Genomic DNA, 56,155 nt, shown 5'->3' with positions numbered 1-56,155 from the left:
TAGCCTTCCGGATCGGTCTCGACCCGGGCCACGGCGGCCTCATAGGCGGCCGCGTCGATATGGGCGCCCCGCGCCAGTTCCTCGGAAACCGGGAAAACCTGTCCGTCGCTCACGCCCTCTACTCCCTTTGGCATTTTTTTCTGACGTGTGAAGGGGCGCGATGGAGTGTCGGCGCACCCCGTCACGCCCCCATGAGGCCCTGCGCCCTACTGGCTCAGGTCCAGCACGACGCGGCCTTCGATCTGGCCTTTGCGCATGCGGTCGAAGACCGTGTTGACGTCGTCCAGGCGCGCGGTGCTGATCGTGGCCTTGACCTTGCCGTCGGCGGCGAAGTCCAGGGCCTCCTGCAGGTCCAGGCGAGTGCCGACGATCGAGCCGCGCACGGTGATCCCGTTCAGCACCATGTCGAAGATCGAGAGCGGGAAATCGCCGGGCGGCAGTCCGTTCAGCGCCACCGTCCCGCCGCGCGAGACCATGCCCAGGGCCTGCTTGAAGGCGATCGGCGAAACCGCCGTGACCAGCACGCCCTGGGCGCCGCCGCTGGTCTGTTTCTTGATCTCCGCCGCCGGGTCGGCGACGGTCCGGGCGTTGACCGTGATGGTCGCGCCCAGCGCGCGGGCCAGGTCCAGCTTGGCGTCGTCGATATCGACCGCCGCGACGTTCAGGCCCATGGCCTTGGCGTATTGCACCGCCATGTGGCCCAGGCCCCCGACGCCGGAGATCACCACCCAGTCGCCGGGCTTGGTGTCGGTCACCTTCAGGCCCTTATAGACCGTGACCCCAGCACAGAGCACCGGCGCGATCTCGTTGAACGAAATCGCCTTGGGCAGATGGCCCACGAAGTTGGGATCGGCCACGACATAGTCGGCGAAGCCGCCATTGACCGAATAGCCGGTGTTCTGCTGGGACTCGCACAGGGTTTCCCAGCCGCCCAGGCAATGCTTGCAGTGGCCGCAGGTGCTGTAGAGCCAGGGCACGCCGACGCGGTCGCCTTCCTTCACGATCTTGACCCCGGCGCCGACGCCCGAGACGAAGCCGACGCCCTCGTGACCAGGAATGAAGGGCGGGTTGGGTTTTACGGGCCAGTCGCCCTCCGCCGCGTGCAGGTCGGTGTGGCAGACGCCGGAAGCCTGGATGCGCACTTGAATCTCGCCGGGACCCGGCTCGGGGATCGGCGCGTCCTCGATGATCAGCGGCTTGCCAAATTCGCGCACGACGGCGGCCTTCATGGTTTTGGCCATGATGATATCCTTTCATATCGAAGAGGTTGCGGCGCCGGGGGATGCCGACGCCGCGTCAAGTCGGCGCGGCGCGCTAGAAGAAGCCGAGCTTCTTGGAACTGTAGCTGACCAGCATGTTCTTGGTCTGCTGATAATGATCCAGCATCATCCGGTGGTTCTCACGACCGATGCCTGACGACTTGTAGCCGCCGAACGCCGCGTGGGCGGGATAGGCGTGATAGCAGTTGGTCCAGACCCGGCCCGCCTGGATGGCGCGGCCAAAGCGGTAGCAGCGATTGGCGTCCCGGCTCCACACCCCGGCGCCCAGGCCGTAGAGCGTGTCATTGGCGATCGCCAGGGCCTCTTCGTCGGTCTTGAAGGTGGTCACCGACAGCACTGGGCCGAAGATCTCTTCCTGGAAGATCCGCATCCGGTTGTGGCCCTTGAACACCGTCGGCTTGACGTAGAAGCCGCCGGCCAGATCGCCCGGCAGGTCGCTGCGCGCGCCGCCGGCCAGCAGTTCGGCGCCCTCGGCGAGGCCGATGTCGATATAGCCGAGGATCTTCTCCAGCTGCTCGCCGGACGCCTGGGCGCCGATCATGGTGGCCGGGTCCAGCGGATCGCCCTGGACGATCGCCTCGACGCGCTTGAGGGCGCGCGCCATGAACGCGTCGTAGATGTCCTCGTGGATCAGCGCCCGACTGGGGCAGGTGCAGACCTCGCCCTGGTTGAGAGCGAACATCACGAAGCCCTCGACGGCCTTGTCGAGATAGTCGTCGTCTTCGGCCATCACGTCCTTGAAGAAGATGTTCGGCGACTTGCCGCCCAGCTCCAGGGTGACCGGGATCAGGTTCTGGCTGGCGTACTGCATGATCTGCCGACCGGTCGAGGTCTCGCCGGTGAAGGCGATCTTGGCGATGCGCGGGCTGGAGGCCAGGGGCTTGCCGGCCTCCAGGCCAAAGCCGTTGACGATGTTGAGCACGCCGGGCGGCAGGATGTCGGCGATCAGCTCGGCCAGCACCAGGATCGAGGCCGGCGTCTGTTCGGCGGGCTTGAGCACCACGCAGTTGCCGGCCGCCAGGGCCGGCGCCAGCTTCCAGCAGGCCATCAGCAGCGGAAAGTTCCACGGGATGATCTGGCCGACCACGCCCAGCGGCTCGTGGAAATGATAGGCGACCGTATCGTGGTCGATCTCGGAGATGCCGCCCTCCTGGGCGCGGATGCAGCCGGCGAAGTAGCGGAAGTGGTCGATCGCCAGCGGCAGGTCGGCGGCGGTCGTCTCGCGGATCGGCTTGCCGTTGTCCCAGGTCTCGGCGGCGGCCAGCAGCGGCAGGTTGTCTTCCATCACCTGGGCGATGCGGGTCAGCAGGTTGGCGCGTTCGGTGACGCTGGCCGCGCCCCAGGCGGCCTTGGCGGCATGCGCGGCGTCCAGGGCCAGGTCGATGTCGGCGGCGTCGGAGCGGGCGATCTCACAGAGGACGCGGCCATTGACCGGCGAAGTGTTCTCGAAATAGCGGCCCGCGGTCGGCTCGACCCATCGGCCGCCGATGAAGTTGCCATAGCGCGCTTTGAACGGCGGCTTGGCTGTGCGCGTGAACTCGGCTTTGGTCATGGCTTCCTCCTGTCGCGCCGTGTTCGGCGTCAAGAGGAAAGCATCCGCCAACGCCTCGACGTTTGTCAGGCCTGGCGCCCAACCGCCGAGAGCAACTGTCGCATGGGTGAGACAGTTTCCGGGCTCTATCTCGAACACTTAGAGCGTGGCAGGCGCCGAAACCGCTCACACTTTCGGCCGCCACGCCCTAGCGGCGTTGGGTCAGGCCCAGGCGCGCCAACTTGCGATGCAGGGTCGCCCGGCTGACGCCCAGAGCCTTCGCCGCGGCGGAGACGTTGCCCGAGGTCAGGGCCAGGGCGCGCTGCACGCCCGACCGTTCAAGGTGAAGCAGGTCCTGCTCCAGAGCCGACTCTGGAAAGAGCAGTTCGTCCACGTGCAGTCGGCCGGCCAGGCGCGCGTCGGTCAGGCCATAGCTGAGACGCGCATCGCGGGTCGCGCCGATCACCAGATCGTCGCGATCGACCGCCACCACGCCGCCGCCGTGCTTGGTTCCCTCGACCACGATCAAGCGCGCGCCCACGAACATTCGCCGGAAATGCTCGAGCTCGATGCGCCGCGCCGCATCCAGAACGGCGGCCGAGATCAGGCCGACGAAGCCTTCCGTGAGATCGGCCCGGCACGACGAGACATCCAAGGCGCCGGCCAACCGTCCCTGATGATCGTAGATGGGCGCCACCGTGCAGCTCAGCGCGGTGTTGCGCGCATGGAAATGCTGATCGCGGTGGATGGTGAGCGCGCGCTCCTCGGCCAGGCAGGTGCCGATGCCGTTGGTGCCTTCGGCTTCCTCGCTCCACACCGCGCCGGTCCACAGACCCCAGCGGTGGAAGGTCTCGTCGTCGACGTCCGCGCCGCGCCGATCGACGGGAACGCCCTGGCGATCGGTGAACAGAACGCAGCACCCGGTGGAGCCCACGGCCAGGAACAGCCTGTCGAGCGTCGACTGGGCCGCGTCCAGGAGGGGTTCGATGCGCTCCCGCGCCTCCCGCAATTCGCGTTCGCTCAGAACGCGCGGCGCGGTCATGTCCTCGGGGTTCAAGCCATACCAGGAGAACGATCTTTTCCAGGATGCGGCCAGCGCCGATCGCGCCGCCGCGGAACCGTCGGACAGCACGTCGCGCACATGGGCGGCATGCCTTTTCTTGACGGTTTCCGGCACCCGCTCCTCCCTGAGCCGCGCACCTTTGTTCGGTGTCGTTGGGCGTAGTTTGCGGCTTCATCTCAAGCCATTGCAATCCTTCTTCGAATCCGCAGCGCGTGACAACGGGTCCCGGCGAGAGGCGTCACGCCTAAGCGAGAATCCGCAGCCCATGATTCTGGACTATCGCCAGCAGTCTTCCGCAGGTTCTTACCTTTGCGCTTGAGTGGCGTGCGACGACACGCCACAGGCCGGGTTTACCGGATGGCGCCCCCTTCCGAGCGATGACCGTACCGCCCGATCGAGTGTCGGGTCAGCGGGGGCTGAGAATGCGTCAGACTACGACCAACCGAGCCGTCAATCGCGCGGCCGCCGCCGCGGCGCTCTTGATCGCCGCCGGGAGCCTGGCCGCCCAGGGCGCCCACGCCGAGGATCGCGCCTTCAAGCTCAGCGGAAGCTATACCGCCGACCTCGCCGGCACGGTCAGCGGGGGCCTCGCCAAGCGCGGCCGTGTTCTGGACGACTTGCAGGTCTTCGGCGACCTTGACCTCGACAAGGCCGTCGGTTGGAGAGGCGCGAGCGCTCATTTCGAGATTCTGAACAACAGCGGCGCCACGCCCAATGACGACGCGGGCACGCTGCAGGGCGTCGACAACATCGAGGTCGCCCGCCAGCGCGCCCGCCTGTTCGAGGCCTGGGTCGAGCAGGGCTTCGGCGACAAGGCGTCGGTCCGCGCCGGCCTCTATGATCTCAACAGCGAATTCTATGCCAACGACAGCGCCGGCCTGCTGCTGGCCCCAGCCTTCGGCATCGGTTCGGAGCTGGCGGCCACCGGTCCGAATGGTCCGTCGATCTTCCCCTCCACGGCCCTGGCCGTGCGCGTGCGCTGGACGCCGAACGAGCATGTCTATGCCCAGGCGGCGGCCTTGAACGCCAATGCGGGCGTGCTGGGTGACCCGGGCGGGATCAAGACCTCGCTCGACAACGGCCTGCTGCTGATCGCCGAGGCCGGTTGGCAGGGTCGGGGCAAGCTGGCGTTCGGCGCGTGGCGCTATACCGACAAGCAGGACGACATCCGTTTCCTGGCCCCGTCCGGCGATCCCGCCCCGGCGACGGCGCAGGGCGCCTATATGCTGCTGGAGCGCCACCTGACGGGCGAGGCGGATGTGCGCAGGACCACCGCCTTCGCCCGCCTGGGCGTCTCCGACGGCGACACCACCGCCTTCAGAGGCGGCTGGCAGGCGGGCATGCTGGTGGAGCACGTCTTCGAGGGCCGGCCCGACAGCGCCTTTTCGATCGGCGTCAACCAGGCGTTCCTGTCGGGAAAGTACCGCGACAACGCCATCGATGCTGGCCTGCGCCTGCGGCATGCTGAAAGCGCGATCGAAGTGACCTATGCGGACAAGGTCGGTCCGGTCACGATCCAGCCAGACATCCAGTACTTGATGGATCCTGGCGCCGAAAGCGGTGTGGGCCACGCCCTGGTGGCGATCCTGCGGATCGGGGTGGAGTTCTAAATTGTCATCCCGGCCAAGCGCGTGGCGCGCCGAGCCGGGACCGCGACAGACGCCGAGCTCCCGGCGCGCGCGAGCGCGTCCGGGATAACAGCCTTTATTGAGCCGCTTCGGCGACGGCTTCGGCGGTGATGCCGAACTCCTTGTAGAGACGCTCGAACGGGGCCGAGGCGCCGAAGCTCTTCATGCCGACGAACTTGCCGTCCTCGCCGATGAAGCGCTCCCAGCCCATCTTGATGCCGGCCTCGACGGCCACGCGGACGGGCGCCGTCCCGATGACCGAAGCCTGGTAGGCGGCGTCCTGCTGGGCGAACAGCTCCCAGCAGGGGGTCGAGACGACGCGGGTCGGCTTGCCCTTGGCCTGCAGGATGTCGCGCGCGGCGACGGCGATGCCGACCTCGGTGCCCGAGGCGAAGATCGTCGCTTCCGCTTCGCCGCCTTCGGCGGCCAGCAGCTCATAGGCGCCCTTGGCCGACAGATCGCCACCCGACACGCGGACATGCGGGGTCTTCTGGCGCGACAAGGTCATGACCGACGGGGTGCGCGGATGCTGCAGGGCGACCTTCCAGCACTCGGCGGCTTCGACCGCGTCGGCGGGACGGAAGACCAGCAGGTTCGGGATGGCGCGCAGGGAGGCGACCTGTTCCACCGGCTGGTGGGTAGGACCGTCCTCGCCCAGGCCGATGGAGTCGTGGGTCATCACGTGGATGACGCGGGCTTCCATCAGGGCGCCCAGGCGGATGGCGGCGCGGCTGTAGTCGGCGAAGGCCAGGAAGGTGCCCGAATACGGGATCACGCCGCCGTGCAGCGACATCCCATTCATGGCCGCGGCCATGCCGAACTCGCGCACGCCGTAGTGGACGTAGCGGCCGGTGTATTCCGGCGCGTCGAACGCGCCCATGCCCTTGACCAGGGTGTTGTTCGAGCCGGTCAGGTCGGCCGAGCCGCCGATCATCTCCGGGATCGACGGGATCAGGTGATCCAGGGCGGCGCCCGAGTGGACGCGGGTGGCGTTGACGGGCTTGGTCTCCAGGGCCTTGGCGATGTGGGCGTCCAGGGCCTCAAAGGCGCCGGCGGGCAGCTCGCCGGCCATGGCGCGCTTGAAGTCCGAGGCGTGGGTCGAGGCGGCCAGCTTGGCCTCCCAGGCCTTGCGGACCTTGGCGCCGCGACGACCGACGCTCTTCCAGGCCGTGGCGATGTCGCCAGGCACGGTGAACGGCTCGGCGTCCCAGCCCATGGCGACGCGGGCGTCGCGGATCTGGTCGTCGAACAGGGTGTAGCCGTGGCTGTGGGGGTCGCCTTCCTTCGGACCCGCGCCCTTCGAGATCAGCGTCTTGCACGCGATCATGGTCGGGCGGTCCTGCTTGACAGCCCAGCGCAGGGCGGCGGCGATCTTGCCGTGGTCGTGGCCATCGACGACCTTCACGGCCCAGCCGGCGGCCTTGAAGCGGGCGACCTGGTCGCCGGTCTCGGCGATGGTGGCCTCGCCGTCGATGGTGGTGTTGTTGTCGTCGAACAGCACCGTCAGCTTCTTCAGCTTCAGGCGGCCGGCGATGCTGATCGCTTCGTGGCTGACGCCCTCCATCAGGCAGCCGTCGCCGGCGATCACCCAGGTGCGGTGGTCGACCAGGTCATGACCGAAGCGGCCCGCCAGGTGGGCCTCGGCCATGGCCATGCCAACGGCGGTGGCTAGGCCCTGGCCCAGCGGGCCGGTGGTGGTCTCGACGCCCGGAGTATGGTGGACTTCCGGGTGGCCGGGGGTCAGCGATCCCCACTGACGGAAGTTCTCGATCTCCTTCATCGTCACGGCCTTGAAGCCGGTCAGGTGAAGCAGGGAATAGAGCAGCATCGAGCCGTGGCCGGCCGACAGCACGAAGCGGTCGCGGTCGTGCCAATTGGGCTGAGACGCGTCGAACTTCAGGAACTTGCCCCACAGGACCGTGGCCACATCGGCCATGCCCATCGGCATGCCTTGGTGGCCGGACTTGGCCTTGTGCACGGCGTCCATGGAAAGGACGCGGATCGCGTCGGCCATCTTGATGGGCGAAACGGGCATGGGGGCTTCCGTCTTTTCTATGTTTTGCGGGGCTGCGCGAGGGGCGCACTCGCATGGGTGCGCCCGGGGGTCAACCCGCGCGGGGCTTCTGGCGACATGTTGAGGACGCTATGCAACATCGTCCGGGGGCGTTATAGGTGAAGTCAGACTTATGCTCAATTTAAGCATAACCCTGAAAGGCCGGTTCCTTGGGTAGTCCGTCGTTCTTCTCGCCCTATCGCCACGGCTTCGTCCGCGTGGCCACCGCCGTCCCCAAGGTGAAGCTGGCCGATCCGGCGACCAATGCGCGCAGCGTGCTGGCTCTGGCCCAGGAGGCGCACGAGGCCGGCGTGGCGGTGATCGTGTTCCCGGAATTGGGCCTGAGCGGCTACACGATCGATGACCTGCTGCAGCAGGACGTGCTGCTGGACGCGGTCGAGGCGGCGATCGCGACCCTGGCCGAGGCCAGCGCCGACCTGGCGCCGATGATCGTGGTCGGCGCGCCGCTGCGTGACGGCGGGCGGCTCTACAACACCGCCGTGGCGATCCAGGGGGGCAAGGTGCTGGGCGTAGTCCCCAAGAGCTTCCTGCCCAACTATCGCGAGTTCTACGAGCGCCGTTGGTTCACGCCGGGCGCTGGCGTGACGGGCAGACTTCTGACCCTGGCTGGTCAGAGCGCGCCGTTCGGGACCGACGTCCTGTTCCGCGGCGAGGGCGTGACGCCGTTCACCGTCGGCGTCGAGATCTGCGAGGATGTCTGGACCCCGACGCCGCCCAGCACCGCCCAGGCCATGGCCGGAGCGGAGATTTTGCTGAATCTCTCGGCCAGCAACATCACCATCGGCAAGTCCGAGACCCGCCGTCTGCTGTGCGCCAGCCAGTCGTCGCGGATGATCGCGGCCTATGTCTATTCGGCGGCCGGGGCGGGCGAGAGCTCGACGGATCTGGCCTGGGACGGCCATGTCGACATCCACGAGATGGGCGCCCTGCTGGCGCAGAGCCCGCGGTTCTCGACCGGCCCGGCCTGGACATTCGCCGACATCGACGTCGATCGCCTGCGCCAGGAGCGGATGCGGGTCGGCAGCTTCGGCGACGCCATGGCGCTTTCGCCGCCCAAGGCGCCGTTCCGGACCGTGGGGTTCGCTTTCGACCCGCCGGCCGGCGACCTGGCCCTCGTCCGACCGATAGAGCGCTTTCCATTCACCCCCTCTGATCCCGCCAAGCTGCGCGAGAACTGCTACGAGGCCTACAATATCCAGGTCCAGGGGCTGGCCCGGCGGCTCGAGGCTTCGGGTCTGAAAAAGCTGGTCATCGGCATCTCCGGCGGCCTCGATTCGACCCAGGCGCTGCTGGTGGCGGCCAAGGCGGTCGACCAGCTCTCCCTGCCTCGGACCAACATCCTGGCCTACACCCTGCCGGGCTTCGCGACCTCGGATCGCACGAAGGACAACGCCTGGGCGCTGATGCGGGCCATGGGGGTGACGGCCGCCGAGCTCGACATCCGTCCGGCCGCGACCCAGATGCTAAAGGACCTCGACCACCCGTTCGGGCGCGGCGAACCAGTCTATGACGTGACCTTCGAGAACGTTCAGGCGGGCCTGCGCACCGACTATCTGTTCCGCCTGGCCAACCACAACGCCGCCCTGGTGGTCGGCACCGGCGACTTGTCCGAACTGGCCCTGGGCTGGTGCACCTACGGCGTCGGCGACCACATGAGCCACTACAATCCCAATTGCGGGGCGCCCAAGACGCTGATCCAGCATCTGATCCGCTTCGTGGCCCATTCCGGTGACGTCGACGCGGCCACGACGGGGCTGCTGGAGGACATCCTGGCCACCGAAATCTCGCCGGAACTGGTGCCGGGGGAGAAGACCCAGGCCACCGAGAGCTTCGTCGGCCCCTACGCCCTGCAGGATTTCAACCTCTACTACATGACACGTTACGGCATGGCGCCGTCCAAGATCGCCTTCCTGGCCTGGACCGCCTGGCATGACGCCGAGGCCGGCGGCTGGCCGGTCGGCCTGCCGGAAGACGCCCGCCGCGCCTATGACCTGGCCGAGATCAAGACCTGGCTGGAGCTCTTCCTGAAGCGGTTCTTCGCCAACCAGTTCAAGCGCTCGGCCGTGCCGAACGGTCCCAAGATCTCATCGGGCGGCGCGCTGTCGCCGCGCGGCGACTGGCGGATGCCGTCGGATGTCACCGCCGACGCCTGGCTGGCCGAACTGCACGCTGGGACGCCAAGCTGAGGAAAACTCTTCGTTCTGTTGCGCTTTGCCTTTAAGCACCCTTCGCAATAAGGCCCTATCAGGGTCAAAGACTGCGACGTGGTGGGGTTTAACTTGGCATCGATCTATCCGGTGATCCTGTGCGGCGGCTCAGGCACGCGACTTTGGCCCGCGTCGCGCAGCGACCAGCCCAAGCAGTTCCTGAAGCTGGTCGGCGATCGCTCGTCGTTCCAGGAAACGGTGCTGCGGGTGAAGGACATTCCCGGCGTCGCCGAGATCGTCATTGTCACCGGCGAGGCCATGGTCGGCTTCGTCTCCGAGCAGACCGCCGAGATTGGCGCCTGGGTGACCATCCTGGTGGAGCCCGAAGCCCGCGACAGCGCCCCGGCCGTGGCCGCCGCCGCCGCCTACGTGCAAGGCCAGGACCCGGACGGCGTCGTGCTGATGCTGGCCGCCGACCACCATATCGCCGAGCCGGAGATCTTCGGCGAAGCCGCCGTGATCGCGGCTCGGGCCGCCGAGAGCGACCTGATCGTCACCTTCGGCGTGCGGCCGACGTCGCCGGCGACCGGCTTCGGCTACATCCGTCCCGGCGACGCGCTGCTGGACGGCTCGGTCAACGCCGTCGCCGCCTTCGTCGAGAAGCCGGACCGCGAGACCGCCGAGCGCTATGTGCTTGAAGGCTATCTTTGGAACAGCGGAAACTTCGCCTTCAAGGCCGCCACGCTGATGGGCGAGTTCGAGGCCTTCGAGCCGACCGTCGCCGACGCCGCCAAGGCCTGCGCCGCCGCTCTGACGCTGGAGGCCGGAATCGGTCGCCTGGACCGCGAAGCCTTTGGCCAGGCCAAGAAGATCTCCCTCGACTACGCGGTGATGGAGCGCACCCAGAAGGCCGCCGTCGCGCCCGCCGCCTTCGCCTGGTCGGACCTGGGCGCCTGGGACGCGATCTGGGAAGCGTCGATCCGGGACCATGACGGCAACGCCCATGACGGCGACGTCGACCTGCACGGCGCCACGAACGTCCTGGTCCGCACCACGGGACCCTATGTCGGCGTGATCGGCGTCAGCGACATCGTCGTGGTGGTCGAGGCCGACGCGGTTCTCGTCTGCCACCGCAAGGACAGCCAAGCGGTGAAGACCTTGGTCGATGGCCTGAAGGCCAAGGGCCGTTCGATCGCCTCGCGCAAGAGCGCCGCGCCGAACGGGACCGAGACCCTGGTCTCGACCGACGGCTTCGACGTCGAGCTGCGCCGCGTTCCTGGGGGGGAGACGGTGGCCTTGCCGGCGTCGACCGTGCAGGTGCTGGAAGGCGTGCTGGAGATGGACGGTGACGTCTACGCCGCCGGCGCCCTGATCCCGCTGGACGCCGAGACCCGGGCGCGCGCCATCGGCGCCGCCACACTCCTGGTTACGAAACCGCGCTGACCGCCCGGTCGAATTCCGCGATCGCGCAGGTGATGTGGTAGAAGGAGCTGGCCGGCGCCGGCTCCTCCACGAACGTCTCGTCGGGCTGGTATTTGTCGCGCCACAGGCCGGGGACGGGCGTGCGCAGATAGGTCATCAGGCCTTCCGCGCCCGCGGCGGCCATGTCCCACCAGCGGGCCTCGCCGGTGATCTGGGCGGCCAGCACCGAGGCCTTGATCCGCTCGGTCTGGGGCCAGAGACGGGCGCTGTCGTCGTGGATCGAGTAGTCGTCCAGCAGGGCGTTGACCGCCACGCCGCGCGCCAGGTCCACGCCATGCGTCTCGCCGGCCTCGATCATCTTCAGGGCGGCGGCGATCGCGTCGTCGCGGCCGGCCAGCCTGCCCCAGCGCAGCAGCAGCCAGCCCCATTCGAACTGGTGGCCCGGCTCGCAGATGCGGCCCTCGACGCCCGGCGCCGGATTCCAGTCGAGGTCGAAGAACTCGCGAATCTGGCCGCTCTTCGCGTGAATGAACTTGGTCAGCGCCAAACCGCCGATCTCGTCGGCCAGGGCGCGCCAGGCCGGATCGTCGTCGACCTCGTTCCAGGCCAGCATCGCCTCGAACAGGTGCATGTGCGGGTTCGATTGCAGCGGCGTGGTCGGCGGGTTGGTCTGGTGGAAGCCGCCCAGCGGGTGCTTGCGCTCGGCGTACAACATGTCGCGGACATGGACGGCGACCGCCTTGGCCTCGGCCTTACGGTCCGGTAGCGCCTTGGCCACGGCCGCCAGGGCGAACATGGCGAAAGCCTGGTCGTAGGGATCGGCGGTGTCGTCGAGGCTCTCGCCATTTGGCCCGACCAGGGCGCGGAACAGGCCGTCGGGCCGGCGATAGGCCTTCAGGTAGAAGGTCAGGCCATGGGCGACCGCCTCGCGCCACGGGCCGGTCCAGCCCAGCTCGCCGGCCAGGGCGTAGGAAAAGATCTGTCGGGGCAGCACGCGGCCGCGACGCGGGCCGTCCACCGGATGGCCGTCGAGATCGATCTTCTCGAAGAAGCCGCCCTTCACGTGGTCGGCGCCGGTCTCCCACCACAGCGGATAGGCGGCTTCCAGAGCCCAGGTCTTCAGGCGGTCGCGCAGGCGGGCGGCGTCGGCGAAGGCGGTCATCGAGAGCTCCAGAGGATCGCCTTCTTCTAGGGAGCTTGCGCGACGAGGCCAAGACGGAGGCGTGGTGTTTCGCCGCCGCTCGGGGTAGTGCTCGCGTCATGACCAGCCCTGCCGCTCTCCCTCCTCTGAAGGCCGTGTTCCTGGATCGGGACGGCGTGCTGAACGTCGACCACGGCTATGTCTCCGATCCCGCCAAGCTGACCTGGATCGACGGCGCCCGCGAGGCGGTGGCGGCGATGACCCAGGCGGGGCTCAAGGTGCTGGTGGTGACCAACCAGTCGGGCATCGGTCGTGGCTATTTCGACCAGACGCAGATGGACCGGTTCCATGCCGCCATGCAGGACCAACTGGCCGAACGAGGCGGTCGGATTGACGCCTTCTATCACTCGCCGTTCCACGAGACGGCTGTCGTGGAAGAATACCGGGTGGCCGACCATCCGGACCGCAAACCCAATCCCGGCATGGTGCTTCGCGGTCTGGCCGAATGGGCCCTCGCGCCGGACGAGGCGGTGATCATCGGCGATCGTCATATCGACGTGGAGGCGGGCGCTCGCGCGGGCCTGCCGGGTTATCTGTTCAAAGGCGGCAACCTGAGGACCTTCATCGGCCAGGTATTGGGCGAGCGGGTTCCCGCCCTGAAATGAAGATCCTGCAGTTTGGCCGAACGGGTCAGGTGGCCACGGCGGTTCAGGCCGCCGCCCAGGGGCGAGCAGACGTCATCGCCCTCTCCCGCGTCGACTGCGACCTGGAAAATTCCTCGGCTGTCCGCGCCGCGATCCTGGCCGCCGACTGTGACCTCGTGCTCAACACCGCCGCCTTTACCCATGTCGACCCCGCCGAGGCCCGGCCCGACGAGGCCTTCGCGGTCAACGCCGCGGCGCCCGGGGCCATGGCCGCCGCCTGCGCCGAGCGGGACCTGCCGTTCGTGCATCTGTCGACCGATGCGGTGTTCGACGGTCTGACCGATCGGCCCTATGTCGAGACCGACGCGGCGCGGCCGATCAATGTCTACGGCCGCTCCAAGCTGGCCGGCGAGCAGGCGGTTCTGGCCTATCCGCGGACGACGGTGCTGCGGATCTCGTGGGTCTTTTCCAGGTATGGTCGAAACTATGTGAGCTTCATGCTGCGCCTGGCGCGCGAGCGCGAGGTGCTGAGGATCGTCGCCGACCAGTTCGGAACGCCGACCGACGGCGAGGGCCTGGCCGATTTCCTGATCGCGACCGCGCCGCGCTGGGCGAAAGCGTCCGCCGAGGACCCGGCGTTCGGCCTGTTCCACTTCGCCAATGCCGGCGAGACCAGCCGCTTCGATTTCGCCAAGGCGGCGATCGACCGCGATCCATTGGCCAAGGCGCGCCTGGAACGGACGAGCCAGGTCGCCTTCGTCGAGCCCGCGCCGCGCCCGCCGCGTTCGCCCCTGGACACCGGCAAGCTCCAGAAGGTGTTCGGCTTCAGGCCCGAAGCCTGGCGCACGGCCGTCGAGCGCACGGCCGACCGGCTCGTGGCGGACCCCGCCGCGTGGGTCTGACAAGTCTGGCGTGAAGCCGCCGCTCGGGCTAAACCGGCGCAACTCCCGACATAGAAGAGCAGCGCGAGCGACCATGCAGATCTTCCTCGACAGCACCGACACCAAGGTGATCGCCGACCTGGCCTCGACCGGCCTGATCGACGGCGTGACCACCAACCCGACCCTGATCGCCAAGTCGGGCCGACCGATGCTGGAAGTGATCGCCGAGATCTGTGACATCGTCCCGGGTCCGATCAGCGCCGAAGTGGCCGCCACCACGGCGGACGCCATGATCGCCGAAGGCCAGAAGCTGGCCAAGATCGCCCCGAACGTGGTGGTCAAGATCCCGTTGACCCGCGACGGCCTGATCGCCTGCGCCGCCTTCGCCGACGAAGAGATCAAGACCAACGTCACCCTGTGCTTCTCGGCGACCCAGGCCCTGCTGGCCGCCAAGGCCGGCGCGACCTACATCTCGCCGTTCATCGGCCGCCTGGACGACTACGGCTTCGACGGCATGGACCTGATCCGCGACATCCGCGCGATCTATGACAACTACGGCTACGAGACCGAGATTCTGGCCGCCTCGGTGCGCAACGCCGCTCACGTCAAGGAAGCCGCGATTATCGGCGCCGACGTCGTGACCATCCCGCCGGCGGTGTTCGCCGAGCTCTACAAGCACCCGCTGACCGACAAGGGTCTCGAACAGTTCCTGAAGGACTGGGCCTCGACCGGCCAGTCTATCCTCTAAGGCTGTCCTGTAAGGGATTGCGCGTTCCGGGCGGGTTTCCGCTCGCCCGGGAGGCGATCAAGTGATCACAGTTTATTTCGCAGGGGCGAAGCTGGTTCGCAAATGCGAGTTCGTGCGTTAAGTCTTGGTCCGTTCACAGAGGGCCACGCACATGGTTCCGACCGTCGCCGAGACCGAAGTTCGCCTGGCCGGCCCCGAAGAGGCCGACCGCTTCTCGCGATTCCTCCACGGTTTCCTGTCGGCCAATGACTTTCCGTTCGTGATCGTCCACGACGCGCCCGAGTTCCTGGGCCAGTTGCGGCGGGTGGTTTTCGAGGACGTCTGCCTTTCCCGCAAGTTCGCCAGCGAGTGGCTGAACCAGCGTGGCACGGCCGGGACGGCCTGACCTTAAGCCAAAAGGCGGGCCTGGACCTCGGGATGGTCCTTCCAGGCCGGCATCTTCGACATGTAGATGATCGTCTCGGTTTCAGCCTGGGCGCGCGAGCTGCCGCGCCGCTCCCGCCACTGCACCATGCGCTCGAAGCGGGTCGGGAAGTCCTGCAGCGCGCCGGTCTCGTCGACGCAGTACTGGCAATAGGGACCGGACTCGATCGGCATGCCGCAGCTTTCGCAAGCGTGGCTCATGGGCGGACTCCTTTCAGGTGGGCGACGAAGACACGGAAATAATCGATCAACGCCACGGCTTCGGGCGATAGCCGTTCGCGCTTGTCGCGCACGCGCCGGACGGCGGCCCGGTAGGTCCCGCGGAACAGATCCTCGAAATCGGCGGCGAAGACGTCGGTCATATAACGAGGCTATGAGGGGTGTGATCCTTCGTAAATCCCGAACGAACCCCTATGTCCGACGGCCCTGGCCCTCTTCCCTTCTTTTAAAAAACAGGCCTAGCTGGGGGAAATCGTTTCACCAGGCTGCGGAGCTGCGCCATGAACGACCCTAAATTGGGCCTTCCCGGCATTGCCGGTTCCGCGCTCGACCTGATCGGCCGCACGCCCATGGTCGAGGTCAGGCGCCTCGACACCGGCCCGTGCCGGCTTTTCCTCAAGCTCGAAAACCAGAACCCGGGCGGTTCGATCAAGGACCGCGTCGCCCGTTCGATGATCGAGGCGGCCGAGGCCGACGGCCGGCTGAAGCCCGGCGGCACGATCATCGAGGCGACGGCCGGCAATACGGGCCTGGGCCTGGCGCAGGTGGCGGCCCTCAAGGGCTACAAGCTGATCCTGATCGTCCCCGACAAGATGGCGCGGGAGAAGATCCTGCACCTGCGGGCCATGGGCGTGGACGTGCGCCTGACCCGCAGCGACGTCGGCAAGGGCCACCCTGAATACTATCAGGACATGGCCCAGACCCTGGCCCAGTCGATCCCCGGGTCGCTCTACGCCAACCAGTTCGAGAACCCGGCCAATCCGCTGGCGCACGAGACCACCACGGCGCCCGAGCTGCTGACCCAGATGGAGGGCGACATCGACGCCATCGTCGTCGGCGTCGGCTCGGGCGGCACGCTCACCGGCATTGGCCGCTACATGAAGGCCCACTCGCCCAAGACCAGGATGGTGCTGGCCGATCCGGTCGGCTCGATCCTGCGCGACTATGTGGAGACCGGAACCTTCGGCGAGGCCGGCAGCTGGATCGTCGAGGGCATCGGCGAGGACTTCATTCCCGACAACGCCCAGATGGACCTGGTCTCCCAGGCCTATTCGATCAGCGACCGAGAGAGCGTCGACACCGCCCGACTGTTGCTGAAGAAGGAAGGGATTCTCGGGGGCTCGTCCTCGGGCTGCCTGCTGGCGGCGGCGCTGAAATACTGCCGCGAGCAGGCCCAGCCCCAGCGGGTCGTGACCTTCGTTTGCGACACCGGCGGCAAGTACCTGACCAAGATGTTCAACGACTTCTGGCTGGCGGCGCACGGCTTCGACGGTCGCGAGCTGCACGGCGACCTGCGCGACCTGATCGCCAAGCGCTACGCCGAGGGCGGCGTCATCGCCATCGGGCCCGACGACACGCTATTGACCGCATATAACCGCATGCGCTCGTCCGACATCAGCCAGTTGCCCGTGGTCGACCACGGCAAGCTGGTCGGCATCCTCGACGAGAGCGACGTGCTGGCCGCGGTCGAGGCGGGCGATGAGGCTCCGCGCTTCAAGACCCTGGTCGGCGCGGCCATGACCCGCGCGATCAACACCCTGCAGGCCCATCAGAGCGTCGATGACCTGCCCGAGGTGTTCGATCGCGACGAGGTAGCGCTTGTGGTCGACGGGGAGGAGTTCCTAGGTGTGATCACCCGCGTCGACCTGATCAATCACCTGCGCCTCAGCGCCTGAAGGACCCGCATGACCGACATCCCCGGCAAGAACCGCCTGGACTTCGCCACGCGGACCATCCACGGCGGCCAGTTTCCCGACCCGACCACCGGCGCGGTCATGGTGCCGATCTACGCCACCTCGACCTACGCTCAAGCCAGTCCTGGCGAGCACAAGGGCTTCGAATATAGCCGCAGCCACAACCCGACCCGCTTCGCCTTCGAGCGCTGTATCGCCGACCTGGAGAGCGGGGCGGCCGGTTTCGCCTTCGCCTCGGGCCTGGCGGCGGCCTCCACGATCCTGGAGACGCTGGACAGCGGCGCGCACGTGATCGCCAGCGACGACCTCTATGGCGGCTCGTTCCGGCTGTTCGACAAGGTGCGCAAGCGCTCGGCGGGCCTCTCCTTCAGCTTCGTGGACATGGCGGACCTGGCGGCCGTCGAGGCGGCGATCACCCCGGCGACGCGGATGATCTGGGTGGAGACCCCGACCAACCCGATGCTGCGCCTGGCGGACCTGGCCGCCATCGCGGCCCTGGCCAAGAAACACGACCTCGTCACAGTCGCCGACAACACCTTCGCCAGCCCGTTCATTCAGCGGCCGCTGGAGCTGGGCTTCGACATCGTCATGCACTCGGCGACCAAGTACCTGAACGGCCACTCCGACGTGGTCGCGGGCGTGGCGGTGGTCGGCGACAACGCCGAGCTCGCCGACAGGATGAAGTTCCTGCAGAACGCCGTCGGCTCGGTGCTCGGCCCGTTCGACAGCTTCCTGGCGCTGCGCGGGGTCAAGACCCTGGCCCTGCGGATGCAGCGCGCCTGCGACAGCGCGCTTGAGATCGCCCGGTGGCTGGAACAGCACCCGGCCATCGAGCGCGTCATCTATCCAGGCCTGGAAAGCCACCCGCAGCACGACCTGGCCAGGCGCCAGATGACCGGCGGCTTCGGCGGCGTCATCTCGGCCGAGGTAAGGGGCGGCCTCGCCCCCGCGCGCCGGATGCTGGAGCGCACGCAGCTCTTCACGTTGGCCGAGAGCCTGGGCGGGGTGGAGAGCCTGATCGAGCATCCGGCGATCATGACCCACGCCTCGATCCCGGCCGATCAGCGCGCGGCCCTGGGCATTTCGGACGGCCTGATCAGGCTTTCGGTGGGGATTGAGTCTTGCCGGGACCTGATTTCCGACCTCGACGCGGCTTTATCAGGCTGAGCAGGTGATGGTGCTCTCCCTCGCCCGGCATGGCGGGTGAGGGATCCTTGGCCTTGGTCGGGCGCGGCGGCGGAAGATCGTCGCGAGCGGGGTCCTCGGCCAGCAGATGGGCGGCCAGCATCAGGTCGGTCTTGACCGGGCCGAAGTCGGCGGCCGCCGTCCAGACCCGGATCGCGGCCTGGGCGAACGCTTCCGACAGGTCGACGACCTCGATCATCACCGCCGGCTCCTTGCGGATGCGCGCGTCGCTCTCGGCCCGCTCGCGCAGGCGCTTGAGCACCATGACGAGGTCCGTCTTCAGCGGCACTTTGAACAACACGTCGGCCCGGCGGCTGCGGTGGCTGGAATAGTTCAGGATCACGTCGCCGAACACCTTGCTGTTGGGGATCATCACCTTGACGTTGTCGGGGGTGGCGATCTCGGTGAACAGCAGGTCCAGGGACTTCACCGTGCCCTGGCGCGTCACCGTCTCGATATAGTCGCCCACGCGGTAGGGCCGGAACAGCAGGATCATCACCCCCGCCGCGACGTTCGAGAGGGCGCCTTGCAGGGCCAGGCCGATGGCCAGCGACGCCGCGCCCAGCACCGCGATGATCGAGGTGGTCTGCACGCCCAGCTGCTGCAGCACCGCCACCAGGCCGACGGCGATCACCGCATAGCGCACCAGCGAGGCGCCGAAGCTCTCCAGGGTCGGGTCGGGATTGTTCCGATGCACCCGGCCCAGGCCCCTGCGGATGACCCGCGCCGCCCAGCCAGCTACCCAGAAGGTGACCAGCAGGATCAGGGCGGCGACCACCAGGTTCACCGCCAGCTTGCCCAGCCAGTCCAGGAAATGTCCGAACATGGTCTCGTCGGCCTTCACGTTGGCGAGCGACGGCAGGGACGTATCCGCCGGGATGATGCTGGGCTTGGTCTGCATGGAGTTCTCGATAGGCGCCCCCGCCACGTTCGGTCAACGACAAGACGAGCCCGCTGTTCCGCTTGATCGTCCTTGTGGCGTGGAAACAGTCGGTTACATCAATTGGCTCGAAATCGTCGCGATCGGACACTAGAGGCTGCGCCCATGAGCATGCCCTTCATCGACCTCGCCGCGCAGCAGCGCCGGATCCGCGACAAGATCGACGCCGCCATCGCCAAGGTGCTGGACAGCGGCGCCTATGTCATGGGCCCGCAAGTTCGTGAGTTCGAGGCCAAGCTGGCCGAATTCGGCCAGGCCAGGCTGGCCTTGTCCTGCGCCAACGGCACCGACGCCATCGCCCTGCCGCTGATGGCCTGGGGCGTGGGCGAGGGCGATGCGGTGTTCTGCCCCTCCTTCACCTTCGCCGCGACGCCGGAAGTCGTGCCGTGGGTCGATGCGACCCCGGTGTTCGTGGACGTCTTGCCCGACACCTACAATCTCGACCCGGCCAAGCTCGAAGCCGCCATCGCCGCCGTGAAGGCCGAGGGCAAGCTGACGCCCAAGGTGGTGATCGCCGTCGACCTGTTCGGCCAGCCCGCCGACTACCCGGCGATCAAGGCGATCTGCGACCGCGAGGGCCTGAAGCTGATCGCCGACAGCGCCCAGGGTTTCGGCTGCACGCTGAACGGCCATCACCCGCTGCATTGGGCCGATGTCGCCACCACCAGCTTCTTCCCGGCCAAGCCGCTGGGCTGCTACGGCGACGGCGGAGCGGTGCTGACCAATGACGCCCGCCTGTGGGACCTGATGGACAGCTACCGCGTCCACGGCAAGGCGGTCGGTCCGGACCTCGAGGGCAAGACCTTCGACCACGACCCCAAGTACCTGAACACCCGCATCGGCATGAACTCGCGCCTCGACACGATCCAGGCGGCGATCCTGATCGAGAAGCTGGCGATTTTCGCCGAGGAGATCGCCCTGCGTCAGGTGGTGGCGGACCGCTATGCGCAGGGCCTGAAGGGCGCTGTGATCTCGACCCCGGCCGTGATCGAAGGCGGCGTCTCGGTCTGGGCTCAGTACGTGATCGAGCACGCCAACCGCGACGGCCTGGCCGCGCACCTGAAGACGCAAGGCATTCCTACCGCGGTCTACTATCCCGTCCCGATGCACGTGCAGGCGCCGTACGCGGCCTTTCCGCGCGGCGCGGGCGGCCTGCCCGTGACGGAAGCCAAGGCCGAGACCGTTCTGGCCCTGCCGATGCACCCTTATCTCGGCGAAGCCGACCAGGCGAAGATCATAGAGGCGATCCGGGCTTTCAACGGCTGATCGAGGCCATCAGGTCTGGCGTCTCGCGCGCCAGGCCCTATATGCCGCCCTCATGCGTCTCGTGCCGGGGCGTCAGCCCGCGCGAGAAAATCCATGTCCGACACCGCGCCATCGCCGCATCCCGGCATGGGCTTTGGCCAGTTCGTCACCCTGATCGCGGCGATGATGGCCACCAATGCGCTGGCCATCGACTCGATGCTGCCGGCCCTGCCGCACATCGGCGAGGCCCTTGGCGTTCACGATCCGAACGCCCGCCAGTGGGTGATCACCTCGTACCTGCTGGGCTTCGGCGTGGCGCAGCTGGCCTATGGCTCTCTGGCCGACCGTTATGGCCGCAAGCCGGTGCTGATGGTCGGCCTGACGCTCTACACGCTCTTCGCCGCCCTCTGCGCCTTCTCCACCTCGTTCGAGATGCTGCTGATCGCCCGGTTCCTGACTGGCCTCGGCGCGGCGTCCACGCGGGTGCTGTCGGTGTCGATCGTCCGCGACTGCTATGCCGGCCGCCAGATGGCGCGGGTGATGTCGCTGGCCTTCATCGTCTTCCTGGCCACCCCGATCATCGCGCCCTCGCTGGGCCAGGCGATCATGCTGTTCGCCTCGTGGCGCTGGATCTTCGGCGTGCTGTCGATCTTCGGCCTTTTCGTCATGGCCTGGGCGGCGGTCAAGCTGCCCGAGACCCAGCATCCGGAGGACCGGATCCCGATCTCGGTCGCCGGCGTCACCTCGGCCTTCAGGATCGCCCTGACCGACCGAATCGCCATGGGCTACACGATCGCCGCCGCCCTGGTGCTGAGCGGGCTGTTCGGCTTCCTCAACTCGGCTCAGCAGGTGTTCGCGCAGGTGCTGGGCGCGGGCGACACCTTTCCGCTGATCTTCGCGGCCATCGCCGGAACCATGGCGGTCTCGTCGCTGCTGAATTCCCGGATCGTCGGGAAGTTGGGCATGCGCAAGGTCTCGCACTGGGCGCTGATCGGCTTTATCGCCTTCGCCGCCGCTCACGCGGTGATCGCCATCACCGGCCACGAGACCCTGCTGAGCTTTTCCCTGATGCAGGCCGGCATGATGTTCTGCTTCGGCCTGGTCATGTCGAACTTCGGGGCCATCGCCATGGAGCCGCTGGGTCATGTGGCGGGCGCGGCCGCCTCGATCCAGGGTTTCATCACCACGATCGGGGGCGCGCTGTTCGGTTTTCTCATCGGCCAGATGTTCGACGGCACCACCGTGCCGCTGACGCTCGGCTTCATGGGCTTTGGCCTTGCCGGTCTGGTGACCGTGCTGGCCACCGAGAAGGGCAAGCTGTTCCAGACCGGCGCACCGGCCCCCGCCCAGGCCGTCGTTCACTAGCTCAGGCGACTTCTTTGGGGCGCGCCCGGTCCAGCGCCGCGTAGAGAGCCCGGATATCCAGCGGCTTGGCCAGCCAGTCCGTCATGCCGGCCGCGCGGCAGGCCTGGACCTCCTCGTCGGCCACCCCGGCGCTGAAGCCGATCACCGGGGTGTCGTGATTGAGGCCGCGACCCGCCCGCAGGCGGCGCGTGGCCTCGCGGCCATCGAGGCCCGGCATGTTGACGTCCATCAGCACCACGTCGAAGGCCCGGGCCTCCAGATGCTTCAGCGCCTCCAGCCCGTCCGGGGCGGTGGTCAGTTCGACACCCAGGGGCTCCAGAACCAGGGCCAGCGTCCGACGGTTCACCTCGTGATCGTCGACGGCCAGGACTCGCAAGGCGCCGATGTCCGGCGTCGCGCGCTCGGGCTGGGCGACCGGGCGCGGAGCCTCCTGTTCCTGGCCGGCGGGCAGGGTCAGGGTCAGGCGAAAGATCGCGCCGCGTTCCGGACCTGGACGGGCGTCCAACTCGCCGCCCATCAGTCTGGCCAACTGGCGGCTGACCGCCAGGCCCAGTCCCGTACCGCCATAGGTCCGCGCCGTCTCCTGCGAGGCCTGGGCGTAGGGCGTGAACAGCCGGCTCATCGCGTCCGTGGTGATGCCGGGGCCGCTGTCCTCGACCTCGATGGCCACCCGCACCCGACCGTTCTCGGCGGGGTGGGCGCAGAGGCGCAGGGTGATCACCCCGTCCTCGGTGAACTTCACGGCGTTGGACAGCAGGTTGTTGAGGATCTGGCGCAGTCGGAACGGGTCGCCGCGCACCCAGGCCGAGGGCTGCTCGCCGGGCGGCTCGCGCAGGGTCAGGCCCTTGGCGCGGGCGTTGGCGCTCCAGAAGCGGGTGGCGTCGCGGATCGCGCCCAGGGCGTCGAAGTCGCGGTCCTCCAGGCTCATGGCCCTGGCCTCGATCTTGGCCTGGTCCAGCATGTCGGTCAGCAGGCCGGTCATCAGGTGCCCGGCGTCGACGATCAGGTCGGCCGTGGCGTGGATCTGGGCCGGAGTGGTTCCCGCGCGGATCATGTGCGCGCCGGCCAGGATCGCCGACAGCGGCGTGCGCAGTTCGTGACTGACGATGGCGGCCATGGCGGTGCGTTCCGACAGGGCCTCCTCGGTCTGGATGCGGCGGCGGTCGGCCTCCTCGCGGGCGGCGACCACGGCGCGGCGGTCGTTGTGCATCCGGCTCCAGATCGTGTGGACGGCCAGCATGAAGAAGCCGACGCACACCGCCAGGATGGTCACCAGCCCGCGGGCGGAATTCCAGGCCAGGGCCGGCATGGCGGCCATGCTGAGCGCATAGGGTGTCACGCCCAGATAGAACAGAGGCCGGCTGTCGACGCCCGAGGCGACATTGTTCAGCGCCCCGCCGACCAGGACCATCAGGGCCAGGGCCATCAGCGGCGGCTGACCGCTCTGCCAGAAGATCAGCACCGCGCCCGCATGCACGGAGGCCATGGCCACCATGGCGACCAGCATCAGCACGATCCGCGCCTGGAGATGGCGCTCGGGGAAGCGGCCCTTGACGAACGGCCGGACGGCGACGAACTCCAGCGCCTGCACCGACAGGCTAGCGGCCAGCCAAAGCGGGATCAGGTCGGGGCGGCCGATCAGACTCAACGCCCAGCTCAGCAGCGCGGTCAGGCCGACGCGGGAATAGACCTGGCGGTAACGCTCGATGGCGTTGACCCGCAGGTGCGGCAGCAGTGACGCAAGGAAGGGGGACATCGGCGTACTCCTCGCAATCTTGCGTAGGGGCACATGGCAAACGAGACGTGAACGCCGATCAAGGATCCAGCATGATTTCCAATGTTCTGAGTTCGTCGGCCTCGCGCGAGGGCTTGTCCCAGCGGATGCGGTTGATGCGCGGGAAGCGCATCGCCACCCCGGACTTGTGCCGCGTCGAGCGCTGCAGCCCCTCGAAGGCGACCTCGAACACCAGGCCGAACTCCAGGTCGGCGCGGACCGAGCGCACAGGACCGAAGCGCTCGATCGTGTGGTCGCGGACGAACTTGTCGATCCGTTTCAGCTCCTCGTCGGTGAAGCCGAAATAGGCCTTGCCGACCGGGGTCAGGGCGCGGCGACCCTCCTCGTCCTCGCGCCAGACGCCGAAGGTGTAGTCGGAATAGAAGCTGGACCGCTTGCCATGGCCGCGCTGGGCGTACATCAGCACCGCGTCGATCAGGTGAGGGTCGCGCTTCCACTTGAACCACGGCCCCTTGGGGCGGCCGGGCTCGTAGACGCTGTCGCGGCGCTTGAGCATCAGGCCTTCGGAGAGCCTCGCGTCCCCTTCGGGCGGATCCAGGCGCAGGGCGGCCAGTTCCTCCCAGGTCTCGAACGGCTGAAGAGGCGACAGGTCGATGCGGGTGGTCGAGAGCCGCGCCACGAACGCCTCCAGCCGCGCGCGGCGCTCGACGAAGGGCAGGGACCGCACGTCCTCCTCGCCGTCCAGCATCAGGTCGTAGGCGCGGATGCCGGCCGGGAACGCCGCCAGTTGCTTGCCGTCGACCGTCTTGCGGTTCAGCCGTTGCTGGAGGTCGCCGAACGGAGCCAGGGCGCCGTCGCGCAGCACCAGCAGTTCGCCGTCGATCGCGCCCTCGAAGTCCAGGGCCTCGACCACGTCCGGGAAGCTGGCGGAGATGTCGTCGCCGGTGCGGGTGTAGAGCCGCCGCTCGCCGCGTTCGGACACGGCCTGGACGCGGATGCCGTCCCACTTCCACTCGGCCACGTAGGCGGCGGGATCGAGCCTGGCGAAGTCGACCGCCTCGTCGATCGGCTGGGCCAGCATCACCGGCCGGAAGCGGCCCGGCGCGTCCGGCGACGGACGTTCGGAGCGGCCTTCCAGCCAGGCGAAAAGATCGCCGTAAGGCGGTTCAAGAGCATGCCAGATTTCCTCGACCTCGCCGACCTCGACGCCGCCGAAATCGGCGCAGGCCTGCTTGGCCAGGCGCGAGGAGACCCCCACGCGAAGCCCGCCGGTCATCAGCTTCAGCAGCGCCCAGCGACCGTCGGGGTCCAGCGCGTCCAGCCAGCCCTCGATCAGGCGCTGGACCTCGGCGCGCGAGGCCGAGTGCAGGGCTTCGATCACCTCGGACAGTTCTGGCGGCCGGTTGGCGCCGGGCCATTTTCTGGAAGAGGGGGCGGGCCAGACCAGGGCGACGGTCTCGGCGAGATCGCCGACATAGTCGTAGGACCAGGCGAACAGTTGGGCGTCCATCCGCGCCTCGACGGCCTTGCGGATGAAGGCCGGCTTGGCGGCGTTGAACGACAGCGCCCCGGTCAGGGCCGCCAGGGCGTATCCGCGATCGGGGTCTGGGGTCTGGCGCAGGTGGTCGGCGATCAGCGTCAGCTTGGCGTTGCGCGAGCTGGTCAGGGACAGCCGGTCGAGCAGGTGGGCGAAGGCGCGCATGGACATGGAATGTCGGTCGGCCCGTTTCCGTTCAGCTCGCGCCATATCGCGATGCGCCAGCCCCTCGCGCAAGGGGGCGGTCGATGCTAGATTAAAACAATTGTTTGAAGTTGCCCGAGGCGAGCATGGACGAGATCCCCGAGGGCTTCGTCCCTCACAGCCGCAAGAGCCCGCTCACCGATCCGTGGGAGCCGCTCTATGCCCGCTCCATGCCGGACCGGCTGGTGCTGGGCGTCCGGGTGCGGCCGGAGCACTGCAATTCACGGAGCATGCCGCACGGCGGCTTCCTGGCGGCGCTGGCCGACAACGCCATGGGCCTGTCGCTCGGCGTCAACCTGGCGGCCGCGGGCCAGGGGGCGAGCGGTCTCGTCACCGTGTCGCTGACGCTGGACTATCTCGGCTCGGCAAAGCTCGGGCAGTGGCTCGCGTTCGACACCGACTTCGCCAAGCTGGGCCGCTCGATCTGCTTCGCCGAGGCGACGGTGCGCGCGGACGGGGATCCCGTCGCGCGCGCCCGTGCGACCTTCAAGGTGCTGGAGGCTAAGGCGGCGGCTTAAGCCCGTTCGTGCACGGCTTGCTCGGCCGCCAGCGGCTGGGGCAGGCGGCTGATCATCTCCTTCGGGCAGACCTGCCAGAACTGATCGCGCACGCGGTCCCAGTCACGCAGCAGGGTCGCGGCGAACACCGAGTCCGTCTCGCGGGCGTGCTCGGCGATCAGCGAGCGCAGCACACCCTCCCAATAGGGCGAGGCCAGGCGCTGCACGACGATGCTGTCGGGATTGATGAGATCCTCGAAGCGGTCGTGCTGGTCGAGCACGAAGGCCATGCCGCCGGTCATGCCCGCGCCGAAGTTGCCGCCCGTCGGGCCCAGGATCACCACCTGGCCGCCGGTCATGTACTCGCAGCCGTTGGCGCCGCAGCCCTCGACCACCGTGGTGGCGCCCGAGTTGCGGACCGCGAAGCGCTCGCCCGCCTGGCCCGCCGCGAACAGCCGGCCCGAGGTGGCGCCAAACAGCACGGTGTTGCCGATCAGGGTGTTGGTCTCTGGCGCGGCCAGGCCACGGGCCGGCTTGATCACGATCGTCGCGCCCGACAGGCCCTTGCCGACATAGTCGTTGGCCTCGCCGGTCAGCTCGATGCGCAGGCCCTGCACCGCGAAGGCGCCCAGGCTCTGGCCGGCCGAACCCTTGAGCTGGACGGTCAGGTGACCCGCGGGCAGGCCCTTCATGCCGAACTTGCGGACGATGTGGCTGGAGGTGCGCGTGCCGATGGTGCGGGCGGTGCTGCGGACCGTGTAGGTCAGCTGCATCTTCTCGCCGCGTTCCAGCAGCGGCGCGGCGTCGCGGACGATCTGGGCGTCCAGCGTATCCGGCACCGCGTTGCGGCCGACGACGGTGTTGTAGGGCTTGTTCGCGCCGGGATCGGCGCGGACCAGCAGCGGGTTCAGGTCGAGGTCGTCGAGGTGCTCGCCGCCGCGCGACACCTGCGCCAGCAGGTCGGTGCGGCCGACGATTTCCTGCAAGGACCGGAAGCCCAGGCCCGCTAGGATCTCGCGAACCTCCTCGGCCACGAAGGTGAACAGGTTGATGACCTTGTCCGGCGTGCCGGTGAACTTGGCGCGCAGGGCCTCGTCCTGGGTGCAGACGCCCACCGGGCAGGTGTTGGAGTGGCATTGGCGCACCATGATGCAGCCCATCGCCACCAAGGACGCGGTGCCGATGCCGAACTCCTCGGCGCCCATCATGGCGGCGATGACGATGTCGCGGCCCGTGCGCATGCCGCCGTCGGCCCGCAGGACCACGGAGTGGCGCAGGTTGTTCAGCGTCAGCACCTGGTTGGCTTCCGACAGGCCCATCTCCCACGGACCGCCGGCATATTTCACCGAGGTCTGGGGCGAGGCGCCCGTGCCGCCGACGCCGCCGGCGACCAGGATCACGTCGGCCTTCGCTTTCGCGACACCGGCGGCGATGGCGCCGATGCCGGTGGCGGCGACCAGCTTCACCGTGACGCGGGCGATCGGGTTGATCTGCTTCAGGTCATAGATGAGCTGGGCCAGGTCCTCGATCGAATAGATGTCGTGGTGCGGCGGCGGGCTGATCAGCATCACGCCGGGCGTGGCGTGACGCAGGCGGGCGATCATCTCGGTGACCTTGAAGCCGGGCAGCTGGCCGCCCTCGCCGGGCTTGGCGCCCTGGGCGACCTTGATCTCCAGTTCGACGCACTGGTTCAGATATTCGGCGGTGACGCCGAACCGGCCCGAGGCCACCTGCTTGATGGCGCTGTTGGGGTTGTCGCCGTTGGGCAGCGGCTTGTAGCGCGCGCTGTCCTCGCCGCCCTCGCCCGAGACCGACTTGGCCCCGATGCGGTTCATGGCGATGTTCAGGGCGCCGTGGGCCTCGGGGCCAAGCGCCCCCAGGCTCATGCCGGGCGTCACGAAGCGCTTGCGGATCTCGTTGACACTCTCGACGTCGTCGGTCGAGATCGGGTTGCGGTCAGAACGCCAGTCCAGCAGGTCGCGCAGCTGGATCGGCTTTTGGGTGCGCAGGCCGTTGGACCAGCGACGATAGAGCTCGTAGTCGCCGGTGTCGCAGGCCGTCTGCAGGGTGTGCATCAGGCGGGCTTCGAAGGCGTGGGCCTCGCCCGAACGACGGGCCTTGTAGAGGCCGCCGACCGGCAGGGTCACAGCGGCCTTGCCCCAGGCCTTGCGGTGCAGCTCGACCGTCTTGCTCTCGATGCCGGCTAGGCCGATGCCCGAGATGCGCGAGGGCATGCCGGGGAAGAACTCGGCGGCCAGGGCGCGCGAAAGGCCGACGGCTTCGAAATTGTAGCCGCCGCGGTACGAGGAAATGACGCTGATGCCCATCTTGGAGATGATCTTCAGCAGGCCGCCCTCGATGGCCGTCTTGAAGTTGACGCAGACGTCGCGCAGCGTCTTGTCGCCGATCAGGCCTCGCTCCAGGCGGTCCTGGAAGCTTTCCTGGGCCAGGTAGGCGTTGACCGCCGTGGCTCCCACGCCGACCAGCACCGCGAAATAGTGGGTGTCCAGGCACTCGGCCGAGCGGACGATGATCGACACGTACGAGCGCAGGCCCTTGCCCACCAGGTGGGCGTGGACGCCGCCGGTGGCCAGGATCATCGGCAGGGCGACGCGGGTCTCGGCGCTGGCCTCGTCGGTCAGGACGATGGCGCCGCAGCCGCGCAGCACGGCGTCCTCGGCCTCGGCCCGGATGCGGTCGAGATTGGCGCGCAGGGCGTCGCCATCCCGGGCCTCGGGCGCGGGCAGGGGCATGGTGCAGTCGATGACCGCGACGTTCTTCTCGCCCAGCAGGCCGTGGATCCGCTCGTACATGCCGGTGGTCAGCACGGGGCTTTCCAGCACGTAGACGTCGGCTTGCGCCGCGTCCTGGGCGAGGATGTTGCCCAGGTTCTTGAAGCGGGTCTTCAGGCTCATGACGCCGGTCTCCCGCAGGGGGTCGATCGGCGGGTTGGTCACCTGGCTGAAGTTCTGGCGGAAGTAGTGGCTGAGCGGACGGTACTTTTCCGACAGCACCGCCAGCGGGGTGTCGTCACCCATCGAGCCGATGGCTTCCTTGCCCTCCTCGACCATGGGGGCGAGGATCATTTCCAGGTCCTCGAGGCTATAGCCGGCGGCGGCCTGGCGGCGGGTCAGCTCCTCGCGGCCGAACTTGCGCGGTTCGGGGCCTGGGCCGATCTGCTTTTCGAGATCGACCATGTTGCCCAGCCACTCGGTATAGGGGTGGCGTTCGGCCAGTTCGTCGATGATCTCGTTCTCGCCGTACAGGCGGCCTTCGGCCAGGTCGATGGCGATCATTCGGCCCGGCGAGATGGCCAGCTTGCGGGTGATGCGGGCTTCCTCGACGCCGCACATGCCGGCTTCCGAGCCCATGATGACCAGGCCGTCGTCGGTATAGGCCACGCGCAAGGGGCGGAGACCCGAGCGGTCCTTGCCGGCCACGACCCAGCGGCCATCGGTGGCGCACAGGGCGGCCGGACCGTCCCAGGGCTCCATCACCGCGTTGCAGTAGGAGTAGAGCGCCTTGTGAGCGTCCTTCATCTTCGGATTGGCGGCTTCCGGCACCAGCAGGGCCTTGGCCATCGGCGCGTCGCGGCCGGCGCGCACCAGCACCTCGAAGGTGTTGTCGAGGTTGGCGCTGTCCGAGCCGCCCGGCTGGATCACCGGCTTCACATCGTCCCCGAACTCGCCGAAGGCCTGGGCGGCCATCTTGATCTCGTGGGACTTCATCCAGTTGACGTTGCCCTTGATCGTGTTGATCTCGCCGTTGTGGGCGAGCATCCGGAAGGGCTGGGCCAGGCGCCATTGCGGGAAGGTGTTGGTCGAATAGCGCTGGTGGAAGATCGCCACGGCGGCGGCGAAGCGGTCGTCCTTCAGGTCGGGATAGAATTCGTCGATGTGCTCGGCGAGGAACATGCCCTTGTAGATCAGCGACTTGGCCGACAGCGAGCAGATGTAGAAGTCGCTGATGTTCTGGCCGTGGACGCGCTTTTCGATGCGCTTGCGGCACAGGAAGAGGGCGCGCTCCAGCGCCTCGCCTTCCAGGCCGGCGGGACCGGCCAGCATGATCTGCTCGATTTCCGGACGGGTAGCGTTGGCCTTCTCGCCGATCACCGAGGTGTCGACCGGCACCTGGCGCCAGCCATAGATGTAGAAGCCAAAGCGCAGGGCCTCGGCCTCGACGATGGTGCGGCAGGCCTCCTGGGCGCCGAGATCGGTGCGCGGCAGGAAGATCTGGCCGACGGCGATCGGGCCCGACCGCAGGGCGTGGCCCGTGCGGCGCACCTGGTCGATGAAGAAGTCCTGCGGGACCGAGACCAGAACGCCGGCGCCGTCGCCGGTCTTGCCATCGGCGTCGATCGCGCCCCGGTGCCAGAGGGCCTTCAGGGCCTTGATCGCCAGTTCGACGACTTCGCGTCGCGGCTGGCCGTCGATGGCGCAGACCAGGCCGACGCCGCACGCGTCGCGCTCGGTCGAGGGGTCATAGGCGTGGCCGTCGATCAGGGCCTGGCGGTTCTTCAGATAGAGGTCCATCTCGTTCATGGTCTTAGATCCTCTCTCTTATTCCGCCGCGATCAGCGCGGGCGCGCCGACCTTGGCCTGCAGGTAGCGGTGGATGGCGTCGGCGGCGTCGCGGCCGTCCTTGATCGCCCAGACGACCAGCGAGGCGCCGCGCACGATGTCGCCGGCGGCGAACACGCCGTCGAGATTGGTCATCTGGTTGCGGACGTCGGCCTTGACCGTGCCCCAGCGGGTGACCTTCAGGTCGGGGGCCGACCAGGCTTCCGGCAGGTTCTCGGGCTCGAAGCCGAGGGCCTTCAGCACCAGCTGGGCCGGACGGTCGAAGTCGCCGCCGGGGATTTCCTCGGGGCTCTGGCGGCCCGAGGCGTCCGGCGCGCCCAGGCGCATGCGGATGGCGCGCACGCCGGTGACGGCCTCGGCCTCGCCCGACAGGGCGCGCGGGGCGGCCAGCCATTCGAAGGTGACGCCCTCTTCCTCGGCGTTCGAAACCTCGCGCATCGAGCCCGGCATGTTGGCCTTGTCGCGGCGATAGAGGCAGGTGACCGAGGCCGCGCCCTGGCGGATGGCGGTGCGGACGCAGTCCATGGCGGTGTCGCCGCCGCCGACCACGACCACGTCCTTGCCCTCGGCGTTCAGCTCGCCGGACTCATAGGCCGGCACGCTGTCGCCCAGGCCCACGCGGTTGGAGGCGATCAGATAGTCCAGGGCGGGCGCCACGCCCTTGCTGCCGCCGCCGGGGACGGTCAGGTCGCGCGCGGCGTAGACGCCGACGGCGATCAGCACCGCGTCGTGCTTTTCGCGCAGATCCTCGAGCGTGGCGTCCTTGCCGACCTCGAAACCGAGCTTGAAGTCGACGCCGCCGTCGGCCAGGCGCCGGGTGCGGCGCTCGACGACGTCCTTCTCCAGCTTGAAGCCGGGGATGCCGTAGATCAGCAGGCCGCCAGCGCGGTCGTGGCGGTCATAGACGGTGACGTCGTAGCCGGCCTCGCGCAGCATCTCGGCCGCCGCCAGGCCGGCGGGGCCCGCGCCGATCACGCCGACCGACTGGCCGCGCGCTTCGCCGGCGATCAGCGGCTTCACCCAGCCCATCTCCCAGGCCTTGTCGGTCAGGTAGCGTTCGACGGAGCCGATCGTCACGGTGCCGTGACCGGATTGCTCGATAACGCAGTTGCCTTCGCACAGGCGATCCTGCGGGCAGATCCTGCCGCACACTTCCGGCATGGAATTGGTCGCCTGCGACAGGGCGTAGGCTTCTTCCAGGCGGCCCTCGGCCGTCATTCGCAGCCAGTCGGGGATGTTGTTATGCAGCGGGCAGTGGGTCTGACAGAACGGCACGCCGCACTGCGAGCAGCGCGAGGCCTGCTCGGTGGCTTTCGCGTCGATGAAGTCGGCATAGATCTCGTGGAAGTCGCCCGAACGCTCAGTCGCCGCGCGCTTTTCAGGCGTGTTGCGGGCCACCGTGGTGAATTTCAGCATGCGCTCGGCCATGCGACTTCCCTCATCCCCGTCACGGGAGAAAAATTGCTCAGGCGGGCCTAATACGGACTCTTTCGGGCAAGAAGAATGTCATGGTCAAATAAATAGACTTATATATCCTCACCAAGGGTGGGGATTTTGCAATCGCCTCGCAACACACCCCTGAAATAGTCCACTTTGTGGATTTACTACCTATTTACCGTGTCGGGCGCACGCCGGGGCGGGTTTGGAGCCGAACAATGCCTGACTGGCTGAACGCGATCATTCTGGGTCTGGTCGAGGGGCTGACGGAGTTCATACCCGTCTCCTCGACCGGCCATCTGCTGCTGGCCAAGGAAGCCATGAGGCTGAAGGACCCGTCCTGGGACACCTTCATCGTGCTGATCCAGCTGGGCGCGATCCTGGCGGTGGTCGCCCTCTATTTCCAGAAGCTGTGGGGCGTGCTGATCGGCCTGCCAACCAAGCCGGAGGCGCGGCGCTTCGCGCTCAGCGTCATTATCGCGGTGGCCCCGGCCTTCGCGGCGGGCCTGCTGCTGCATGACCTGATCAAGACGTTCCTGTTCGAGAGCCCGCTGATCATCTGCTGGTCGCTGCTGATCGGCGGGGCGATCCTGCTATTCATCGACAAGAAGGCGCCGCCGGCCGTCGATCACGACGCCATGAACCTGCCGCTGCACAAGGTGCTGATCGTCGGCCTGTTCCAGTGCCTGTCGCTGATCCCCGGCGTGTCGCGCTCGGGCTCGACCATCGTCGGCTCCATGCTGTTCGGCATCGAGCGCCGGGCCGCGGCCGAATTCAGCTTCTTCATGGCCATTCCGATCATGGTCGGGGCCTTCGCCCTGGACGTCTACAAGAACCGTGACGCCCTGGACGCCGGCCATGTCGGCGTGGTGGCCATCGGCTTCGTCGTGTCGTTCCTGTCGGGCCTGGTGGTCGTGAAGTACATGCTCGACTTCATCGGCAAGCGCGGCCTCGCCCCGTTCGCCTGGTGGCGGATCGTCGTCGGCGTCGGCGGCCTGGCGGTGCTGTACCTGCGCCCCTGAGCCAACGGCGACGCCGGCGAAAGAAGAAGGGCGGGCGCCCTCGCGGCGTCCGCCCTTTGTCGTCTTGGTTAGGCGCGTGTCGCCTAGAACGCGCCCGCCGGGGTCTCGGCGTACTGGCCGCCCTTGCGGTAGCGGTAGAGATAGGTCGGGACCACGGCCTCGACACTCGTGCCGACCACGCCGGCCTCGGCCAGGCCCGGGAGGCCATGCTCGGCGACATTGTCGATCTTCAGCATCTCGACCTGATCGGTCGTCAGCGGGGGCGGCAGGATCCCGGCGACCATGTCGCCGAGCGCGCCGATCAGCGAGGCCACCGGCCAGGGCAGCGGGGCCAGCGGCCGGGCGCGGCCGGTCTCGGTCAGGATGAGCTGCATGATCTCGCGCATCGTGTAGACGGTCGGCCCGCCCAGTTCGTAGGTCACGCCGACCGCGGCCGGGCTGGCGGCGGCCTTGGCGATCACGGCGGCGACGTCGCCGACGAACACCGGCTGGACGCGGCTGTCGCCGCCGACCAGCGGCATGATCGGCGACAGGGCGGCGATCTGGGCGAACCTGTTGAAGAACTTGTCGTCGACGCCGAACACCAGCGAAGGACGGATGATGGTCGCGCCCGGGAAGGCGGCGCGGACGGCGGCCTCGCCCTCGGCCTTGGTGCGGAAGTACTTCGACTCCGACTCGGCGTTGGCGCCCAGGGCGCTCATGTGGACCAGATGCTTCACGCCGGCCTTGGCGGCGGCCTGGGCCACGTTCTGGGCGGCCATGACATGGATCGACTGGAACTTCTGGCGGCCGCTCTCCCAGAGCACGCCCACCAGATTCACGCAGGCCTCGGCGCCGTCCAGGGCGCGGGCGATCGAGGCTGGATTGCGGACATTGGCCTGGACCACCTCGATCTGGCCGACGTCGCCCAGCATCCGCATACGATAGGCGAGATTGGGCTGGCGCACGGCCACCCGCACGCGATGGCCCGCCTTGGCGAGCGCCCGCACGACCTGGCCGCCCACGAAACCGGAGCCGCCGAACACCGTGACCAGACCTTGCATCTTCATTCCTCGTCGCATGCGATGACTCTACCGCGATAACGGGGGAATTAGACGACTGGGAGCGGCTTCGCAATGAAATCGCGACTTATCGATTTTTGTCTGTTGACGGCGTCGGAAGCTTTCCCTAAACGTCCCGGCCTCGCGGCGACCTAACCGGTTGCGACAGCGGGCCCAGGTGGCGGAATTGGTAGACGCGCTGGCTTCAGGTGCCAGTGACCGAAAGGTCGTGGAGGTTCGAGTCCTCTCCTGGGCACCACCCCTTAACTGAGCTTCTTTCGGGAAGCGGGGGTGGCGCCAAAAAATCCTCCGGATGCTAATTCGTTCATCGTGAGTATAAGTGTCGCGCGTTCTACTCGGACGCGTGGTTGAGCGCGCTCGCGCGGGCGCGATATGATCGCCGGAGTTTGAGACTTGGCTAATTTCGTTCACGAGGGCGACCTGCCCGACGGCGTCTTCGCCGGCGCTGGCGTCATCGCCATCGATTCGGAGACCATGGGTCTGCGCCTGGGCCGTGACCCGCTGTGCGTGGTCCAGCTGTCATCGGGCGACGGCGACGCGCACGTGGTGCGCCTGAATCGCGCGACCTACGACTGCCCGAACCTGAAGGCCCTGCTGACCGATCCGGCCGTGCTGAAGCTTTTTCACTTCGGCCGCTTTGATATCGCCATGTTCGAACTCCATCTGGGCGTGGTGACCGCACCCGTCTATTGCACCAAGATCGCCTCGAAGCTGGCCCGCACCTACACCGACCGCCACGGCCTGAAGGACGTGACGCGCGAGCTGCTGGGCGTGGAGCTGTCGAAGGTGCAGCAGTCGTCGGACTGGGGCGCGCCATCGCTGAGCGCCGACCAGGTGGCCTACGCCGCCTCGGACGTGCTGCACCTGCACGCGCTGCGGCTTAAGCTGAACGCCATGCTGGAGCGCGAAGGCCGCATGGCCCTGGCGCAACACGCTTTCGACTATCTCCCCCACCGCGCCTCGCTCGACCTGGCCGGCTGGGAGGAGATGGACATCTTCGCCCATAGCTGACGGACGCGATGCACCCGACCGCGGTCATGACCGGACGAACGATGAGCGCCGACCTCGCGCGCTGGCGTCGCCGCTCGCGCCGCGTTATGGCCGCGCGCATCATCCTGCCGGCCGCGATCACGGGCCTGCTGCTGATCGTCGCCTCGCAGGTTGGCTGGCGAACCTACATGGCCGCCACGCACCCGCCTGCGGAGGCCAAGACGGAGATCCGCCTGATCACGCCGCGCTTCTACGGTCAGTCGACCGACGGCCGCAGCTTCATGATCACCGCGCGCTCGGCGATCCGCGACGACAACGATCCGCGCCGCATCATCCTGGACGAGCCGGCTCTGACCCTGGACCTGGGCTCGCCGACGCCGACGCGGATGACCGCCAAGCACGGCGTCTATCGCCAGGACAATTTCGGCCTGAACCTGAAGGACGACGTCCGTCTGGACGATGGCACGGGTTACCGCTTCGCGTCCGAGGAGTCGTTCGTCGACACCAGGAGCGGCGACGTGACCGGCGAGACGACAATGAACGGCGAAGGCCCCAGTGGGCAGGTGCAATCCAACGCCTACTCCGTATATGACAAGGGCGATCGCGTCATCTTCCGGGGTGGGGTTCGCGCCCGGTTCGAACGGCAGTAAAGAAGATCAATGGCGCAGGTTCGCTTCGGATGCGGCCGCGACGGATGAGGACATGGTTCTGATGAAGCGACGGACGGCGGCGGCGGTGACGACCGCGTTGATCCTTGGTGGGATTGGGGCCAGCGGCGCGGCCTACGCCCAAGATTCGAGCACGCCGGTCGATGTTTCCGCCGACAATCAGGAAACCATCAACAGCAAGTGCATCACGATCTTCACGGGCAATGTGGAGATCCTGCAGAACCGCTCGCGCCTGCGCGCCCAGAAGGTGACCGTGTACAGCGCCCGCAAGGCGGGGACGACGGCGGACGGGGCCAACGCCTGCGGCGCGGCCCAGCGCATGGAAGCCGAGGGCGGCGTCTACATGGTCAGCGACACGCAGACCGCCCGCGGCGACCGCGCCGTCTACACCTTCGACAACAACATCGCGATCGTCACCGGCGACGTGGTGCTGGTGAAGGGCAAGGACGTGGCGCGCGGCGACAAGCTGACGGTCAACACCAAGACCAACGACGCCAGGCTGGAGTCGAACCCTTCGGCCAAGGCCTCCCAGCGCCGGGTCCGCGCGGTGTTCTACCAGGACGACAAGAAGAACGACGCGCCGGCCGCGCCCGCCCAGCCCGCCGCCCCGCGCTAGGATCCTCCATGACCCTGACCTCCAACGACATGGACGGCCTGTTCGTCGATTCCGTGGGCAAGTCGTTCGGCGACCGTCCGGTCGTCAAGAACGTCTCCCTGCGCCTCAAGCGCGGCGAGGTCGCCGGCCTTCTGGGCCCGAACGGCGCCGGCAAGACGACCTGCTTCTACATGATCACGGGTCTGATCGCCGCCGACTACGGCGCGATCTATCTGGACGGCGAGAACATCACCGCCCAGCCGATGTTCCAGCGCGCCCGTCTCGGCGTCGGCTATCTGCCGCAGGAAGCCTCGATCTTCCGGGGCATGACGGTCGAGCAGAACGTCATGGCCGTGGTCGAGATGCGCCAGAGGGACCCGCGCAAGGCTCGCGAGCAGGTCACCGGCATCCTGGAAGAGCTGCGCATCACCCACATCCGCAAGTCGCCGGCCGTCGCCCTGTCGGGCGGTGAGCGCCGCCGCGTGGAAATCGCCCGGGCGCTCGCTTCCGAGCCGTCGTTCATGCTGCTGGACGAGCCGTTCGCCGGCATCGATCCGCTGGCCATCGCCGACATCCGCGACGTGATCGGCTATCTCAAGAGCCGTGGCATCGGCATCCTGATCACCGACCACAACGTGCGCGAGACGCTGGACATCATCGACCGCGCCTCCATCATCCACGCCGGTGAGGTTCTGTTCGAAGGTTCGCCGCGCGAGATCGTCGAGAACCCGGAAGTCAAGCGCGTCTATCTGGGCGACAGCTTCAGCGAGCCCCGGCTCGGGGATTAAAAAAGACGCGGTGAGCAAGGCGCGCGGGGGCGAGGAAAGGCGTCCGCGTTGAGCCTCCGCACCCGGATCAAGTCCTTGGCCCGTAAGGGCTAACGCCTCTGGCATGATATTTTCCGGGACGGAACGTCGCACCGGCCCAAGAATTGCAGGCGTTGGCGACCCGTTAACCAAACAGGCCCTTCAATGGCGATCGAAGTTTTCGATTTGTCAGGAGGGCGCATTGGCGCTCAGCCACCGCCTCGAGATCCGTCAGGGTCAGGGCCTCGTCATCACCCCGCAACTGCAGCAGGCCATCAAGCTGCTGCAGCTGTCGAACATCGAGCTCGACGCCTTCGTCGAGGCGGAGCTGGAGCGTAACCCGCTCCTGCAACGCGATGAGGGCGATCACGAGCCCGCGGGCGAGGTCGAGGCCGTTCGCGACGCCAGCCTGACCCATGTCGACGCCGTGGCCGACACCACGGCTGGCCGCGAGATGGACACGCCGCACGAGGATGTCTCGCCGGGCGAACGCGCCACGGGCGATGGCGCCGAAGCTGGCTCCGAGCACGGCGCCGAACATGCCGGCGGCCAGATCGACTGGTCGCGCGCCGGTGGCGGCGGCTCCTTCGAGGGCGACGACAACTACGAACGCGCCCTGACCGACATCCCGACCCTGGCCGCCCATCTGCGCACGCAGCTTGTCCAGGCCGCGCTGTCGCCGGCCCGCAACGCCGTCGCCGAGATCCTGATCGACGCCGTCGACGAAGGCGGCTACCTGCGCCTCGACGTCATCGAGCTGGCCGAGCGCCTGGGTTGTCCGCTGGAGATGGTCGAGGAAACGCTCGCCACCCTGCAGGGCTTCGAGCCGGTGGGCGTCTTCGCCCGCGACGTCCGCGAGTGTCTGGCGCTGCAGCTGAAGGACCAGAACCGCTACGACCCCGCCATGGCCGCCATGCTCGACAATCTCGAGCTGCTGGCCAAGCGCGACATGGCCTCCTTGCGCCGCCTCTGCGGCGTCGACGACGAGGACCTGCGCGAGATGGTCGCCGAGATCCGCTCGCTGAACCCGCGCCCCGGCGCGGCCTATCACAGCGAACCGGCCGAGACCCTGGTGCCCGACGTCATGGTCCGCGAGGGTCTGGGCGGCATGTGGCACGTCGAGCTCAACACCGACACCCTGCCGCGCGTGCTGGTCGACCAGCGCTACCACGCCCGCGTCGCCAAGGGCGCGCGGACCGATCAGGAAAAGACCTTCGTCTCGGACTGCATGGCCACGGCCAACTGGCTGGTGAAGAGCCTGGACCAGCGCGCCAAGACCATCCTGAAGGTCTCCAGCGAGATCGTCCGCCAGCAGGACGGCTTCCTGGCCTACGGCGTCGAGCACCTGCGCCCGCTGAACCTGAAGACCGTCGCCGACGCCATCGGCATGCATGAGAGCACGGTCAGCCGGGTCACCTCGAACAAGTACATCGCCACCCCGCGCGGCGTGTTCGAGCTGAAGTTCTTCTTCACCTCGGCCATCCAGTCGTCGGAGGGCGGCGAGGCCCACTCGGCCGCCAGCGTCCGTCACAAGATCAAGGGCCTGGTCGACGCCGAGAAGACCGAGGCCGACGTCCACTCCGACGACGCCATTGTCGAAATTCTCAAGGCCGCCGGGGTCGACATCGCCCGCCGGACCGTGGCCAAGTACCGCGAGGCCATGCGGATCCCTTCGTCGGTGGAGCGTCGCCGTCGGATGAAGGAAGCGGTCTAGTCCCCCTTCCGCGTTTACCGCCGCCTGGAAGGTTGGAATGCACGAGAAGTCGCTCGCGGATGTCATCGAGGGTTTCGGCGAGGACAGCCGGCCCATCCTGACCGTGGGCGAGATGCTGGAGGCGTTCGACAGCCGCGCCTTCGGGGCCATGCTGCTGGTTTTCGGCCTGCTCAACACCTTGCCGCTGCCGCCCGGCTCCTCGACCGTCCTGTCGCTGCCGATCCTGTTCCTGGCGCCGCAGATCGCCATGGGCGCGGATACGCCGTGGCTGCCAAGGGGGCTGATCGAGAAACCCCTGAAGCGTGACGACCTGCGCGGGCTCTTCCGCCGCCTGGCGCCGATCGTGCGCAGCATGGAGCTGATCACCCGTCCGCGCCTGCGGCCGATGTTCGCACCCTTGGGCGAACGGGCGATCGGCGTGGTCTGCACCCTGCTGGCCTTGGTGCTGGTCCTGCCCATCCCGCTGGGCAACCTGGCGCCCGGCGCGACGGTCGCCGTCCTGGCCCTGGCGCTGCTCCAGCGCGACGGCGTTCTGGCCCTGCTCGGCTACCTGATGGCTATCGGTAGCGGGGCGCTTCTGTTCGTCAGCGCGCACGTTGTCGTGATGGCCGTACGCAAGCTTCTGAGCGTCTTTTCGGGGCTCGTTTGAGGTCGTCCACAGGCGTCTAAGGCGCCGCTTGACACCCGCCTGCGACAGGCGCGTTGTAGTCACATGCAAGTCCAAGTTTCCGGCAAGCATGTCGACGTTGGTGAGGCTCTGCGAGTGCGAGTCTCCGACGAAATCGCCCTGAGCATTGGGAAATACTTCGATCGCGGTGGTAACGCCGAGGTCGTGGTCAGCAAGGACGGCTACGCCTTCCGTGTCGATTGCTCGGTAAAGCTGGCTTCGGGTCAGCAGCTGATCAGCCATGGTTCGGGAGGCGACGCGCACGCGGCGTTCGACTCGGCCCTGGCCAAGATCGACACCCGCATCAGGCGGTACAAGCGGCGGCTGAAGAGCCACTCGCCGGCGGCCACGGCCAAGCAGGTCGAGAACGCCGCGATGTTCGTCCTGAAGGCTCCGGAAGTCGACGAGGGCGAAGAGCACGACTGGGATGTGGAAGCTGGCCACCCGACGGGCGCGCCCGCGGGCATGGTCATCGCGGAGACCCAGGCCGAGGTGAAGACAATGACCGTTTCCATGGCTGTCATGGAACTGGACTTGACCGCATACCCGGCAATCGTGTTTAGGAACGCCGCCCACGGCGGGTTGTCCGTGGTCTATCGGCGTCCAGACGGGAATATCGGCTGGATCGACCCCGAACGCACGAAGTCGCTGAACGGGCACGGGTCAACCGCGAGCTAACCGGATCCTTCATGGTCTGGCGCCGTCGCGGCGGATTCGCGGCGACGGCGCCAAGGCGGTCGGCATCTAGCGAGCTTTGTACGTCCATGACCATTGGCGATCTTCTGGACCCCGGAGCGGTGGCGCTGCGCGCTGGCGCGCCCGGCAAGCGCCAGGCTCTTTCCCTGGTCGCCGACGTCGCCGCCCGCGTATTGGGTGTCGACGCCCACACAACGCTTGAAGGCTTGATGGACCGCGAAGCCGCCGGCTCGACCGGCGTCGGCGAGGGCGTGGCTATTCCGCATGCGCGCGTGGACGGCCTGGATCGTGTCCGCGCGGTCGTGGTGCGCCTGGACACCCCGGTGGCCTTCGACGCCTTGGACGACAAGCCCGTCGATCTTCTGGTGGCCCTGTTCGCGCCCCGCGACGCCAACGCCCAGCACTTGAGGGCCCTGGCGCGGGTGGCCCGGATGATGCGTCAGCCTGAAACGCGGTCGGCTCTGCGCCAGGCGCGCTCGGCGGACGCGATCCATGTGCTGCTGACCCAAGAAGCGACCAGCACGGCCGCTTAAAAGGCCGCCCGCGCGGGGCGGCCCTTCAAACCGTTAGTGGACGGAAACCGGCGCCAGTTCGTGGGCCAGGGCGGCGGCGATCGCGGTGTCGCGGTCGATCATCACGGCCAGGCGCGCGCCGTCCGCGCGGCACACCGCATAGAGGGTCTGGTCGGGCGCCAGGTTGAAGTCCTGCACGCCCTCGGGGACGTCGGCGAGGATCTCGGCCGCCTTGATCGGCCGGACATAGACGAGGTCGGGCGCGCCAAGGGCCGCGAAAGCTTCGCTGGTGAAGAGCGGGCTGCTGTAGTGCGTGTTGGGCGTCATGATGACCACCTCCTTGATTAGGGAACGCGCCTTTCTCCGGCCGGTTCAGAGCCCAGAGCGGCGAGGCGGGTTCCGCGCGGCTTCTCAGCCCGCGCTGCGAATGGGAATTTTCTTCACGAGGCGCTCGGGTTCGGGCCGGGCCAGATCGATGTGCAGCAGGCCGTGTTCCAGGGTCGCGGCGGTCACCTCCATGCCCTCGGCGAGGACGAAGGTGCGCACGAAGCCCCGCGCGGCGATCCCGCGGTGCAGGAAGGCCCGCTCGGCCTCTCCGCGCCCGTCGCCGCTGTCGCGCTTGCCGCCGACGACCAGCTGGCCGCCCTCGACCGTCACCTGCAGCTGATCGGGCGAGAAGCCCGCCACGGCGAGGGTGATGCGCACGCCGCCGTTGTCGGCCTGCTCGACGTTGTAGGGCGGATAGCTTTCCGAGGCGGCCTTGGCTGCGCGCTCTATGAGGTCTCGGGTGTGCTCGAAGCCCAGCAGAAAGGGGCTGTCGAACATGATCATTCGGTTCATCGCGAAGTCCTCGCTTAAGCGACTTCGTTCGCGGAGATAAACCCGAGGATCGGCGCCGATCCCCACGACACGGCTCTAGATGTGGAGGCCGTGGCCAATCACTTCAAGAGGTGGCGGGGGTGCGAGGAGCCGGCTGAAATTCAGGTCCGGAAATGGACAAGGCCCGGACGTTTCCGTCCGGGCCTTGATGGTGGAGCTAAGCGGAGTCGAACCGCTGACCTCTTGAATGCCATTCAAGCGCTCTACCAGCTGAGCTATAGCCCCAAATTTTTCTTCGAGAACCTTGCGGTAACTCTCGGAAATCCTTGGTCTCTTCGGCGTTTCCGACTTGCGTCGCCCCCCGAAGAGGCGCGGAAACTAGTCCGGGATTTTTTCGGGATCAAGCCTCTTCTCGAACTTTTTTCGAGAAAAGTGTCGCACCCCGGAAAACCCCTGTGGATAGCCGGTTTCGCATGTCCGAAACCGGCTACCAACCAGAGAGACTAACCTGGCGGATTAGTCTTCGTCGCCCTCGCCGGGCAGGCCTTCGATCTCGTCGTCGAGATTGTCGTCGTCGTCCTCGTCCTCCAGGAACGGAACGTCGTCGGCCTCGTCTTCGGCGAGATCCTCGTCCTCGGCGAAGTCGACGCCCAGGTCGTCACCGCCCGCGGGGGCGGCGCCGGGCTCGGCGTCTTCGTCGTCGGTCTCGATGACGTCCGGCTCGACCTTGTCGATTTCGGGCGTTTCATCGACTTCGTCCTCGAAGCCGTCCTCGTCCTTGGGCGCGGGGGCGGGCTTCTCGTCCTCGGCGTCATAATCCGGCGTGATCGAGCGAGCGCGGACGCGGCGCGATTTCAGCGCCTCCTCCGGGTCGAACGACTCGCCGCATTTGGGGCACACGGCCGGACGACGGCCGAGATCGTAGAATTTGGATTGGCAGTTGGGGCAAATTTGTTTTGCGCCCAATTCGGGATTGGCCAAGTGGCGACCCTTTGATCCGGATGGGAAAAGCGGCCGGTCACTTGCCATGACGAGAGCCCGCTGTCAAAAGCAATCCCCTTCGCGAAAACCACCAAGCACCAAGGAGCCGGTCTCGGCATGTCGTCGGCTGGATTGAAGAGCGCGCCCGCAGGCGCTCTGCGAGGGATCGTGCGGGCCCCGGGTGACAAGTCCATTTCCCACCGAGCGATGATCCTGGGCGCGCTGGCGACCGGGACGACGACGGTGGAAGGCCTGCTGGAAGGCGACGACGTGCTCGCCACCGCGCGGGCCATGCGGGCCTTCGGCGCGCGGGTCGAGCAGGAAGGCGTCGGCCGCTGGCGCATCGAGGGCAAGGGCGGGTTCGAGGAGCCGGCCGACGTGATCGACTGCGGCAACGCTGGCACCGGCGTGCGCCTGATCATGGGCGCGGCGGCGGGTTTTGCGATGTGCGCCACCTTCACGGGCGACAGCTCGCTGCGCAGCCGCCCGATGAGCCGGGTGCTGGATCCGCTGGCCCGTATGGGCGCGACCTGGCTGGGCCGCGACAGGGGGCGCCTGCCCTTGACGCTGAAGGGCGGCAATCTGCGCGGCCTGAACTACACCCTGCCGATGGCCTCGGCCCAGGTGAAGTCGGCCGTGCTGCTGGCCGGCCTGCACGCCGAGGGCGGCGTCGAGGTCATCGAACCCGAAGCCACCCGCGACCACACCGAGCGCATGTTGCGCGCCTTCGGGGCCGAGGTGATCGTCGAGGACCGGGTCGTTGGCGAGAAGACCTTCCGCCACATTCGCCTGCCGGAAGGCCAGAAGCTGACCGGCGCGCATGTCGCCGTTCCGGGCGACCCCTCGTCGGCGGCCTTCCCGTTGGTGGCCGGCCTGCTGGTTCCGGGCTCGGAAGTGACGGTCGAGGGCGTGATGCTCAACGAATTGCGCACCGGCCTCTTCACGACGCTGCGGGAAATGGGCGCCGACCTGGTGATCTCGAACCGGCGCGTCGCCAGCGGCGAGGAGGTCGGCGACATCACCGCCCGCTACTCCAGGCTCAAGGGCGTGATCGTTCCGCCCGAGCGCGCGCCGTCGATGATCGACGAATATCCGATCCTGGCCATCGCCGCCGCTTTCGCGGAAGGCGAGACGGTGATGCGCGGCGTCGGCGAGATGCGCGTCAAGGAAAGCGACCGCATCGCCCTGACGGCGGCGGGCCTCGAAGCCTGCGGCGTCGACGTCGAGGAGGAGCCGGAGGGCTTCATCGTCCGCGGGACCGGCCAGTCGCCGCGCGGCGGGACGATCGTCGAGACCCACGGCGACCACCGGATCGCCATGAGCCACCTGATCCTGGGCATGGCCGCCCAGGAAGGCGTGGCGGTCGACGAGCCGGGCATGATCGCCACCAGCTTCCCGGGCTTCGTCGACCTGATGCGCGGCTTGGGCGCGACCCTGGCGGAAGCCTGACGTGGCGGGTTTCGTCATCGCCGTCGACGGCCCCGCCGCCTCGGGCAAGGGCACCATAGCCGGACGCCTGGCGGCGCTTTATGGCTATCCCCTGCTCGACACCGGCCTGCTGTACCGCGCTGTCGGCGTGGGCGTGCTCGCCGGGGCGGGAGATCTGGACGACCCGATCGCGGCCGAGGGCGTGGCGCGCACCCTGGATCTCTCGGACCTGGACCGCGCCGAGGTGCGGACGCGCGCGGCCGGCGAGGCCGCCAGCCGCGTGGCCGTCCATCCCGGCGTTCGGGCGGCCCTGTTCGATCTGCAGCGTGATTTCACCCGGCGCGAGCCCGGCGCGGTGCTGGATGGGCGCGACATCGGCACGGTGATCGCTCCCCGCGCGCCGGCCAAGCTGTACGTCACCGCGCGTCCCGAGGTTCGCGCCCAGCGGCGCTGGAAGCAGCTGACGGAACAGGGCGAGGTCGTGGATTTCGAGGATATCCTGGCCGATATCCACAAGCGCGACGCGCGCGACGGCGGCCGCAAGGACGCGCCGATGACCCAGGCGCAAGACGCCGTCTTGCTCGATACGTCGGAAATGACTATAGAGCAGGCCTTCGATGCGGCCCGCCGTATCGTCGAGGACGCGCGCGCCCATCACCGGCTCTAGCCGGTAGGGCAAATCCACCGCCGACCTCGCCGCGATAGAGAGAACATCGCGGGACCGCAGAAAACCCACTTCATCCGGAATCCCGAGAACCGCTTTCTCCGGCGGCGCTCGCCACAGGGCTTCCCCCAACCTACGAGACTAAACATCAGCATGGCTGACGATATGAGCTTCAACCCGACGCGCGACGATTTCGAAGCGCTGCTGAACGACTCGATGGGCGGCCGCGATTTCGCGGAAGGCACCGTCGTCAAAGGCAAGGTCGTCGGGATCGAAAAGGACTTCGCGATCATCGACGTCGGTCTGAAGACCGAAGGTCGTATTCAGCTGAAGGAATTCGGCGTCGACGAAGCCGGCAAGGCCACCATCAAGATCGGCGATTCGGTCGAAGTCTTCCTGGAACGCCTGGAAAACGCCCTCGGCGAAGCGGTCATCAGCCGCGAAAAGGCCAAGCGCGAAGAAGCCTGGACCCGTCTGGAAGGCGTCTACGCCAAGAACGAACCCGTCATGGGCGCCATCGTCGGCCGCGTGAAGGGTGGCTTCACCGTCGACCTGGGCGGCGCTTCGGCCTTCCTGCCGGGCTCGCAAGTCGACATCCGTCCGGTCCGCGACGTCGGTCCGCTGATGGGCAAGGAACAGCCCTTCGCCATCCTGAAGATGGACCGTCCGCGCGGCAACATCGTCGTCTCGCGTCGCGCCATCCTGGAAGAAGCCCGCGCCGAGCAGCGCACCGAACTGGTGTCGCAGCTGCAAGAGGGTGAAATCCGCGAAGGCGTCGTCAAGAACATCACCGACTACGGTGCGTTCGTCGACCTGGGCGGCATCGACGGCCTGCTGCACGTCACCGATATGAGCTGGAAGCGCGTCAACCACCCGAGCCAGGTGCTCGCCGTGGGCGACACCGTGAAGGTCCAGATCGTCAAGATCAACCCGGACACCCAGCGCATCAGCCTCGGCATGAAGCAGCTGCAGTCGGATCCGTGGGACGGCGTGGAAGCCAAGTACCCGGTCGGCGCCAAGTTCACGGGCCGCATCACCAACATCACCGACTACGGCGCGTTCGTTGAGCTGGAAGCCGGCGTCGAAGGCCTGGTGCACGTCTCGGAAATGTCCTGGACCAAGAAGAACGTCCACCCCGGCAAGATCGTCTCGACCTCGCAGGAAGTCGACGTGGTCGTGCTGGACGTCGATCCGTCCAAGCGCCGCGTTTCGCTGGGCCTGAAGCAGGCTCTGGCCAACCCGTGGGAAGCCTTCCTGGAAGCGCACCCGGTCGGCTCGACCGTCGAAGGCGAAGTCAAGAACGCGACCGAATTCGGTCTGTTCGTCGGCCTCGACAACGACATCGACGGCATGGTGCACCTGTCGGACATCGACTGGAGCGTCCCGGGCGAAGAAGCCATGGCCCGCTACAAGAAGGGCGACCTGGTCAAGGCGAAGGTTCTCGACGTCGACGTCGAGAAGGAACGCATCTCGCTGGGCATCAAGCAGCTGGCTGGCGACCCGATGTCGGGCGACACCTACCGCAAGAACCAGACCGTGACCGTCACCGTCACGGAAGTCACCACGGGCGGCATCGAAGTCCGCTTCGGTGAAGACGACGCCCCGATGACCGCCTTCATCCGCAAGTCGGACCTGTCGCGTGATCGTCAGGAACAGCGCCCCGAGCGCTTCGCCGTGGGTGACCGCGTCGACGCTCAGATCACCAACGTGGACAAGGCCGCGCGCCGCGTCTCGATGTCGATCAAGTCGCTGGAAATGGCCGAAGAGAAGGAAGCCATCGAGCAGTTCGGCTCGTCGGACTCCGGCGCTTCGCTGGGCGACATCCTGGGCGCCGCTCTGCGCGAGCGCGCTTCCAAGGAATAGTCTTCTTCCCCCTGTGGGTTGAAGTCGGCGGCGGCGGGAGTAATCCCGCCGCCGTTTTCTTTTGCGCGAAACCCTGCCACACATTGCCTGAGGTTGAGCGTTTCGGGGGTGTGGCGTGTTTCAGCGTTGGGCGGCGGTGGCCGCGGTTTCGGTTCTGGCCGTGGGGAGCGCGGCCCGGGCCGACGACAAGCCCGCCTACGGTCCGCCGGCCCCATGGGTGAAAGTCGCCGAGGTCCCGGCCCCGCCCGGCGACGACCAGGCTCCGGCCGTGCAGGCGGTGCTGGACGACACCCAGGCCCTGCTCGGCCAGGAGGGCCTGTTCCGCTACGTTCGCCGCATCGCGCGGGTCACCAAGCCCGAGGGGCTGTCCTCGCCCGCGTCTTCGAGTCCGACCAGAGCATCGGCCGCGAACTGCCCTTCGATCAGGTCGAGGAGGCCAACAGGGTGCGTCGCCGGCTGGCCGAGCAGGCCCTGATCATCCGCGCGCCGAAGGGTTCGTGAGACCTTTTCATGGAGGGTGGCGGACGCCGAAACCGCTCGCACCTTCGGCTGCCACCCTCTTGGCCATTAACCGAACCCCGTTCGAGAATCTCACGCAACCCCTTGAAGACTCAGCCATCGTTGGGCAAAGGTCCGCTCGCGCCTTTCTCCTCCCAAGGGCGTTCCGGGGATATCGATGATCAAGTCTGAACTCATCGCCAGGCTCGCGAATGAAAATCCGCACCTGACGCAGAAAGACGTCGAACGCGTGGTCGGCGTGATCCTTGAGCGCATGATCGGGGCCCTGGAGGATGGCGGCCGCGTCGAGCTGCGAGGCTTCGGCGCGCTGTCGGTCCGCTCGCGTCCCGCCCGCACCGGCCGCAACCCGCGCACCGGCGAGGCGGTGGACGTCCGCGCCAAGCACGTGCCGTTCTTCAAGAGCGGCAAGGAACTGCGCGCCCGCCTCAACGCCGACGGCGACGAATAAGAACGATTGTCTCCCAGGGTTGACCCTGGGACGCGAACGCCCTCAGCCTCGGCGCCGTATTTGAGGCAGCGAGAGTTTCGTCATGAGCGTCGTCAAGGAATTCCGCGAGTTCATCGCCCGGGGCAACGTCATCGACCTGGCTGTCGGTGTGATCATCGGCGCGGCGTTCAATGGCATCGTGAAAAGCCTGGTCGACCAGGTGATCATGCCGCCGATCGGGCTGCTGACCGGTGGTCTCGACTTCTCGAAGCTGGAATGGGTGCTTCGGCCCGAGGATCCGGCCACCGAGGCGGTCGAGAAGGTCTCGATCATGTACGGCGCCTTCATCAACACCCTGATCCAGTTCTTCATCGTCGCGTTCGTGGTGTTCCTGCTGGTCAAGGTGGTCAATGGCATCCGCCGCCAGGACGCCGAGCAGCCCGCGCCCAGCGCCCCGCCGGCCCCGACGCCGGAAGAGAAGCTGCTGACTGAAATCCGCGACCTGCTGGCGACGCCTAAGTAAGGCTCGCGATCGCCGCTCGCGCCGCCGCCTGGCCTGTCAGCCAGGCGCCGTGGGCGGTGGAGAAGAAGTTCGGGCTGCAGGCCTCGCCGGCGAAGAACAGGCGCTGGTCGACCGGCGCGGCCAGCGCGGCCCGCGCGCCGGCATGGCCGGGCAGGGCGTGGGAATAGGAGCCGCCGGCGAAGGGATCGGCGGCCCAGTGCGTCTCGGCGATCACGTGTACCTTGGATCGGATGTCGCCGCCGTAGACCGAGACCAGCCCCTCGACCGCGAAGGCCGCCGCCGCGCCAGGTCCCTGCCCCTCCAGCGCGCGGGCGTGAGCGCCGCCGAGGAACACCTCGATCACCGGCTTGTGCAGCGGCCGCAGGTGATAGGCCCCGGTCGCCGTGATGTGGGGATCGGAATAGAGCTGGGTCTCCGGCGGGAACATCTCCGGTTCGTCCAGCCGCAGGAACACCTTGTCGGCCAGACCCAGCGGCAGGCCGGCGGCGGCGTCCAGCTTATCGGGCAGGGCGGGCATGAAACGAAGGGCGCCCGTGGCCAGGATCGCGGTGGGCGCGCAGACGATCACCGCCCTGGCCGAGATCGTCCCCAGCGCCGTCTCCAGCTCCACGCGGTGACCGTCGTGACGGATCATCGAGACAGGGCAGGACAGGCGCGTCGGCAGGTGGCCGCCGAGGCGCGCGATGGCCGCGCCATAACCCTCGGCGACCCGCCAGTCGACCTCGGTGTCCTCGTAGGCGGCGTAGTCGTGCAGAGAGACCTGGTCGAACTCCGCGCCGTTGTAGAAGGCGCTGAAGGCGTTCAGCAGCGGGGTCCAGCGGCTGTCCGGGTCCAACAGGTCGGACGCCGGCCGGTCCGGACCGCCGTCCTGGGCCGCCGCCTCGATCCGCGCGTCCAGGGCCTGGAATGCCTCGCCGAATTCGGCGCGCGCCTCGCGGCTGAAGATCGGGCTGTCGGCGATATTGGCCCAGGGCGGCGGGGTCCTGTCGAGGGTCAGGCCCAGGGCCCCGACCCTGGCGACCAGCGGGTTCACGTCGGCCGAGTGCAGCCATTCGCAGCCAAGGTCGATGGGGCCGACGGATGTGTGGATTGTATGGGCGCGGCCGCCGAGACGGTCGCGGGCCTCCAGCAGCACGCCCGTCAGACCGCTGGCGGCCACGGCCTCGGCGGCGGCCAGCCCGGCGGCGCCGGCGCCCACGATCGCGATGTCGACCTCGTCCATGAGACCTCAATCGGATCGTGGGACCAGCCGTTCCGTTATTTGGTCAGGCTCGACGCGTCGAGGTCCAGCTTGTCGGCCGGGATCACCGTGGCGTTCGGCGCGGCCTTGGCCAGGTCCGCGCCCATGGCCTTGGCGTCGCCGGCGACGATGACGCTCATCTGGGCCGGGTCCAGCTTGGCCTTGGCGAAGGCCTGGACCTCCTCTGGCGTCACGGCCTCGACCTTGGCGGCGTAGCTCTGGATCTCGGTCAGCGGCACGCCATAGACGGCGTAGTTGCCCAGAATGTTGGCCAGGCCTTCCGACGTGCCGAGATCACGCCCGAAATTGCCGACCAGCACCGACTTGCGCGCGGCCAGCTCGCCGGCCGAGGCCGGTTCGGCGCCCAGGCGCGTCAGCTCGGCGCGGGTCAGGGTGACGACCTCGCCGGCCGACGCGTTCTTGGTCTGCACGCGGGCCGAGAAGCCGCCGAAGCGGCCCTGCGGCGTCAGGCTGGAGCCGGCCCCGTAGGACAGGCCGCGCTTGATGCGGATCTCCTGGTTCAGGCGCGAGCTGAAGCCGACGCCCAGCACCGTGTTGGCGACCACGCCCTGGTAGTAGTTCGGGTCGGCGCGGGTGATGGCCGGCTTGGCCAGCACCACGGCGGCCTGGCCTGTGCCGGGCAGGTCGATGACGACGTTGCGCGGCGTGTAGCCCGTGGGGGCGGCCGGCTGGGCGGGCGGCGTCGTCGCGGGCTTCTTCCAGCCGCCGAACGCCTTCTCGGCGAGGGCGAAGCCGGCCTCGGGCGTCAGGTTGCCGGTCAGCACCAGCACGGCGTTGTCCGGACGCCAGTAGGCGGCGTGGGTCTTGGCCAGATCCGCGCGCTTGATCTTCGGCAGCGAGCCGGGCGTGCCGCCGGCCACGTGGCCATAGGCCGATCCGGCGTAGAGCACGGGCGCGGTGGCGAAGGCGGCCAGCGTGCCCGGACGCTGGAACGAGACCGACAGGCCGTCCAGGGTCTCGGTGCGGACGCGGTCCAGCTCCTCGGCGGAGAAGGCCGGGCGCTCGGCGACGTCGGCCATGATGGCCATGGCCGGGGCGGCGTTGTTGGCCGTGACGCTGAGGGTCAGGGAGGCGGCTTCCCAGCCCGAGCCGGCTTCCAGATTGGCGCCCAGGGCCTCGGTCTCGCGGGCGACCTGGGTGGCCGAGCGCGTGGTGGTGCCCTCGGTCAGGAGTTCGGAGGTCAGGCTGGAGACCCCGGCCAAGCCGGCGGGGTCGGAACTTGCCCCGCCCTTGACGGTGAGGTCGGCGGTGATCAGCGGCAGGTCGCTGGACTTGGCGACGATGACCCGCAGGCCGTTGGCCAGGGTCTTTTCGGCTGGGCTCGGCATCACGGCCGGTACGGGCGCGCCGATGGCCGGCGGCTTCTGGCGCTCGTCCTCGGGCGCGAGCGTGGTGACCGCGCCGTCGAACTTGACCGAGGCGACCTTGGGGATCGGCGGCGTGGCGTCCTTTTCGCCGGCCGGCCGGTCCTTTTCCGGCAGGTAGCGGATCACCGTGCGGCGATCGTCGGCCAGGTATTTCTTGGCGACGCGCTGGATGTCGGCGGCGGTGACGGCCTGCAGCTTGGCCAGGGCGGTGTTGGCGACGGCCGGATCGCCCTCGGTTTCAAGGGCGTAGCCGATCGCGAAGCCGCGGCCGTCGATCTCCTCGCGGCGGCGGACGGCGTCGGCCAGCAGGCCGGCCTTGGCCTCGGCGAGCTCTGCGGGGGTGACCAGGCCGTCGCGGACGCGGGCGACTTGCGCGCGAAGCGCGGCTTCGCCTTGGGCGACCGTCTTGCCGCCGGCCATCACCGCGCCGACGTAGAACAGGCCCGGCTGGGCGTTGTTGGGGGCGCTGGAGAACACCGACTGGGCGATCTTCTGGTCGTAGACCAGGCTGTCATAAAGCCGCGACGACTTGCCGGCCGACAGTACCGCGTCCAGCACGGTCAGGGCGGGCGTGTCCTTGTCGGCGGCGGCCGGGGCCAGCCAGGTGATGGCCAGGGCCGGCAGCGGCACGTTGGGACCGTAGGTGTTGACGCTCTTGGGGCCCGTGCGGGGCGGCTCGACCACGGTGACCTTCGGGATCGTTCCGGCCGGCGTCTTCAGGGAGCCGAAATACTGGTCGATCATCGCGTCCAGCTTGGCCTGGTCGAAATTGCCGACGACGATCAGGGCCGCGTTGTCCGGCCGGTAGTAGGTGGCGTGGAAGGCGCGGACGTCGTCGACCGTCGCCGCGTCCAGCTCCTCGATCGAGCCGATGCCCGGGCGCTGGTAGGGGTGGGCGGTGAACGACTGCTGCGGAATCGACAGGGCGAAAAAGCGCCCATAGGGGTCGGCCAGAACGCGCTGGCGCAGCTCTTCCTTCACGACGTCGCGCTCGGAGGCGAACACCGCCTCGTCGATGACCAACGACTTCAGGCGATCGCTTTCGGCCCAGAGCAGACGTTCCAGGTGGTTGGCCGGCGCGACCTCGTAATAGTTGGTGAAGTCGTCCCAGGTGGAGGCGTTGTTGAAGCCGCCCACGTCCTCGGTCAGGCGGTCCAGCGTCTCGCTGGGCATGTTGCGGGTGGCCTTGAACATCAGGTGTTCGAACAGGTGCGCGAATCCCGACCGTCCGCGCGGATCGTCCTTGGAGCCCACGCCGTACCAGACCTGCACCGAGACGTTCGGGGTCGTCGCATCCCGCGAGGTGTAGACCTTCAGGCCATTGGGCAGCACGCGCTGCTGGTAGACGATCGGTGGGACCTTGATCGCGGAAGCAGCGGGCGCGGCGACGGCGGCCTTCGGCTTGGCCTGGGCGGCGGCGTGGGCCAGCGGCGAAAGCGCCGTGGTGGAAAGAGCCGCGGCCATGAGGGCCAGCTTGGCGGTGCGGATCATGCGCGAAGGTCTCCTGAACAGTCCGGCGGCGACCCTATCACCGGGCCCCGCACGGTAAACCTTACCGTCCTGTTATGTGGAGGGAACGGGGTGGCGCCGCCCACGTTACCTCGAATTGTCTCGCCCCCTCAGCGTGAAGGGCTCGATTCGCGTAGGGGGAAATTTGTCCGACACTTTGCTTCGCGACCGCCTGCGCGCGGCCACTTCCGACAGCCACGCCGCCCTGGACGCCCGAGTCGCCGGCTGGCGGATCGAGACGTCGCCGGGCTACCGCGCGTTCGTGTCGGCTTCGGTCCTGGCCGTCGCGCCGCTGGAACTGGCTCTGGAGCGAGCGGGGGTCGCCGACTGGCTGCCCGACTGGCCCGCGCGTGTCCGCCGCATCGCCCTGGCCCGAGATCTCGCCGCCCTCGGCCTGGACACGCCGCCGTTCGCCGCCGCCCTCGTTCCATCGCCGGACTTCGGGGCCGGCCTGCTCTACGTCCTGGAAGGCTCGCGTCTGGGCGCCCGCTTCCTGGCCCGTCAGGTCCGCGCCTCCGGCCACGGCCTGCCGCTGGCCTATCTGACCCAGGGCGAGGGCGACGACCTCTGGCGATCGTTTCTGGCCTGGCTTGAGAAACCCAATGTCGGGACTCGGACAGACGAGGTGGAGGCCGGGGCGCGATATGGCTTCCAGTGTTTCTCGGACGCGTTCGAGACGATAGCCCCGCCTGGAGCCCTGAATGTCCGAACCGGCGCCCATGTCGGGGTTTGAGGTCGATCTGACCAACTGTGACCGGGAGCCGATCCACACCCTCGGCTCGGTACAGCCGTTCGGTTTCCTGCTGGCCGTCAATTCCGACTGGCTGGTGGTTCACGCCTCGACCACCAGCCTGCGCTATCTGGGCCTGGCCCCCGCCGACCTGATCGGCAAGCCCCTGAGCCAGGTGCTGAGCGGTCACGCCATCCACAACATCCGCGGCCGCCTGCAGATCATGCGCGGCGCCGACGCGATCGAGCGGATGTTCGGCCAGCCCCTGGTCGACGGCGGCGAGGACTTCGACCTTGCCCTGCACTATTCCGGCCGCCTGCTGATCATCGAGGGCGAGCCCAGCCATCCCGATATCCTGATCGAGGCCGCCTCGGCCGTGCGCTCGATGACGACCCGCATCGCCGCGCGACCGACCTTCGAGGACTTCTGCCACGAGGCCGCCCGCCAGGTGCGGGCCCTGACCGAGTTCGACCGGGTGATGGTCTACCGCTTCGCCCACGACGGCGCGGGCGAGGTGATCGCCGAGTCGGTGCGGCCGGGCGTCGGCTCGTTCCTGGGCCAGCGCTATCCGGCCTCGGACATCCCCGTGCAGGCCCGCGCCCTCTACGAACGCAACTGGCTGCGGATCATCGCCGATGTCGACGCCGAGGTCTCGCCGATCATCCCGCCGACCAGCCCGGCCGGCGAGCCCGTCGACCTGTCGATGAGCATGCTGCGCGCCGTCTCGCCGATCCACATCGAGTACCTGCGCAACATGGGCGTGGCCGCCTCGCTGTCGATTTCCATCCTGCGCGACGGCAAGCTGTGGGGCCTGTTCGCCTGCCACCACTACGCGCCCAAGCACATCAGCTATGAGCGCCGCACGGCCGCCGAGCTGTTCGGCCAGCTGTTCTCCCTGACGCTGGAGAGCCGCGAGCGCGAGATCGAGACCCGGCGCATGGCCGAGGCGCGCAATCTGCACGACCGGATGATGAGCGCCGTGGTCAGCGCTCCCCAGGGGGCGGACAGTCTGATCCCGTTCCTCGACGACCTGTGCCGGCTGGTCGGCTGCGATGGCCTGGCCCTATGGCTCGAGGGGCGACTGACCCTGCGCGACTCCACGCCCGACGCCAGCGACGTCCACACCCTGTTGCGGGGGCTGCGCGAGAAGGACACCCATTCGGTGTTCGCGACGAACGAGATCGCCGGCCTGCTGCCGTCGGCGGCCGTCTGGTCGCAGAAGGCGGCCGGCATGATGGCCGTGCCGCTGTCGCGCGCGCCGCGCGACTACCTGATCTTCTTCCGCAAGGAGGAGGCCAAGACCCTGGTCTGGGCCGGCAAGCCGGCCAAGCTGGTCCAGGTCGGCCCCCTGGGAGACCGCCTGACCCCGCGCAAGAGCTTCGAGGCCTGGGAAGAGACGGTGCGGGGCCAGAGTCGGCCGTGGACCACGGTCGAACGTTCGCTCGCCGAGAGCCTGCGCACCAGCCTGCTGGAGATCGTCTTCCGCCTGACCGATCTCGCCGACGAGGAGCGCCAGCGCGCCAACCAGCGCCAGGAACTGCTGATCGCCGAGCTGAACCACCGGGTGCGCAACATCCTGGGCCTGATCCGGGGTCTGATCAGCCAGAGCAAGGCCGGCGTCTCGACCGTCGAGGCGTTCGCCGAGGTGGTCGGCGGTCGCGTCCAGGCCCTGGCCCGGGCCCACGACCAGATCACCCGCCATCAATGGGGACCGGGCGCGCTCAGCGACCTGATCACCGCCGAGGCCGAGGCCTATCTGTCGACCAAGGCCGAGCGCGTGCGTCTCAAGGGCGCGCCGACCGCCCTGGCGCCGGACGCCTTCTCGATCCTGTCCCTGGTCATCCATGAGCTGATGACCAACTCGGCCAAGTATGGGGCCCTGTGCGATCAGCGCGGCCATGTGGCGATCGACTGGGCGCGCGACGCCAAGGGCGACCTGATCATCGACTGGCGCGAGCGCGACGGTCCGCCGGTCAAGCCGCCGACCCGCCGAGGCTTCGGCTCGACGATCATCGAGCATTCGATCCCGCACGATCTGAACGGCGAGGTGGCGCTGGACTACCGGCCCGAGGGCTTGCAGGCCCGCATCCGCATCCCCGGCCGCTACGTCTCCAGCGAGGGCGTGACCGCGGCCGTGAGCCAGCCGCGCCGCGCCGACACGCCGGTGCGGGCCCCCGAGCGGATGCTGGTGCTCGAGGACAACATGATCATCGCGCTGGATCTCGAGGACATGCTGGTCCGGCTGGGCGTCAAGCAGGTCATCGTCGCCTCCAGCGTCGCCCAGGCTTTCGAGGCCCTGAGCAACGAGACGCCGCCATTCGCGATCCTGGACGTCAATCTGGGCCAGGAGACCAGCTTCCCGGTGGCCGAAGCCCTGCAGGACGCCGGCGTGCCCTTCGCCTTCGGCACCGGCTTCGGCGACAGCGCCGCCTTCCCGGACCGGTTCAAGGAGACGCCGGTGCTGCAGAAGCCCTACAGCGCCGAGAGCGTGGCGGCGTTGTTTTAGTGTGGTGGATTTGAAGTTCGCCCGCACTTGGATCAGGCTCTGAGCGAACTTCAAATCCAGAAAGCACACTAGAAACATAAACTTACTAGCGTCCTTCAACCCATTGCGGCCCGCTGAAGCGCCCCTTCCGTCAGGTTGGCGGATCCAATTCCAGCACGAACCGCCCTCGCTGCTGCGGCGTCGGGACGATGCAGTGGCCCCTCCTGCCCATCAGCCGGTAGCGGTTCGTCGCGATCCAGTCGTAGGCCGCGTCGGTCGGGCCGCGCGGCAGGTGGTCGATGAACGCGAACCAGCGCCAGGGGGCGTCCAGCCGGCGCAGCAGGGCGCCGATGGCGGCGGTCTTGGCCAGGGGGCGGCCGTGGTCGAGGAACAGGAAGCTTTCGGGCGTTTCAGGATCGACGCCATGCGCCAGGGCGAGCTCACGGCCATAGGGTGACTGAATGGGCGTGAACCGGATCACGCCCTTGCGGTCCAGGCGCAGGACCGCCTGCACCGAACCCGTACAGATGTTGCAGACGCCGTCGAACAGCCAGAGGCCGTCGGGCTCGTCCGTATCCGTCATCGTCCCTCGCATTCGCGTCGCAGCGCCTTCAGCGACTGTGGCACGTCGCGGCGCATCATGCCGCTGATCATGCCGGCCGGGAGGGCGAAGGGCGCGGTGGCCCACAGGTCGTAGGTGACGCGGGTGCGCAGTCCTCCGTCCAGCGGCTCGAGCCGCCAGGCCCCCTCGCAGGCCCGAATGTCGCCGCCTATGCAGGCGAAGCGGATCAGCCGGTCGGGCTCCACGGTGACGCGCGAGGTGGAGCGCAGGCTCGGCAGGAAGAAGCCCCACTTGACCGTGTGCTCGCGGATCTCCGTCCCGTCCGGCGCGCGCGAGAGCACGCGGCAGCTCTTGACGCCCGGACTCATGCGGGCCGCGCGGTCGCAGTCCAGGATGATGCGGAACACCACGGCCGGCGGCGCGTCGATCTCGACATTGGCCCGGACCACGCCGCGCCCGTGGTTGTCGGCATGCGCCTGGACGGCGATGCCGTCGCCCTTCGTCTCCCACTCGGCGTCGGCCCGGGCGGGACCCGCCAGGGCGATGAGGAGGGCGAAGGGGACCAGCCGGCGCATCATGCTGAAGCTAACGCGCCGATGTGGCTTTCGTCAGGCGCGGTCACCGCGTTTTTGGCGATGACGGTTGGCGTTCACGCCCCGGCGCGAT

General features: G+C 68.0%; 49 protein-coding genes and 2 tRNA genes. 30 read left to right on the top strand and 21 right to left on the bottom strand.

Translation table 11 applies throughout. From position 1 onward, the window contains the following. Positions 1-206: 206 nt before the first annotated feature. The 3 genes from adhP to AC1RJ9_RS26550 form a co-directional block, all read right to left on the bottom strand. Entirely contained in the window at positions 207-1,241 is a 1,035-nt protein-coding gene (gene adhP / locus AC1RJ9_RS26560) for an alcohol dehydrogenase AdhP (protein WP_492841474.1), read from the bottom strand. A gap of 73 nt (positions 1,242-1,314) precedes the next feature. Then, positions 1,315-2,832 carry an aldehyde dehydrogenase gene (adh, locus tag AC1RJ9_RS26555; RefSeq protein ID WP_492841472.1) on the bottom strand — a complete coding sequence of 506 codons (1,518 nt, stop codon included), beginning with the start codon at positions 2,830-2,832 and terminating at the stop codon, positions 1,315-1,317. A gap of 187 nt (positions 2,833-3,019) precedes the next feature. Continuing rightward, positions 3,020-3,988: a GAF domain-containing protein gene (locus AC1RJ9_RS26550; protein WP_492841470.1), complete on the bottom strand. Its 969-nt coding sequence runs from the start codon at positions 3,986-3,988 to the stop codon at positions 3,020-3,022. A 308-nt stretch (positions 3,989-4,296) separates the two neighbouring features. On the opposite strand from AC1RJ9_RS26550, the gene AC1RJ9_RS26545 reads away from it, so the two are divergent. Next, positions 4,297-5,484 (top strand): carbohydrate porin, encoded by a 1,188-nt coding sequence (locus tag AC1RJ9_RS26545; RefSeq protein ID WP_492841468.1) that lies wholly within the window; start codon positions 4,297-4,299, stop codon positions 5,482-5,484. A gap of 94 nt (positions 5,485-5,578) precedes the next feature. Here AC1RJ9_RS26545 and tkt read toward each other — a convergent pair whose 3' ends face one another. After that, positions 5,579-7,537, bottom strand: a complete 1,959-nt coding sequence (gene tkt / locus AC1RJ9_RS26540; RefSeq protein WP_492841466.1) for a transketolase — start codon at positions 7,535-7,537, stop codon at positions 5,579-5,581. A gap of 188 nt (positions 7,538-7,725) precedes the next feature. On the opposite strand from tkt, the gene AC1RJ9_RS26535 reads away from it, so the two are divergent. Both AC1RJ9_RS26535 and AC1RJ9_RS26530 read left to right on the top strand, forming a co-directional pair. Further along, on the top strand, positions 7,726-9,762 hold the full coding sequence (locus AC1RJ9_RS26535) for an NAD(+) synthase (RefSeq protein WP_492841464.1): 2,037 nt from the start codon (positions 7,726-7,728) through the stop codon (positions 9,760-9,762). A gap of 93 nt (positions 9,763-9,855) precedes the next feature. Beyond that, a complete protein-coding gene (locus tag AC1RJ9_RS26530; RefSeq protein ID WP_492841462.1) occupies positions 9,856-11,166 on the top strand; it encodes a mannose-1-phosphate guanylyltransferase in 1,311 nt (436 codons plus the stop codon). Here AC1RJ9_RS26530 and AC1RJ9_RS26525 read toward each other — a convergent pair. Continuing rightward, a complete protein-coding gene (locus AC1RJ9_RS26525; protein WP_492841461.1) occupies positions 11,150-12,307 on the bottom strand; it encodes an AGE family epimerase/isomerase in 1,158 nt (385 codons plus the stop codon). The genes AC1RJ9_RS26530 and AC1RJ9_RS26525 overlap by 17 nt on opposite strands. 98 nt (positions 12,308-12,405) lie before the next feature. Here AC1RJ9_RS26525 and AC1RJ9_RS26520 point away from each other — a divergent pair, with 98 nt between their 5' ends. The 4 genes from AC1RJ9_RS26520 (at position 12,406) to AC1RJ9_RS26505 (ending at position 14,944) form a co-directional block, all read left to right on the top strand. Beyond that, positions 12,406-12,951, top strand: a complete 546-nt coding sequence (locus tag AC1RJ9_RS26520; RefSeq protein WP_492841459.1) for a D-glycero-alpha-D-manno-heptose-1,7-bisphosphate 7-phosphatase — start codon at positions 12,406-12,408, stop codon at positions 12,949-12,951. Then, positions 12,948-13,832 (top strand): dTDP-4-dehydrorhamnose reductase, encoded by an 885-nt coding sequence (rfbD, locus tag AC1RJ9_RS26515; protein WP_492841457.1) that lies wholly within the window; start codon positions 12,948-12,950, stop codon positions 13,830-13,832. Before AC1RJ9_RS26520 ends, rfbD begins: the two co-directional genes overlap by 4 nt. A 73-nt stretch (positions 13,833-13,905) precedes the next feature. Beyond that, the gene (gene fsa, locus AC1RJ9_RS26510) at positions 13,906-14,559 is read left to right on the top strand and encodes a fructose-6-phosphate aldolase (RefSeq protein ID WP_099575270.1); all 654 of its coding nucleotides are present in this window, start codon (positions 13,906-13,908) and stop codon (positions 14,557-14,559) included. 151 nt (positions 14,560-14,710) lie between these two features. Continuing rightward, a complete protein-coding gene (locus AC1RJ9_RS26505; RefSeq protein WP_492841455.1) occupies positions 14,711-14,944 on the top strand; it encodes a hypothetical protein in 234 nt (77 codons plus the stop codon). A gap of 2 nt (positions 14,945-14,946) precedes the next feature. Here AC1RJ9_RS26505 and AC1RJ9_RS26500 read toward each other — a convergent pair whose 3' ends face one another. Both AC1RJ9_RS26500 and AC1RJ9_RS26495 read right to left on the bottom strand, forming a co-directional pair. Further along, positions 14,947-15,183, bottom strand: coding sequence for a zinc ribbon domain-containing protein (locus AC1RJ9_RS26500; RefSeq protein WP_492841453.1), 237 nt, complete (start codon positions 15,181-15,183; stop codon positions 14,947-14,949). Next, entirely contained in the window at positions 15,180-15,344 is a 165-nt protein-coding gene (locus AC1RJ9_RS26495) for a hypothetical protein (RefSeq protein WP_492841451.1), read from the bottom strand. The genes AC1RJ9_RS26500 and AC1RJ9_RS26495 overlap by 4 nt, the downstream gene beginning before the upstream one ends. Positions 15,345-15,482: 138 nt before the next feature. Here AC1RJ9_RS26495 and AC1RJ9_RS26490 point away from each other — a divergent pair, with 138 nt between their 5' ends. After that, the gene (locus AC1RJ9_RS26490; RefSeq protein WP_492841449.1) at positions 15,483-16,877 is read left to right on the top strand and encodes a pyridoxal-phosphate dependent enzyme; all 1,395 of its coding nucleotides are present in this window, start codon (positions 15,483-15,485) and stop codon (positions 16,875-16,877) included. 9 nt (positions 16,878-16,886) lie between these two features. Further along, a complete protein-coding gene (locus AC1RJ9_RS26485; protein ID WP_492841447.1) occupies positions 16,887-18,062 on the top strand; it encodes a trans-sulfuration enzyme family protein in 1,176 nt (391 codons plus the stop codon). On the opposite strand, the gene AC1RJ9_RS26480 is transcribed toward AC1RJ9_RS26485, so the two are convergent. Further along, entirely contained in the window at positions 17,992-18,981 is a 990-nt protein-coding gene (locus AC1RJ9_RS26480) for a mechanosensitive ion channel family protein (protein WP_492841445.1), read from the bottom strand. The two genes, AC1RJ9_RS26485 and AC1RJ9_RS26480, sit on opposite strands and share 71 nt — an antisense overlap. Positions 18,982-19,125: 144 nt before the next feature. Here AC1RJ9_RS26480 and AC1RJ9_RS26475 point away from each other — a divergent pair, with 144 nt between their 5' ends. Both AC1RJ9_RS26475 and AC1RJ9_RS26470 read left to right on the top strand, forming a co-directional pair. Then, entirely contained in the window at positions 19,126-20,286 is a 1,161-nt protein-coding gene (locus AC1RJ9_RS26475; RefSeq protein ID WP_492841443.1) for a DegT/DnrJ/EryC1/StrS family aminotransferase, read from the top strand. Positions 20,287-20,379: 93 nt separating this feature from the next. Continuing rightward, positions 20,380-21,630 carry a multidrug effflux MFS transporter gene (locus AC1RJ9_RS26470; protein ID WP_492841441.1) on the top strand — a complete coding sequence of 417 codons (1,251 nt, stop codon included), beginning with the start codon at positions 20,380-20,382 and terminating at the stop codon, positions 21,628-21,630. Between the two features lies 1 nt (position 21,631). On the opposite strand, the gene AC1RJ9_RS26465 is transcribed toward AC1RJ9_RS26470, so the two are convergent. Beyond that, entirely contained in the window at positions 21,632-23,386 is a 1,755-nt protein-coding gene (locus AC1RJ9_RS26465) for an ATP-binding protein (RefSeq protein ID WP_492841439.1), read from the bottom strand. A gap of 58 nt (positions 23,387-23,444) precedes the next feature. Then, positions 23,445-25,073 carry a cisplatin damage response ATP-dependent DNA ligase gene (locus AC1RJ9_RS26460; protein ID WP_492841437.1) on the bottom strand — a complete coding sequence of 543 codons (1,629 nt, stop codon included), beginning with the start codon at positions 25,071-25,073 and terminating at the stop codon, positions 23,445-23,447. Between the two features lie 119 nt (positions 25,074-25,192). Here AC1RJ9_RS26460 and AC1RJ9_RS26455 point away from each other — a divergent pair, with 119 nt between their 5' ends. Next, positions 25,193-25,624 carry a PaaI family thioesterase gene (locus AC1RJ9_RS26455; RefSeq protein WP_492841482.1) on the top strand — a complete coding sequence of 144 codons (432 nt, stop codon included), beginning with the start codon at positions 25,193-25,195 and terminating at the stop codon, positions 25,622-25,624. Here the strand turns inward: AC1RJ9_RS26455 and gltB are convergent. Both gltB and AC1RJ9_RS26445 read right to left on the bottom strand, forming a co-directional pair. Next, positions 25,621-30,144, bottom strand: coding sequence for a glutamate synthase large subunit (gene gltB, locus AC1RJ9_RS26450; protein ID WP_492841435.1), 4,524 nt, complete (start codon positions 30,142-30,144; stop codon positions 25,621-25,623). The genes AC1RJ9_RS26455 and gltB overlap by 4 nt on opposite strands. Before the next feature lie 18 nt (positions 30,145-30,162). Beyond that, positions 30,163-31,611: an NAD(P)-dependent oxidoreductase gene (locus tag AC1RJ9_RS26445; protein ID WP_492841433.1), complete on the bottom strand. Its 1,449-nt coding sequence runs from the start codon at positions 31,609-31,611 to the stop codon at positions 30,163-30,165. Between the two features lie 227 nt (positions 31,612-31,838). Here AC1RJ9_RS26445 and AC1RJ9_RS26440 point away from each other — a divergent pair, with 227 nt between their 5' ends. Continuing rightward, entirely contained in the window at positions 31,839-32,642 is an 804-nt protein-coding gene (locus AC1RJ9_RS26440; RefSeq protein ID WP_492841431.1) for an undecaprenyl-diphosphate phosphatase, read from the top strand. An 83-nt stretch (positions 32,643-32,725) separates the two neighbouring features. Here the strand turns inward: AC1RJ9_RS26440 and AC1RJ9_RS26435 are convergent, their stop codons facing one another. Next, entirely contained in the window at positions 32,726-33,685 is a 960-nt protein-coding gene (locus AC1RJ9_RS26435; protein WP_492841480.1) for a complex I NDUFA9 subunit family protein, read from the bottom strand. A gap of 169 nt (positions 33,686-33,854) precedes the next feature. Between AC1RJ9_RS26435 and AC1RJ9_RS26430 the strand changes: the two genes are divergently transcribed. The 9 genes from AC1RJ9_RS26430 (at position 33,855) to ptsN (ending at position 40,372) form a co-directional block, all read left to right on the top strand. After that, positions 33,855-33,941 (top strand) — tRNA-Leu (locus tag AC1RJ9_RS26430). Between the two features lie 155 nt (positions 33,942-34,096). After that, positions 34,097-34,714 (top strand): ribonuclease D, encoded by a 618-nt coding sequence (locus AC1RJ9_RS26425; protein WP_492841429.1) that lies wholly within the window; start codon positions 34,097-34,099, stop codon positions 34,712-34,714. An 8-nt stretch (positions 34,715-34,722) separates the two neighbouring features. Continuing rightward, the gene (gene lptC, locus AC1RJ9_RS26420) at positions 34,723-35,343 is read left to right on the top strand and encodes an LPS export ABC transporter periplasmic protein LptC (RefSeq protein ID WP_492841427.1); all 621 of its coding nucleotides are present in this window, start codon (positions 34,723-34,725) and stop codon (positions 35,341-35,343) included. Between the two features lie 61 nt (positions 35,344-35,404). Continuing rightward, positions 35,405-35,977: an LptA/OstA family protein gene (locus tag AC1RJ9_RS26415; protein WP_492841478.1), complete on the top strand. Its 573-nt coding sequence runs from the start codon at positions 35,405-35,407 to the stop codon at positions 35,975-35,977. Positions 35,978-35,985: 8 nt separating this feature from the next. After that, on the top strand, positions 35,986-36,744 hold the full coding sequence (lptB, locus tag AC1RJ9_RS26410) for an LPS export ABC transporter ATP-binding protein (RefSeq protein WP_492841425.1): 759 nt from the start codon (positions 35,986-35,988) through the stop codon (positions 36,742-36,744). A 220-nt stretch (positions 36,745-36,964) separates the two neighbouring features. Continuing rightward, the gene (rpoN, locus tag AC1RJ9_RS26405) at positions 36,965-38,476 is read left to right on the top strand and encodes an RNA polymerase factor sigma-54 (protein ID WP_492841423.1); all 1,512 of its coding nucleotides are present in this window, start codon (positions 36,965-36,967) and stop codon (positions 38,474-38,476) included. A gap of 37 nt (positions 38,477-38,513) precedes the next feature. Next, the gene (locus AC1RJ9_RS26400) at positions 38,514-39,125 is read left to right on the top strand and encodes an exopolysaccharide biosynthesis protein (protein WP_492841421.1); all 612 of its coding nucleotides are present in this window, start codon (positions 38,514-38,516) and stop codon (positions 39,123-39,125) included. 63 nt (positions 39,126-39,188) lie between these two features. Continuing rightward, a complete protein-coding gene (hpf, locus tag AC1RJ9_RS26395) occupies positions 39,189-39,821 on the top strand; it encodes a ribosome hibernation-promoting factor, HPF/YfiA family (protein ID WP_492841419.1) in 633 nt (210 codons plus the stop codon). Positions 39,822-39,907: 86 nt separating this feature from the next. Further along, the gene (gene ptsN, locus AC1RJ9_RS26390) at positions 39,908-40,372 is read left to right on the top strand and encodes a PTS IIA-like nitrogen regulatory protein PtsN (RefSeq protein WP_492841417.1); all 465 of its coding nucleotides are present in this window, start codon (positions 39,908-39,910) and stop codon (positions 40,370-40,372) included. Between the two features lie 33 nt (positions 40,373-40,405). Here the strand turns inward: ptsN and AC1RJ9_RS26385 are convergent, their stop codons facing one another. The 4 genes from AC1RJ9_RS26385 to AC1RJ9_RS26370 form a co-directional block, all read right to left on the bottom strand. Continuing rightward, complete coding sequence (locus tag AC1RJ9_RS26385; RefSeq protein WP_125159597.1) at positions 40,406-40,678, bottom strand: DUF1150 family protein; 273 nt, start codon at positions 40,676-40,678, stop codon at positions 40,406-40,408. An 84-nt stretch (positions 40,679-40,762) separates the two neighbouring features. Further along, positions 40,763-41,191, bottom strand: coding sequence for an Hsp20 family protein (locus AC1RJ9_RS26380; protein ID WP_492841415.1), 429 nt, complete (start codon positions 41,189-41,191; stop codon positions 40,763-40,765). A 188-nt stretch (positions 41,192-41,379) separates the two neighbouring features. Beyond that, positions 41,380-41,455 (bottom strand) — tRNA-Ala (locus AC1RJ9_RS26375). Between the two features lie 231 nt (positions 41,456-41,686). After that, positions 41,687-42,151 (bottom strand): TIGR02300 family protein, encoded by a 465-nt coding sequence (locus AC1RJ9_RS26370; RefSeq protein WP_492841413.1) that lies wholly within the window; start codon positions 42,149-42,151, stop codon positions 41,687-41,689. Positions 42,152-42,268: 117 nt separating this feature from the next. On the opposite strand from AC1RJ9_RS26370, the gene aroA reads away from it, so the two are divergent. The 6 genes from aroA to mscL all read left to right on the top strand — a co-directional run bounded on the left by aroA (position 42,269) and on the right by mscL (position 47,575). Further along, positions 42,269-43,600: a 3-phosphoshikimate 1-carboxyvinyltransferase gene (gene aroA, locus AC1RJ9_RS26365; RefSeq protein WP_492841411.1), complete on the top strand. Its 1,332-nt coding sequence runs from the start codon at positions 42,269-42,271 to the stop codon at positions 43,598-43,600. 1 nt (position 43,601) lies between these two features. Continuing rightward, positions 43,602-44,246: a (d)CMP kinase gene (gene cmk / locus AC1RJ9_RS26360; protein ID WP_492841409.1), complete on the top strand. Its 645-nt coding sequence runs from the start codon at positions 43,602-43,604 to the stop codon at positions 44,244-44,246. Positions 44,247-44,396: 150 nt separating this feature from the next. Beyond that, a complete protein-coding gene (gene rpsA / locus AC1RJ9_RS26355; RefSeq protein ID WP_492841407.1) occupies positions 44,397-46,106 on the top strand; it encodes a 30S ribosomal protein S1 in 1,710 nt (569 codons plus the stop codon). Between the two features lie 115 nt (positions 46,107-46,221). Beyond that, entirely contained in the window at positions 46,222-46,581 is a 360-nt protein-coding gene (locus AC1RJ9_RS26350; protein WP_492841405.1) for a hypothetical protein, read from the top strand. 201 nt (positions 46,582-46,782) lie between these two features. Next, positions 46,783-47,073 carry an integration host factor subunit beta gene (locus AC1RJ9_RS26345; protein WP_010921415.1) on the top strand — a complete coding sequence of 97 codons (291 nt, stop codon included), beginning with the start codon at positions 46,783-46,785 and terminating at the stop codon, positions 47,071-47,073. 82 nt (positions 47,074-47,155) lie between these two features. Beyond that, a complete protein-coding gene (mscL, locus tag AC1RJ9_RS26340) occupies positions 47,156-47,575 on the top strand; it encodes a large-conductance mechanosensitive channel protein MscL (RefSeq protein ID WP_492841402.1) in 420 nt (139 codons plus the stop codon). Here the strand turns inward: mscL and AC1RJ9_RS26335 are convergent. Both AC1RJ9_RS26335 and AC1RJ9_RS26330 read right to left on the bottom strand, forming a co-directional pair. Next, on the bottom strand, positions 47,568-48,797 hold the full coding sequence (locus tag AC1RJ9_RS26335) for a flavin monoamine oxidase family protein (protein ID WP_492841400.1): 1,230 nt from the start codon (positions 48,795-48,797) through the stop codon (positions 47,568-47,570). The two genes, mscL and AC1RJ9_RS26335, sit on opposite strands and share 8 nt — an antisense overlap. A 35-nt stretch (positions 48,798-48,832) precedes the next feature. Next, positions 48,833-51,694: a M16 family metallopeptidase gene (locus AC1RJ9_RS26330; RefSeq protein WP_492841398.1), complete on the bottom strand. Its 2,862-nt coding sequence runs from the start codon at positions 51,692-51,694 to the stop codon at positions 48,833-48,835. A 163-nt stretch (positions 51,695-51,857) separates the two neighbouring features. On the opposite strand from AC1RJ9_RS26330, the gene AC1RJ9_RS26325 reads away from it, so the two are divergent. Both AC1RJ9_RS26325 and AC1RJ9_RS26320 read left to right on the top strand, forming a co-directional pair. Then, the gene (locus AC1RJ9_RS26325) at positions 51,858-52,445 is read left to right on the top strand and encodes a biliverdin-producing heme oxygenase (protein ID WP_492841396.1); all 588 of its coding nucleotides are present in this window, start codon (positions 51,858-51,860) and stop codon (positions 52,443-52,445) included. Further along, positions 52,414-54,948: an HWE histidine kinase domain-containing protein gene (locus AC1RJ9_RS26320; protein ID WP_492841394.1), complete on the top strand. Its 2,535-nt coding sequence runs from the start codon at positions 52,414-52,416 to the stop codon at positions 54,946-54,948. The genes AC1RJ9_RS26325 and AC1RJ9_RS26320 overlap by 32 nt, the downstream gene beginning before the upstream one ends. Positions 54,949-55,078: 130 nt before the next feature. Here AC1RJ9_RS26320 and AC1RJ9_RS26315 read toward each other — a convergent pair whose 3' ends face one another. Continuing rightward, positions 55,079-55,510, bottom strand: a complete 432-nt coding sequence (locus AC1RJ9_RS26315) for a thiol-disulfide oxidoreductase DCC family protein (protein WP_492841392.1) — start codon at positions 55,508-55,510, stop codon at positions 55,079-55,081. Then, the gene (locus AC1RJ9_RS26310; RefSeq protein WP_492841476.1) at positions 55,507-56,064 is read right to left on the bottom strand and encodes an SRPBCC family protein; all 558 of its coding nucleotides are present in this window, start codon (positions 56,062-56,064) and stop codon (positions 55,507-55,509) included. The genes AC1RJ9_RS26315 and AC1RJ9_RS26310 overlap by 4 nt, the downstream gene beginning before the upstream one ends. Between the last annotated feature and the right edge of the window lie 91 nt (positions 56,065-56,155).

The sequence above is a fragment of the Caulobacter sp. GW822-FHT07D08 genome, from assembly GCF_058798735.1.
This window is presented reverse-complemented; position numbering and strand designations above follow the sequence as displayed.

Coding starts and splice junctions, on each gene's coding strand:
- adhP (WP_492841474.1), bottom strand. CDS start 1,241: ATGGCCAAAACCATGAAGGCCGCCGTCGTGCGCGAATTTGGCAAGCCG.
- adh (WP_492841472.1), bottom strand. CDS start 2,832: ATGACCAAAGCCGAGTTCACGCGCACAGCCAAGCCGCCGTTCAAAGCG.
- AC1RJ9_RS26545 (WP_492841468.1), top strand. CDS start 4,297: ATGCGTCAGACTACGACCAACCGAGCCGTCAATCGCGCGGCCGCCGCC.
- tkt (WP_492841466.1), bottom strand. CDS start 7,537: ATGCCCGTTTCGCCCATCAAGATGGCCGACGCGATCCGCGTCCTTTCC.
- AC1RJ9_RS26525 (WP_492841461.1), bottom strand. CDS start 12,307: ATGACCGCCTTCGCCGACGCCGCCCGCCTGCGCGACCGCCTGAAGACC.
- AC1RJ9_RS26520 (WP_492841459.1), top strand. CDS start 12,406: ATGACCAGCCCTGCCGCTCTCCCTCCTCTGAAGGCCGTGTTCCTGGAT.
- rfbD (WP_492841457.1), top strand. CDS start 12,948: ATGAAGATCCTGCAGTTTGGCCGAACGGGTCAGGTGGCCACGGCGGTT.
- fsa (WP_099575270.1), top strand. CDS start 13,906: ATGCAGATCTTCCTCGACAGCACCGACACCAAGGTGATCGCCGACCTG.
- AC1RJ9_RS26505 (WP_492841455.1), top strand. CDS start 14,711: ATGGTTCCGACCGTCGCCGAGACCGAAGTTCGCCTGGCCGGCCCCGAA.
- AC1RJ9_RS26500 (WP_492841453.1), bottom strand. CDS start 15,183: ATGAGCCACGCTTGCGAAAGCTGCGGCATGCCGATCGAGTCCGGTCCC.
- AC1RJ9_RS26495 (WP_492841451.1), bottom strand. CDS start 15,344: ATGACCGACGTCTTCGCCGCCGATTTCGAGGATCTGTTCCGCGGGACC.
- AC1RJ9_RS26490 (WP_492841449.1), top strand. CDS start 15,483: ATGAACGACCCTAAATTGGGCCTTCCCGGCATTGCCGGTTCCGCGCTC.
- AC1RJ9_RS26485 (WP_492841447.1), top strand. CDS start 16,887: ATGACCGACATCCCCGGCAAGAACCGCCTGGACTTCGCCACGCGGACC.
- AC1RJ9_RS26480 (WP_492841445.1), bottom strand. CDS start 18,981: ATGCAGACCAAGCCCAGCATCATCCCGGCGGATACGTCCCTGCCGTCG.
- AC1RJ9_RS26475 (WP_492841443.1), top strand. CDS start 19,126: ATGAGCATGCCCTTCATCGACCTCGCCGCGCAGCAGCGCCGGATCCGC.
- AC1RJ9_RS26470 (WP_492841441.1), top strand. CDS start 20,380: ATGTCCGACACCGCGCCATCGCCGCATCCCGGCATGGGCTTTGGCCAG.
- AC1RJ9_RS26465 (WP_492841439.1), bottom strand. CDS start 23,386: ATGTCCCCCTTCCTTGCGTCACTGCTGCCGCACCTGCGGGTCAACGCC.
- AC1RJ9_RS26460 (WP_492841437.1), bottom strand. CDS start 25,073: ATGTCCATGCGCGCCTTCGCCCACCTGCTCGACCGGCTGTCCCTGACC.
- AC1RJ9_RS26455 (WP_492841482.1), top strand. CDS start 25,193: ATGGACGAGATCCCCGAGGGCTTCGTCCCTCACAGCCGCAAGAGCCCG.
- gltB (WP_492841435.1), bottom strand. CDS start 30,144: ATGAACGAGATGGACCTCTATCTGAAGAACCGCCAGGCCCTGATCGAC.
- AC1RJ9_RS26445 (WP_492841433.1), bottom strand. CDS start 31,611: ATGGCCGAGCGCATGCTGAAATTCACCACGGTGGCCCGCAACACGCCT.
- AC1RJ9_RS26440 (WP_492841431.1), top strand. CDS start 31,839: ATGCCTGACTGGCTGAACGCGATCATTCTGGGTCTGGTCGAGGGGCTG.
- AC1RJ9_RS26435 (WP_492841480.1), bottom strand. CDS start 33,685: ATGCAAGGTCTGGTCACGGTGTTCGGCGGCTCCGGTTTCGTGGGCGGC.
- lptC (WP_492841427.1), top strand. CDS start 34,723: ATGCACCCGACCGCGGTCATGACCGGACGAACGATGAGCGCCGACCTC.
- AC1RJ9_RS26415 (WP_492841478.1), top strand. CDS start 35,405: ATGAAGCGACGGACGGCGGCGGCGGTGACGACCGCGTTGATCCTTGGT.
- lptB (WP_492841425.1), top strand. CDS start 35,986: ATGACCCTGACCTCCAACGACATGGACGGCCTGTTCGTCGATTCCGTG.
- AC1RJ9_RS26400 (WP_492841421.1), top strand. CDS start 38,514: ATGCACGAGAAGTCGCTCGCGGATGTCATCGAGGGTTTCGGCGAGGAC.
- hpf (WP_492841419.1), top strand. CDS start 39,189: ATGCAAGTCCAAGTTTCCGGCAAGCATGTCGACGTTGGTGAGGCTCTG.
- ptsN (WP_492841417.1), top strand. CDS start 39,908: ATGACCATTGGCGATCTTCTGGACCCCGGAGCGGTGGCGCTGCGCGCT.
- AC1RJ9_RS26385 (WP_125159597.1), bottom strand. CDS start 40,678: ATGACGCCCAACACGCACTACAGCAGCCCGCTCTTCACCAGCGAAGCT.
- AC1RJ9_RS26380 (WP_492841415.1), bottom strand. CDS start 41,191: ATGAACCGAATGATCATGTTCGACAGCCCCTTTCTGCTGGGCTTCGAG.
- aroA (WP_492841411.1), top strand. CDS start 42,269: ATGTCGTCGGCTGGATTGAAGAGCGCGCCCGCAGGCGCTCTGCGAGGG.
- rpsA (WP_492841407.1), top strand. CDS start 44,397: ATGGCTGACGATATGAGCTTCAACCCGACGCGCGACGATTTCGAAGCG.
- AC1RJ9_RS26345 (WP_010921415.1), top strand. CDS start 46,783: ATGATCAAGTCTGAACTCATCGCCAGGCTCGCGAATGAAAATCCGCAC.
- mscL (WP_492841402.1), top strand. CDS start 47,156: ATGAGCGTCGTCAAGGAATTCCGCGAGTTCATCGCCCGGGGCAACGTC.
- AC1RJ9_RS26335 (WP_492841400.1), bottom strand. CDS start 48,797: ATGGACGAGGTCGACATCGCGATCGTGGGCGCCGGCGCCGCCGGGCTG.
- AC1RJ9_RS26330 (WP_492841398.1), bottom strand. CDS start 51,694: ATGATCCGCACCGCCAAGCTGGCCCTCATGGCCGCGGCTCTTTCCACC.
- AC1RJ9_RS26320 (WP_492841394.1), top strand. CDS start 52,414: ATGTCCGAACCGGCGCCCATGTCGGGGTTTGAGGTCGATCTGACCAAC.
- AC1RJ9_RS26315 (WP_492841392.1), bottom strand. CDS start 55,510: ATGACGGATACGGACGAGCCCGACGGCCTCTGGCTGTTCGACGGCGTC.
- AC1RJ9_RS26310 (WP_492841476.1), bottom strand. CDS start 56,064: ATGCGCCGGCTGGTCCCCTTCGCCCTCCTCATCGCCCTGGCGGGTCCC.